The sequence below is a fragment of the Sediminibacterium roseum genome (assembly GCF_009939005.1).
GTDB lineage: Bacteria > Bacteroidota > Bacteroidia > Chitinophagales > Chitinophagaceae > Sediminibacterium > Sediminibacterium roseum.
This window is the reverse complement of the sequence record NZ_JAACJS010000015.1, coordinates 1,111,066-1,168,736: the sequence shown is the minus strand read 5'-3', so window position 1 is coordinate 1,168,736 and position 57,671 is coordinate 1,111,066. Positions and strand designations below refer to the sequence as shown.

Below are 57,671 nucleotides of genomic sequence, written 5' to 3'. Positions count from 1 at the left end.
GTTGAAGTTGATTTCAGGAAGAAACTGGATGTGGTAGCAGATGGACTGCGCAACTTCACTTTCCAGGGTAACTTCTCTTACATCTACAACCGCGTAACCAGCGAGGGAACCAATTTAGACAGGCCCATGCAGGGACAAAGTCCGTACCTCATCAATGCAACATTGCAATACGATGTAGAGAAACTGGGCCTGAACACGACGCTGTTGTTCAACCAGATCGGCCGCAGGATCCTGTACGTGGGCAGCAGTGATTATCCACCGGTATGGGAGAACCCAAGGCCGTTGGTCGATTTCCAGATCGCGAAAAAAGTATTGAAAAGAAAGGGAGAAGTGAAGCTGAATGTTTCCGACCTGCTGAACCAGGTGGCCTATTATTACCACGACCTGAACAACAACGGGAAGTTCGAGAAAACAACCGATGCTATTTCGATCGCGCGTAAGTATGGAACAAATGTGAGCATTTCATTCTCCTACAACATCAAGTAAGCAAACAACTAAAATTTATAAAACAAACGCGAATATGAAAAAGTTACTCATCCTTATTGCATCGGTAGGTATGATCGCAACCGGTTGCCGTAAGATAGAAGTAGACGGCGGCACAACCGTGGTGAACAACGGTTCCGGCGCTACAGAAAACACCATCCTCGAAGGAAGGATCATCACGAACCTTACTTTGAAAGCGCAGTATACCTATAAGCTCCGCGGATTGGTGTATGTAACCAGCGGCGCTATCCTGACCATTGAGCCAGGAACAAAGATCGTTGGCGAGAACGGGAAGAACGGTGCATTGATCATCACACGCGGTGCAAAGATCATTGCGGATGGTACGGCAGATAAACCGATCGTGTTCACTTCAGAAGCAGCTAACCCACAACGCGGCGACTGGGCAGGTCTTGTGATCCTGGGCCAGGCGCCAAACAACTCATCCTACAACGGGGTTGATGGCGTGGGCGAAATTGAAGGTGGTGTGAACAACAGCGATGGCCTCGGATTGTATGGCCTCGGCACTACATCAAACCTTGCAGACAACAGCGGGATCCTCCGTTATGTAAGGATCGAATATGCGGGCTACGCGTTCCTTCCGGATAAAGAGATCAATGGTTTGACGTTGGGTGGCGTGGGTAACCAGACAATAGTGGACTATGTCCAGGTTTCTTATGCAAACGATGATTCATTCGAGTGGTTTGGTGGTTCGGTAAATTGCAAACACCTCATCTCTTACCGCACACTGGATGATGATTTTGATACAGACAACGGATACAGCGGTAAAGTGCAGTTCGGCATCATTCTTCGCGATTCTTCCATTGCCGATATCTCGAAAAGCGAGGCATTTGAAAGCGATAACGATGCAAATGGCTCTGACCGCACAACTTTCCTCGTTCCCATTCCCGTGAGTGCGAACAATCCTGTTGCGATCAATCCTGTAAAAACAAGTGCGGTGTTCAGCAACATCACAGTGCTTGGACCGAAAGCAACTGCGGCCAATAATGGCAACAGCCTTTTCCTCGCAGCTGCGCAGATCCGCCGCAACAGTGAGATCAGCATCTTCAACTCGGTATTCATGGGTTGGAACGGTGGCTCGGTCTCTACCTTGCTGATCGATGCGAGCAAAGGAACGCCAACAGACAAGAACCTCGACCCAACAGGTGGATTGAATTTCAAAAACAACATCATCGCCGGTGGATCAGCTACAACAGCGATCACCTACGCAGCAAGCGCAACGGCGCCAACAGGTGCAACGGCAACAACGATACAGAACTGGGTTAACACTGCAGCTTATGGAAACTCATTTGTTGCAAACAATACCGATGTGGGTTTGGGCGCCCCATTCAACTACACAGCTCCTGATTTTAACCCGGCAGCGGGTTCGGCAGCAGCATCGGGCGCATCTTTCACAAGCGCGAAACTGATGACGAAAACTGGAACCGTAAACGATTTCACAACGGTAGCCTACAAAGGCGCCTGCGCCGTGGGCGACGCATGGTGGAAAACATGGACCGCTTTTAAATAATGTTGACTATTCTTACCAGAGCCGCCTGTGCAAACATGGCGGCTCTTTTTTCTAAGCAGATTTTTTGAACGATGAAGAGAATTGCATTTTGTTTTTTAGGAATGGTACTGCTGTATGCATGCGGCGAATCATCAACCCCTGCAGGCAAAGAAGTAAAAACAGCAGACAGTGCCAAAGTAGCGGAAAACATCAGGACGAACATGTCGTTCCTGAATGATTACAATGCAATGGAAGCCGTATTTGGAAACGAGAACTGGATGTTGATCGAAAAGAAAGATACCAGCTATTATTATTTCAGTCGCCTGGGCGATATGAATTTCAATACCTACGCATACCGGCTGGTAAAAGGCGATAGCGCAAACGTAGCGCATGGAAAGATAGAGCGGGAAAAGAACCGGTTGGTGTGGAACTTTGACGGGAAGAAACTCTACATCACATCGGCAACCGTTGCCCGCATCGCCGCAACGGTTGATGGTTCGGATACCGCGGCGAAGTACGAGTTCACAAGGCTGAACAGCAATACCATCGGTGTAACCTACCCGGATCAGCGAAAAGTGGAACTTAAAAAAACGATCCCTTTCGGATTGTTCCTGGTGAGGAGCCGTTACGATTACAGCAACGGCACCCATTACGCCTTTGACACTGCTGTTTACACAAAAAAACATTAGCCACATTTTGTAACACGCAATACAGACCCCATGCATGCACTCTATAACCATTCAGGTGAGCTGATCGCGTATCAATACCAGAATGCACTGGTACACCCGGAGAACATGCAGGTGCTGGGCCTGGTGCTGGGCAACTGCGTATTTGACCAGCGTGCCAGGGTGCTTGGCAAACTGTTCCAGCAGAAAGTGTACAATCTCTCGGGCGAGGTGCTGGCCAGCAAAGCCGATGAGTCGATGCCCATTCCCGATGACCTCGATACAGCCGGCATCATCCAGGAAGCCTGGAAGATACTGGTACTGATCAAGGACCACTCCTGTGCATGGGTTACCGCTAAAACATCCTGGGCGCCTTATTCGCTTGCAGAATTGATCTATGCTTTTTAATTAAGATCCAATATCCCAAAAAACAAACCCCCATATTGCTATGGGGGTTCTTATTGAATGGGTTAGTAAGAGACTATTTTTTCTTCGCCGCTTTTTTTGATGGTGTTTTCTTTACTGCTTTTTTCGGCGCTGTTTTTTTTACGGCTTTCTTAACCGGTGCATCGGTCGTATTTTTTTTAGCCGGTGCTTTCTTATTAACGGATTTTGAAGCCGGTTTATTGTGGTGCAAACCATCGGCCAGCAGTTTTGCCGCTTTTTTAACAAGTTTCTGTAATTTCTTCTCGTGAACCATTTCTTTGAACTCCGCCAAAGCATTGTGCAGTTGGTCAGACAATTTCGCCTTCAGGTCTTTTTTTGCAGCGCCCGAGGCTTTGTTTTTCTTGTCCATAACAAAAATTTTTTTGAAAGATTTGATTTTAAATATAGGCAAGAACTACTACGCCCAATGTTAAGTTTTACGCCTGTTGCCCCGCAAAACCTGCAAAGGCGCGGTTTTTGATGAGGCGCCGGTACGAACAATTGTTCGCAAACGCTTGCCTGGTAAGGGTTGCGGCATTGAATGAGAATGATGTTTATGGAAGATGATCGCTCAATGGCGATTCTTTATTCATGGACCCAGGAACGGCTTGCAATCGATAAAAACAAAGGTTACGGTCGTATGCGGGGGTATAGGGGATCAATGATCTGCGTTATCTGCCAGGAAAACAATAACGGCCACAAGGCATATCAACGAAAGGACATACTTGATTGCTTTCAACATAGTATACTGGATTGAGACACCGGCAGCAGGTACCGGGTCTATAGAGCAAGATGCGGCCCCCGGGAAAAGGGTTGGGCGAAGAAAAAATATATTTTACACCCAACCTTTCCCATCTTTGTTGCATTAATAACCCCGTGCCGGTGGATGTAATTACAGAGATCATACAGAACTGCATCCGGGGCCACAGAGATTCCCAGAGCAGGCTTTACCAGATGTATGCGCCGGGCATGTTTGTGGTTTGCCAACGCTATGCGCGGTCGCGCGAAGACGCTGAAGACATATTGCAGGAAGGTTTTATCAAAGTGTTCCGGCATATATCGCAATTCAGGTTCAACGGTTCTTTTGAGGGATGGATGCGGCGCATCATGGTCAACACCGCGCTGCAGAAATACCGTTCGCAAACACACCTGCATGTGATCAGTGATGGCGGCGACCACAGCAACGATCATTTTATTGATGAAGAAATTTCAATGCACATAGGCATGAAAGAACTCATTGCCCTGATACAGCAACTGCCAACTGCTTACAGGGTAGTGTTTAACCTGTATGTATTCGAAGGAATGAAACACAAAGAGATCGCGTTGCGGATGGGCATAACGGAAGGCACCTCGAAATCGAACCTGCACGATGCGCGGCAACAGTTGCAAAAAGCCATCCTGCGCAGCGGCGAAAAAGCAAAACTGAAAGTATTCTGAACATGAACCGGGATCTGAAAAACATAGATAAATTATTTCACGAAAACCTCTCCGCTGCAGGCGATCAACCGCCCATGCACGTATGGCAAGGTGTTGAGGAAGCACTGGACAGTGCAGCTGAACAAAAGAACACCCGGAACGAAAAAAGAAAAAGACGCCTGGCTTTTGCTGCATTTTTTATTGTAGCGGCAGGCGTGGCCACATGGTTGTGGACTGCAAATGATGAAGGGGACAATGGATCAACCACGGCAACCATCACAACAACCCTTCCCGGTACACCGGGCCAACAGGTAATCAAGGCGCAACAACCCGTTCTGCCATCTCTGGTATCGGCTGAACGGAACACGACGCAGCCAAAACCAAAAGAAAATATTGTTGGTCCGGCAGCGCCGCACCATCCGATCCAAACCAGTAAAACAAATAAAGGATCCGATGATCGGTTGGAAACGGGTGATGCGCAGCCTGTAACCGATGCGGTTGTTGTTTCTTCCGGCGCAGGTGATAAAGACGATTTACCTGTGCGTATCGTTTCGGCAAGCGCAGATAGCCTGGCCGGCGCAGCGCTGCACCACGGCGATATAAATACAGGGGCAACATTGCAAAGTATTGAACATGGGTTTGCAGATAGATCAATAACAGGGGCGGGCGATTCCCTGCAAACGGCACCAACAGCTGTTGTTACCGGCCAGTTAAAAGACGGAGCGGATAAGGCAGATGCTGCGACAAAAGCGGCGCCCGTTGTTCGTGTAAAAAAACCGGGTAAATTTTCCGTAACGCTTTTCTTTGCTCCCGACATCACCACGCGCAACCTTGAACAGAATTTCGGCACCTTCCGCGATGAACGCAAGGAAGAACTGATGCGCACGGAAAAAAACAGCGAGTTCGATTTTACCCTGGGTGCTCGCGTGGAATACAAGCTGGGTAAGCATTTCAGCCTACAGTCTGGCATCAGCTTTTCCACCAACACCATCGATATTGCAAAGAAAACCATTTTTGCAAGGGTAGACGACAGGGACGGATCTCTCAAATTCAGATTCAACTTTTCTTCGGGCTACGCCTTTTTCAAACCAAAAACAATTGCGCCGCCGCAATTTTTTGGGGATAGTGCACAGGCTTTGTCATCCACCAGCACATTGCATTACATCAATATCCCGCTGGCGCTCAAGTATTACATACCGTTGGGTAAACGTTTCTCCCTTTCCGCGCAGGCGGGCATTGCCGCGCGTTTCATCACACGTCAAAACATAGACGCGGTGTATGCATCGAATGGATTCAACGAGAAGGGGAAAACGAATGAGATACAGGGTTTAAAAACCACTTACTTCAACGGCGTTGTTGGTATTGGCGCCGATTATTCGTTCAACAACAGGATCGCGTTTACTGTTTTCCCGTCGTTCAATTTTGCAACCACTTCCATCAACCGCGATGCGCCGGTGAAAGCCTATCCCAATACATTGAGCCTTGCGGCTGGGATGAAGTTTCAATTGTGATGGATGTTGGTTGATGTTGAATTGATTTGGTGAGGCGGCCAACATCCATCAACCCACAAAAAAGCCTGGTAAGAATATTACCAGGCTTTTTTGTGGGTTTTAAAGGGTTGCGGCCTTTGCCGTTGTTGGTCGCCTGACCAACAACGAAGCTTAGCGTGTTTTGGTTTATTCCTTCACCATCTCCACAACCACATTCACAACATCTTCTGCATTGGGTTTACTGAAATAATCGCCATCGCTTCCGTAACCCGGCCTGTGGGCCTGTGCGGTCAATGTTCTTGGCGAAACATCGAGCCATTGGAACGCTTTCTGTTCTTCCATTACTTTGCTGAACATGTAAGCCGCCGCGCCACCCGGAACATCTTCGTCTACGAAAAGAATGCGGTTGGTTTTTTTGAGCGATTCAATTATTTTATGGTTGATGTCAAACGGAAGAAGTGTCTGCACATCTATCACCTCGCAACTGATGTCCATTTTTTGTAAGCGTTCAACGGCATCTTCCACGATACGCAATGTTGATCCGTAAGAAACGATGGTGATATCGGTTCCTTCGCGCAATATTTCAGGGATCCCCAGTGGCACGGTGAACTCCAGCAGATTGGCCGGAACCTTTTCTTTCAGGCGATAGCCGTTCAGGCATTCAACAACGATAGCAGGATCGTTGGCGCGCAGTAATGTATTGTACATCCCTGCGGCCTGTACCATGTTGCGTGGTACACATACATACATACCGCGCACGGCATTGATGATCATACCCATAGGCGAGCCGCTGTGCCAGATGCCCTCAAGCCTGTGGCCGCGCGTGCGGATGATGATGGGCACGCTTTGTTGTCCTTTGGTGCGGAAATGCGTGGTAGATACATCATCGCTCAACGGTTGCAGGCCGTATAATAAATAGTCGAGGTATTGTATTTCTGCGATCGGCCTCAAACCACGTAATGATAAACCGATGGCCTGCCCTACGATGGTGAGTTCGCGTATGCCTGTATCCGAGATCCTGTCTTTGCCGTGCTTATCCTGCAGCCCGGCAAAACCCTGGTTCACATCGCCGATATGCCCTACGTCTTCTCCAAATGCGTATACATATGGATTCTGCGCAAAGAGCTGGTCGAAATATTTATTCAATACTTCGTATCCATTTGCCATAGGGGCATCAAATGCGATCATCGGTTTTACTTCCTCTACACGCAGCGCGCTTTTTGGCCCTTCGTTGTAGAGATCGCTGTTGTATAGTTTTCTGCCGAGCGCGTGTTGTTCTTTGTAGAAATTCCTGATCTCCTCAATGGTTGGCGAGTTGGGTGCTGTTTCCATGGCGAGCGAAACGGCGCGGAAGATATCGCGTCGCAGGGGTTCCCTGTTCGATTGAAGATCGTTCGCCAGTTTCTGCAGGAAGTTGTATTTCTCCATATCATTCACCACCAGCCCACGGATCAGTTCAACCGCCTGCGCCGCAGTTTCCTTGATGGGCGCCTGGTATTTTTCCCATGCCTTGTTCTTGCCTTCGCGCACATGTTCCTTCGCACCCGCTTCTATTTCTGTCAGTTCTTCTGCGGTTGATAAGCCGGTCTCGATCAGCCATTCTTTCATTTTCTTGATGCAGTCCCATTCTTTCTCCCAATCCAGCCGCTCCTGGCTCTTGTATCTTTCATGGCTTCCGCTGGTCGAATGTCCCTGTGGCTGCGTTACTTCTTCTACGTGAAACAAAACGGGCACATGTGTTTCCCTTACTCTCTGCAATGCTTCTTCAAACACTTCGCACATGCCTGCGTAGTCCCATGCTTTTACTTTGTAAATGCGGATGCCGTTGGTGGTATCTTCTTTTTCCAATCCTTTTACCGCTTCGGAAATAGATCCTTTGGTTGTCTGGAAATTCTTGGGCACCGAAATACCGTACCCGTCATCCCAAACAAACACCGCAAGTGGTATCTGCAGCACGCCGGCTGCATTCAGGGTTTCCCAGAAATGCCCCTCTGATGTACTTGCATCGCCAATGGTACAGAAACAGATCTCGTTTCCGTTGTGACTGAGCGAATCAAAAACATCTGCATGCTTTGCGCTCCGGAAACACTTAGAGGCCCAGGCAAGTCCCAACGCGCGCGGCATCTGCGAAGCGGTAGGGGCCATGTCTGAAGAAATATTTTTGCGGTTGGCCAGGTCGAGCCAATTGCCGTTGTCGTCTACAAATTTTGTTGCAAAGTGCGCGTTCATCTGCCGGCCCGCGCTAAAGGGGTCGTTCTTTACATCGGGGTCGGCATAAAGCTGAGCAAAATATTGTTCTACGTTTGAAAGGCCCGATGCAAAAATGAAGGTCTGGTCGCGGTAATACCCGCTCCTGAAATCACCCGGCTGAAAATATTTGGCCATGGCCAGTTGCGCCACTTCCTTACCATCACCGAAGATGCCGAATTTGGCCTTGCCGGTAAGCACTTCGCGGCGGCCCAGCAAACTCACTTCACGGCTCACAACGGCTATCCTGTAATCTTCCAGGATGGTGTTGCGGAAGCCTTCGAAAGAAAGCATATCGTCTTTGTATCCAAGTGATGGTGTTTGTTCCATGGGGCAAAAATAGCATTACACGGCGAATAGACTAACGGAAATTAGTTTGTTTCAGAAATTCGGTGATTATACGGGGGATAAGTTCCGGTTTTCCTAATGCGATTCTAATCCCATCCCGCCATTCCTGCCACAAAAAATGGCACGAATTTGGCTTTCATGCATCCGTTAATCGCTTATTTTTGCGCTATAAAAATCAATATGAAAAAAATACTGTTTCTTATCACGATGGTTTTCAGCGTAGCTGTTTTTGCACAAGGGCCGAATGATATAGTATTCGCTACCAAAACCCACAAGTTTGGAAAGATCAAACAGAAAGTTCCGGTTACCTATACCTTCACCTTTACCAACAACGGCGCAAAACCTGCGGTGATCGAATTTGCAAATGCGGAATGTGGTTGCACAACGCCCGTTTACAGCAATGCGCCGATCCTCAAAGGAAAATCGAGTACCATCAAGGTAACGTACAATGCAGAAGCGCTGGGCACATTCAAGAAGAATGTGAACGTGAAATTCCTTGACCAGCAGCTGCCCGTGGTATTAACCATCGAAGGAGAAGTGCTGGCACCCGCACCCGCAAAAACAAAAACCAAATAACCGGTCAACACGAAATTCTTACAACAGAAACGCAATCTCAACCGGTTGCGTTTTTTGTTTGGCATACGTGACGGGTGGAGGTATCTTTGCGGGATGTTACAGATAAGCCAACGCGGACAGGCGATGCCTGCCTCACCCATTCGCAAACTGGTTCCTTATGCAGAAGCTGCAAAAAAAAGAGGAACCAAAGTATACCACCTCAACATTGGCCAGCCCGATATCGAAACACCGAAAATGGTGTTGGACGCAGTGCGGCACAGTGATTTTAAAGTACTGGAATACAGTCACAGCGCGGGTAACGAGAGTTACCGGAAAAAATTGGTGGGTTATTATGAAAGCGTTGGCGTTAAGGTAAACCACAACCAGATCATCATCACAACAGGTGGAAGTGAGGCGATACAGTTTGGCTTCATGGCATGTCTTGATCCGGGTGATGAAGTGATCATACCAGAACCTTTTTACGCAAACTACAATGGGTTCGCGGTAGCTGCAGGCGTAACCGTGGTGCCGGTTACTTCGTTTATCGAGAACGGGTTCGCCCTGCCGCCGATCGAAGAGATCGAGAAAAAGATCACGCCAAAAACAAAGGCCATCGTGATCTGTAACCCCAACAATCCTACAGGCTATTTATACAGTTACGAGGAGATGCAGCAATTGCGCGACATCATCCGCCGCCACAATCTTTATCTTTTTTCAGACGAGGCTTACCGGGAGTTTTGTTACGAGGGAAAGCAGATCAGCGCGATGCACCTGGAAGGGGTAGACGACAACGTGATCATTATGGATACCATCAGCAAACGCTACAGCGCCTGTGGCGGAAGGATAGGTGCATTGATCACAAAAAATCAAATGGTGCTGGATGCGGTGATGAAATTTGCGCAGGCAAGATTGAGCCCGCCAAGTTTTGCGCAGATCGCGGCGGAAGCGGCCATTGACCTGCCCGCAGATTATTTCGACGAAACGAAGGCCGAATACAAATCGCGCCGCGACCTGATCGTAAAACGTTTGAATGCGATGGAGGGTGTGTTCTGTCCAAACCCGGGCGGTGCGTTCTATGCCATTGCCAAACTGCCGATTGACGATGCGGATGTGTTTTGCCAATGGTTGCTCGAAAGTTTTTCTTACCAGAACCAGACCGTTATGCTCGCACCCGCTACCGGGTTTTATGGAACAGCGGGCCTGGGAAAGCAGGAAGTTCGTCTTGCCTATGTATTAAATTTAAATGATATAAATAACGCAATGAATTGCCTTGAACAGGCATTAAAAGAATACCCGAACAAAAAATAACCTGATTATCAGGTAATTGCAAATGCTCTAGTAAAAAATCGCAAGAAATGATACTAATATGACAATAAATTCAATATGAACAAATGTTCATTAAATTGTCATTTTTTGAAGAAAAAATCAGAAAAAAGATAAAATTTTTACGAAAAACTTGATTTTGTATCCAAGATATGCTTATCTTTGAATTCGAAAGCAAACATACAGCAACAAGTGCTGGTTTTTGCAGGTTTCGGGTTAACGAATTGATAATTATCTCTTTTCTTATATGGCAAGCAATCGAAGACGTCCCCTGTTTCTACAGGGGACTTTTTTTCGTTTGCCTCGTCCTAATAAAGGTTGACCATAAAGTCAGCAAACATGGATCAACTAACGGTCAAGTTAAAAAGTGGATCCCCTGTCCTCATTACAGTGAATCGTTCAAAAAGCAGGTAGTCCGTGATTATGAATCGGGGCACCTAAACAAGAAACAAGTACAAAAGAAGTACGACATTGGAGGTAAAAGTCGTCTACTTGACTGGTGCCGTAAATACGGTAAATTAGCATACCCGTCACAATCAGCTACGGGCCGACCGATGAAAGATCTCCAAAAACAGAGAATAAAAGAACTGGAAGCAAAGCTGAAGGCAGCGGAGTTAAAGATGCCTCGTCCTAATAAAGGTTGACCATAAAGTGTTGGCGGCGTTAAGGGTGGGTGTTGATATAATACTGAGTATGAAACCGGCGAAGACTGGTGAATGCTAAAAAAGAAAAGCGCCGGCCCCGGCGCTTTTCTTTTTACTATGATCAGGAACTTTAACCGAATCGGGGTCGTTGCTAATGTTCCGCCGGCCTCGGCGGCCGCAGGGTTTGTTCTATTTCGCTGTATTTTTTATACTGCGCCCCGGTAAGCGCGGCTTTGATCTTTGCATCGCGTGCTTTTACGAGTTTGTCAACGTCTTCTTTTTTCCCTGGCGGTAGCGGTGGTGGTGGAGGCATTTCGGGCCTGCCATTCCGGTTGTTTTTACGGAGCTTATCCATCTCAATAAAAAAATCCTTGTAGGCAGTTTCTACTTTTGCTTTCTGTGCAGCAGTTAATGCAATCTCTTTGTTGATCTTCTCAGAAACATGTTTCAATTTATCCTCGTTGCTCGGTGGCCTGGGTGGCTGCTGCGGTTGGGCGTAAGTGCCTGCGGTTGCAAGCATTGCACAACAGAACAGCATCTTGATTTTTTTATTCATGGGTGATTTTTTTTAATGGTGTAACTAGAATCATCTGCCTCCCGGCGAAATAAAGCCATCGGGCGCATTGTTGAATTCTTAAAAACAAACTACTGCGGATGTTGTGGTGGCGGCTCTCTTCCGTCCTCGCCCGGCGGCGGTCCATCGTGCGGTGGGTGCTCGCCATTCGGAGGCGGCCCTCCGCGCGGGCCCCCGCCCGGTGGTGGTGCGATCATGTGCAACACCTGCTGGAGAATATTGTCGAATTTTTTCTTCTGCGTTTCATTGCACAGGCTCCGCAACTGTTGAAAATGTTTAAAGGTGAGCACATCCATCTGCGAATCGTACCTGGCAGATTCCCTGGCCGCATTTTCTATTGCTGAATCGGGAATGGCATCCTGTTTGAGCAAGGCAAAAAACTTGTCTTTCGCGCCGCGGTTGTTCCTGCGTATTTCACGCATGTTTTGTTGTTGTTCTTCAAGAAGTTCCACGAGTTTTTGTTTCTGGATCGAGTCGAACGATAATTCTTTTGTCAGAAAATCAACTACACCCGATGGCGGACCGGGCGGCCGCCCGTGTTTTTCTTTAACGAGCCAGAAAGTGAGCAGCGTGGCCACATTCAATGCAACCAGCAGCATAAAAGCGATCGCCCACCATTTGTTCCTGTTGAAATAATTCATTGGTCTGTTGTTTTACCGGTGAAGACAGACGATCCACCCAGGTTATAAGTGTCGGCAAAGGCCTGTATACCGTTTGCCGGCTGTTGTTCTGTTGCCGGTTGTTTTGCTGAATGCAGGTACGATCGTATAGCCGCTATGTTCAGGACCACCAGCAGCGCGAGTGTGGCAAGCGAAAGAACGGATCTTTTACCAACCATCCAGAACGGAACGGCCTGCTCGTTTTTTTTATCGAGCCTCGCCTGCAGGCGCGTGTAAAAAAACGGCGGCGCATCGGCCCTGCCGATGGTATCGATACTGTTTAGTGTTTGTTCGATCTGTTCGTTCATGGGTAAACGTGTTTTCATTTACATCTGTTTAGTCCTGCGAATAGTACTGCCGCAAATATTTTTTCAGGTTATCTTTTGCCCGGTGCATCAATGCTTCTACGGCTTTGATGGTTATGTTCATGATGGCCGCCGTTTCTTCGTAACTCAACCCCTCGGCTTTTATGAGCGTGAAGGCGATCCGCTGGTTCTCCGGCAGTTTCTGCATGGCGCTGAAAAGAAGGGATGCACGCTCCTTGTTATCAAGCGCCACGCCCGGGTGGTGGAACTGCACGGGCTCGTCTTCTTTTTCTCCCATACCTACCCACCTGCGCAGGTTGGCCATCCTTTTTTTGGATTTCTTTTTCCGTTCGGCGTCGAGCGCCTTGGTAACGGCCACCCGGTAAATCCAGGTTGATAACTTCGCATCGCCCCGGAACCCCTTTATGGATTGAAACACCTGTATAAACACTTCCTGCGCCACGTCTTCGGCTTCCTGAACATCCTGGACAATACTTAACACGGTATTGTATACCATGTGCTGCCATGTTTCCACCAGCAGCCTAAATGCGTGCTGGTCACCGTTTTGTAAGCTTAGGATGAAGTCCCTGTCGTTCAAATATTCCCTGGTTAAAAGGTTAGACGCTACAACCTACAAAAACCTTCGGCCAAAATGAATAAAACCTTCCGTATTTTCCATTTTTGAAAATCACCAAAACGGGGTTACTTACTGTTATGAAGAAATTAGGGGTGCTGTTGATTGCCGTGCTGTTGTTTGCCGGTTCCCAAGCCCAGGGCTACCAGGCAACGCATGGGTCGGCTTATGCGGGAAGCACAGCGGTTTTCAACAATCCCGCGGCATCGGTCAATTCGGCCTACAAATGGGATTTTACCTTGTTTTCTGTGCAGGCGAAACTGAGCACCAACTCCGCGTACCTCGAAAACTTCACGATCCGCAACAGCGGTGGCGCATCGCTCACGCTATTGGATAAATACCACTCGCGGTTTTACCATGCGAATGTAGACATGAGCCTGTTCAACATTCTCTACAAGATCAACAACCAGCGCGCGGTAAACGCGGGTTTGCGGGTAAGGAGTTATTCGCACATCAAAACCCTGACTTTTCATTTTTCGGATACCACCAGCAGCCTGAACAGCTTCCTGGTACAAAATGCAAATACGCCTTACCTGCAGGGTTATGGCACCAATACCTCGTGGCTGGAGGGCGATCTTAATTATTCGCAGGTATTGTTTGAGAACAGCCATTCTAAACTGAGCGGGGGCATTACCCTCCAGATCATGAAAGGATTGGCGGGAGGATATGCGAAACTGAATAAATTCAGTTACCTGATGTCTAAGTTTTCGAACGATACCACATTCAGTTTTACAAATGGTACGCTGGTGGCGGGTTATTCAGAGAACCTTGGTGCATCGGATGGGAAGGATTACCTGCAGAAAACACTGGGCGCATTTGGGTTGAGCCTTGGTGTTGAATACATGTTGTACAACAGCGACCAGAACCCATACGGCAACCACAACCTCAATTACGATTGGAAGATCGGCCTCAGCCTGATGGATCTGGGCGCCAACAACTTCAAACCCGGCCCCGGTTCAGGCACTTACAACGATCCACGCGTATCGGTCAACGATGCCGATGTGGAAGCGAAATTCACCGGCGCCGGCAGTGCGCGGGCCCTGGGCGATTCTTTAAAGACCATATTTGTAAACAGTACCGACCTGCAAAGCAATTTCAGCATCAGCAATCCAACGCGCCTCATCCTCAACATCGACAAAAACTTCGGCAACAATTTTTATGTGAATGGGGAACTGAGCATGAATTTTTATTCTACAGGGGGCTTCAACAAACTCCGTACGCGCGAACTAAATCTTTTAACCATCACCCCGCGTTGGGAAACCATCGGCCTGGGTGCTTACCTGCCGGTGCAATACAATACGCAGGGGCAGCTTTGGGTGGGTGCGGCACTCAAGGCGGGGCCCTTGACCCTGGGTTTTCACGACCTCGGGATCCTGTTTAAAAAAGACCCGTTGCTCAATGGAGGTGCCTACCTGTTGCTGTCCATTCATCCTTTCAACAAAAGAAGGGTGTTGAGCAAGATGGATTGTTATGAGTAGAAATACTTGTAATGAATGCGGACGAGCCAGCCGATTTGTTCCTTTTCCATTGGTGCGGGCGCGTAGCCCGATCGCCACTACGCATAAAAAAATCTCTATACTCAATTGAAAAACTCCAAGAGAATATAGAGATCAAGCCCGGTGGTTAATCGGGCCAAACGACGATCAAATAAGATTATTCAGCAGACTGGATGTTAGCAGCCTGTTTACCTTTCTTACCATCTGTTATTTCAAATGATACTTTTTGACCTTCTTTGAGTGACTTGAATCCGCCCATGTTGATAGCAGAAAAATGCGCAAACAGATCTTCACCACCATCGTCTGGTGTGATAAATCCGAAACCTTTTGCGTCGTTGAACCATTTTACAACTCCTGTTGCCATAGTGTTAATTATTAATGTTTGTTATCTAAATGTAGGCATTTATAATGGTTTCTTGTACTTTTTAGGCCTTTCAAAGCCATAAAAAAGGTATTTAGACGTGGATTTTTGCCGCTGAAAGCGGGTAGGGCGGTGAAATGGACTCAAAAAACAAGGGGTTAACTGGAGGAAATGCTATCTGTTTCAGATCATATTTCCTGCTGCTAACCCCGTACTTATGGGTTCATTTTTTTACAATGCCGCCTTCATCACCCCTTTGAAGTACCCGATCGATTCTGCGATGCCCGGCATCGGGTCTGTCATGTCTTTTTCAAATTCGATGCTGCAAACGCCTTTGTAGCCGGTTTTCTTCAGTGCCTTTACCAGTGCAGGAAAATTGATGGCGCCACGTCCGATCTCGATCGCTTTTCCCTCTTTTGCCGCAACGCTCACATCTTTGATGTGAAGATCGAACAGGCGTTTTTTATATTCCTTCACCGCCTTGTCAACCGCCACACCCGCGCGCGTGGCATGGCCTATGTCGATGCAGAGCCCTATACGTGCATCGCGGTCTTTGATCCTGTCGTACACATCTTTCGGCCCCGGGTACAAAGCATCTTCTGGCCCGTGGTTGTGTATCGCAAGCCTGATATCGTACTCCTTTACTTTTTCTTCCGCATGGTCGAGCACATCATATGAGGGCGCGCCAATGATCATGTTTACACCGCATTTTTTTGCATAGGCGAACGCCTGGTCAACGGCCTCTTTTGTTTTCATGTAGATCACACCCACGGTATATACATTGATGCCGCCTTCCCTGAGTTTGGCCATTGCCGTGTTTACCGCTTCCTGGCTTGCATTGAGCGGCAGATGGATCTCTTTCAGGGAGAGATTGGATACGCCAAGCCGTTTCATCATCGCGATGGATTTGTCGAGATCGAATTTCGCAAACGTATACCCCGCAACGCCCACCGGCAATGGCTCGGCATCCTGCGCGCTGTTGAGGTTGTCGTCTATGGAAGGCAAACCTGCTGCTTTTCCCAGTAAAGGGAGGGTTACAGAACCTGCAATTCCAAGCGCTGTATTTTGAAGAAAACTTCTGCGTGATGACATGCTGTCTATTTTTTTTGATGAAGATATATTGCTGACGTTTTACACTTTTGGTTCCCACCCATTCTCATATTCACGGCCCCACAGTTTCATTGCGGCCTTATCGTCTTTGATATGCCCGTTTGCCTGATCGATGGCCAGGTTCCTGCCCACGCGTTGCGATATATTGCCGAGCTGCACCCATAATGTGCTTTTGTAACCTGTTTCCACATCTGCGTTCGGCCTTTTGTCAAGGCGGATGGATGCTAAAAAATCCGCAACGTGAACGGCATCGAGTCCTTCATTCGGGCTCATCGTGTTCCTTCCGTCGATTACTGCATTTGATTTTATTTCTTTCAGGATCGTTCCTTTCTCGTCGTATATCGTGTAACCATTGTGGCCCGTAAGCAAAATGCCTTTGTCGCCATGAAACAAAACACCACGGTCGAGGTTTTGTATTTTGAATGAGCTGCAGCTTTTCCCTTCCCATAAAATGGTTGCCTTGGGGCAGGTGAAAGTGATCATTTGTGTGTCGGGTGTTTCCCAGTCGTCGTTGTAATAATAACGCCCGCCCGCGGAAGTTACAGTGAGCGGGTAATCTGCATTCAGGCCCCAGCGCGCCACATCCACTTCGTGTGTGCCATTGTTCAGCGCCTCGCCGGTGCCCCAGTGCCAGAACCAGTGCCAGTTGTAATGAATGAGGTTGTCTTTGTAGGGCCTGCGCGGCGCGGGGCCCTGCCACAGGTCGTAATCGAGCCCTGCTGGAACTGGTGCCGTTTTACCAACTCCTATCGGTTTGCGCTGGTTGGTATACCAGCATTTTACCAGGTGAATGTTACCGATCGCACCCTCGTGCAGGGCTTTGATGCCTTCGGTTAACAGGGGCCACGACCTGCGCTGTGAGCCCATCTGTACCACACGGTTGTATTTTCTTGCGGCGGCGATGGCCAGTTCTCCTTCGCGCGGGTTGTGCGACAATGGCTTTTCAACATATACGTGTTTGCCTGCGGCGCAGCAGATAATGGTGGCGGGTGCGTGCCAGTGGTCGGGCGTGGCAATGTAAACCGCATCAAGGTCTTTGTTGCCCAATATCTTTCGGAAGTCATTTTCGCCGCGCGGCATTTCTTTACCGGCTTTTGTAACTGCGTTGATGCCTTTGGTTCTTGCCTTTTCATCCACGTCGCAGATAAAGTTCACTTCGGTATTGGATTGTTTGGCGAAGATGGGGGCCATGGCCTCACCACGTCCGTTGCAGCCGATCACCGCCATGTGAATGCGGTCGTTGGCGCCGATGATGCGTTTGTAGCTCTTCGCACCAAACACCTGTGAGGCGCCGCCCACGGCAATTACAGCAGAACCCTGTGCAAGGTTCTTAAGAAAATTCCTTCTCGTTTTTTTCATGGCAAAATGATTTGGCAACCGTATGTGAATTTTGGTTTTTTTCTTCAGGAAAGAAGATTGCCGGTTGCCTAAATTTACGAAAACGATGTAGTTGTTGTTTATTGATTTAATTTGAAGAGTGGTTGCTCCAGCGTGCAAAGGATCAAGTTGGTGTAAGTTTGGTGATGAGCAACTTTTCTGTCGCAACAAAAAAAATCAACAATCAAATGCACATTAACTGGGGAATCATAGGCTGCGGCGATGTTACCGAGAAGAAAAGCGGGCCGGCATTTAACAAGGTTCAAAACTCATCACTGGTGGCCGTGATGCGCAGGAATGCAGCCAAAGCGGAAGATTACGCAAAACGCCACCATGTTCCGAAATGGTACAGCGATGCTGCTTCACTCATCAATGACCCCGATGTAAACGCGATCTATGTGGCCACGCCGCCGGGCTCGCACGAAGAATACGCGGTTGCCGCCATGCGCGCAGGTAAACCGGTGTACGTAGAGAAACCCATGTCGGTTGATACCGCTTCCTGCGAGCGCATGCAACTTGTTTCAGACGAAACCGGCAGTAAACTGTGTATCGCACATTACCGGCGGGCGTTACCGATGTTTTTGAAAGTAAAGGAACTGATCGATACAAAAGCGATCGGCGATACCAGGACCGTACGGTTGAGTATGCTGCAACAGGATAAACCGGCCATCATCACGCAGACAAAAGACAACTGGCGCGTTGATCCCTCTATTGCAGGCGCAGGGTTGTTCTATGATCTTGCCCCGCACCAGCTTGATCTCATCCTCTATTTTTTTGGCGCACCAACCGATGCATATGGTATCAGCGCCAGCCAGGCGAAACTGTACAAGGCAGAAGATGCGGTAACGGGTGTAATGCGGTTGCCAGGTAATGTCCTGTTCAACGGGCAATGGTGTTTTGTTGTAAACGAATGCGCAACACAGGATGTTTGCGAGATCACAGGATCGCTGGGAAAAATCTCATTCCCGGTTTTTGGTCATGAAGTAAAAGTAACTACGGGCGGCGAAACAAACACATTGCAGTTTGAACCACCGGAGCACATACAGCAACCCATGATCGAAAAAGTGGTGAAACATTTTTTAGAACTAGGAGAGAATCCTTGTTCAGCAGGCGATGCGATTCAATCTATGAAAGTGATGGAGCGTTTCGCATACGGAAAATGAAGCGTACCCTAAACGTTAAGCGATGACACAAGTGAAAAGAAGAAGATTCCTTCAATCCATGCTCACGGCATCTGCCGCAGTAGGCGCCGGTACATTGTCTTTTGCGGGAGCGGGAGCAGTTGCTGATCAGAACAAGAACCGTTTTAAGATCAGCCTCAATGCTTATTCATTCAACAAACTGCTTGCGGACAAAAAAACAGATCTCGATGCGCTCATCGAATTCTGCGCGCGCGAAAATTTTGATGCGATCGATATGACCGGCTATTATTTTCCCGGCTATCCGCAGGTTCCATCTGACGAATACATCTATCACCTGAAAAACAAAGCGCATCGCCTGGGAGTTGAAATAAGCGGAACGGGAATAAGGAACGAGTTTGGTGATCCCGACAGTAAGAAAAGGGAAGCCGATATCGCGCTGGTAAAAAACTGGATCGAAGCAGCCGCCAAACTTGGCGCGCCGGTGATCCGCATCTTCACTGCTAAAACGCAAACGCCGGGTTATACCTGGAACCAGCAGGCGGCCTGGATCATCGAAGACATCAAGGCCTGCGTTGAGCACGGGAAAAAGTTCGGTGTGATCGTTGCAGTGCAGAACCACAACGATTTTATAAAGACCGCCGATCAAACCATCCACTTCATGCAGCAGGTGAACAGCGAGTGGTTCGGGCTGGTGCTCGATACAGGAAGTTTTGTTACCAACGAACCCTATAGCGAGATCGCCAAAACAACGCCTTACGCAGTGAACTGGCAGGTAAAAGAAAAATTAAACTACAATGGCAGGTCAGACGACATGGATCTTGATAAACTGTGCAGGATCATTGTTGATTCTTCTTATCGTGGCTACCTGCCGATTGAAACACTGAGCCCTGGGGATGCGTTCCAGATCGTTCCGCCTTTTTTGAAAAAGGTGCGCACGGCTTTGGAGAAGGCGATGGCCCGTTGATTTTTTTTCGATCGGCACAGCGATCTATTTCAGCAACGATACAAGATCACTCACACTTTTATCAAGCAGCGCTTTCACGTTTTCGATCTTCTTCGCCACTTTATCGGTAACGCCTTGTGTGTTTATATCGCTCATGCGCTCAAATGCTTTCTGGTACCAGTCGTTCCAGGTGTTTAGTATCTTTTGTTCATCCCCGGCTTTGGCGCCTTTGGCGATGGCGGCTTTGCTGAGCGCAAACTCATCCTGTATACGATCGTTCGCGTTTTTTGAAAGTTCGTCGATCAGGAAAAGATTCGTATCCTCATCTGCCGCGCACAACGTGAATGCGGCAGCAAGTGCGCTTACGCCCACATTCTTCATTTCTTTTGCGGAAACCATGTTGAGCCTGTCGCCATCCGTATGGTAGAACACGTCTGTAAAGTGCCACATCAACACACCGGGGATCTTTGCATTTAAAAAGGGCTGGTGATCGCTTCCGCCTTCGTATGGATTTGAGTTTACGATCCAATCGTTGCCCTTTGCCTGCTGCCGGCAGCGGTTCAATAAAAAATCGTTGAAATAATGCGGGAACATGTCCGACTCTTTCAAAACACTACCGCCCCATTCGGTGTGTTTGTCGTTGCCCCTTGTCCAGATAGCGGAAGGGTCCGGCATTTTCTCGATCAGGAAGGTTCCGCCGGTTTTGGAAACATCTTCGCCCACCATATCGAGGCTGAGTCCCCACTTGATCCCTTTTGCGCGTATGGAATCGTCTTTGATGTAGCGGCCCGTAGATACGATCTCATCGCCCCATAAAAAAGTGATGGTACGTTTGGGTGAATATTTTTTTTCGCGGATCAACGCTGCGGTTACACGCGCCATTTCGGCCAGGGTGCCAACACCTGTGGCATTGTCGTTGGCGCCGGGCTCCTGCACGTGTGCGCTGAAAACAAAACGTTCACCAGGTTTTTCGGTTCCGCGTGCGTTGGCAACGATCGTCAATTCATCCGACCAATAAATTTTTGAAACCACTTTTACATTCACTTTTACCACGCCCTTTGCGAGCGCGGTTTTCAGTTTTTCTTTTGCGTTGAAAGACAGTGCGATCCCGAAAACAGGTTTTGTGGAATCGTAAGAAATGCCCTGGAACTGTATGGAGTGAATGTTCTTTTCAGGCTGCGTGTATCTGGGCATTGAATACCCGATCACACCCACCGCGCCCCTGGCAATTGCATTCCGGTACAGGCCGCCCACAGATGTTTCGCCAAAAACAATTTTTCCGGCAATGTCTTTTCCTTCAAATTCTTTGGCCGCGCCGGTGCCTACGTAAACAATTTCAGCGGTTGTTCCCCCGGCCGGGGTGCTTGCGGAGTTGATGGCGATCATGTTCCTGTTGGTAACAGATTCAAGCAATGGTTTGTCTTCACCAACAATGGTGAGTGAAGACGAAACCGGTTCCCAGGTGGGCCTGCGCATTTTTCTTGTTTCTATCCGGTAGGTGAGCGGCCCATCCGCCTCCCCGCTGGTTTCTTTTTGAAAACCGGCCTGCTGTAATATTTTTTCCACATGAAAGATGCTTTCATTGAACCCTGTGTTTCCCGCAATGCGCCAGTATTTTTCAACAAAGCCAACGGTATTGTATGCGTTGTCGCCATTGTACACGGCGCGCAGCAGCGGGTAATAACCATCAACGGCCGTACTTTTTTGTGCAAACGAAAACGAAGCGATGAAAGTGAGCAGGAATAACAACTTGAATTTCTTCATATGTAAGAGGAATTTGGTATGTGTTGGATGGCCGGCTCGTAATATCAGAAGAATCCCGCAACCGGCAAAAAAAGCCGGTACATACACAGAGTTGATACAGTAACAAACCAGTCTTTCGATCCGCCGATTGCTACCGAAGCCACCCAGGCAGGTTCCCGGGGCGATTTGTGGAGAAAAATCGCCCGCCGAAACGCAAAAACCGTAAAAACACGCCCAATTTTGCGTAGTTCTACGCAGGATCGAACGGGGAAAAGGAAGTTAATTTGTTATTCAAACCACAACTTATGACAAAGAAAAAATTAAAGACCTTCATTCTGAACATAGGTGGTAAAAAGAAAAAACTCAAACTGCCCGAGCCAGTTGCGGAAGTGTATGTTGGATTGCTGACGCAGAACTTTCTTTCCTAAAGACCGGGCACGCATAGGAGGGCATGGGTAATGGTATAGACCGAATACCATGCTTCCAGCTGCTCCGTTCGAATTCCTGTTTCCGGGCCTTATCATCAACGATGATCCTTATCTTAGCTCATGCCTGAGCATTTTGAGCTGCCCGTAACCTACAACGGAAAAGAATTGCTTTTCCCCGCCGAGCTCATACCCATGGGTTATACCCACAAAATAAAAGTGACGGTAAACGAAACTGAACTTCTCTTTGAGCCGGATGAAGAAAAGAACTACCGCGCAACACTTCCCCATTCTGATCGCGATGCGATCAATAAACTGGATAACCAACTCCTCCGCACCATCTGTCAAACACTCGACGAAGTATTCGGCAATCAGGCATAGTAAAGGTGTCCATTTGAAGTGTCCGGCCCACCGCTAGCCTGGATAGGATGGTTATGGAGAAAATTGTGCACAGGGCGTAAGGGGCATGATTTTATTGTTTTTATGAATGATATCGTTCATCTTAAAAGCAATTTTATGAAAAAGATAAGTTTCCTGTTTCTTGTGGTTGCGATGGTATTCCAGGCATGTACGGGATCTGATAAAACAAGTACGCCTGCCAGCGGCGCCGGTAAGGATCAGGCACCCACAGTTACTTCAGCAGATTCAAGCAATGGCTACAGCGCCAAGACAGCCGATTCTCTAAAACATTAAAATCTTTTTATGAGTGCAAAAAAAACACCGGCCCCACAGCCTAAAACAAAGACTACCGTAAACAAAACGGCAGCTTTGCGCGCAGCAGATGCGAACAAAACAACAGATACAAAACGAAGCTCATCATCTACAATAAAGAGCAAACCACCTGTTGTGAAGGATATCGATGAAGCAAGTCCCGACAGACGGTAGAAACCTGGCGTGGAGTCAGGGCCTGGCGTAATTTGAAAAATTGTTCCGGGTCATTTTTTGGAAGCAGATAGTCAATCCGTTATTTATTTAAGCTAGGAGGAGTAACGACGACCTGTTTGATCGCTTTTACTCCTCTTTATTAATGCTATTCCCCGGCTTATTTTACCGGTGTAATCACGATGTTCCTGAATTCAACGGGACCGTGATCGCCTTGTATCAATATGGGCCCCGGTTCGGTTTCTTTACTGTCTATTGCACCACCTGTGATGCCCGGAATTTCCTGGCTGCAGATCACTGTTTTTCCATTGGCAACCACGGTTACTGTTCTTCCAACGATGGTAATGTCGTACGACTGCCACTCGCCCGGCGCCTTTGCTGTCATTTCGTTGGGTGATATAAAGCCGTAGATGGCGCTGAACCTGTCTACCAGCGGCTCCATGTCTTTGTTGTCTTCTATCTGCACTTCATAACGCCCGCGCAGGTAAACGCCGCTGTTGCTTCCTTTCGGGTAACGGAACTCGATGTGCAGTTTGAAATCGGTGAAGGTTTGGTCCGTAACAAGATTTGAGCCTGATCGCGGGCTTTTCAAAACACCATTCTCCGCCACCCACTGGTTTTTCCCAACTGCATGCCAGCCGTTGAGGTCTTTGCCGTTGAACAATGCAACGGGCTTGCCCCAAACCGGTTCGGCCTTCCTGCGTAAGGAGGGCGCGCGCACGCCAGACCATTGGTATGTTTTTCCATCTGTATACACCATGGTTCCTCTCAGGCTATCGCCTTCGTAGCCAAATTCAAAATCCATATTCCGCTCGCCCGGCTCCCATTGTGGTGGTATGCTGAAACGGTATTTGCCGTCTGCAGGTTTTACCTCGGCCACGGGTCTTGCGCTGCCAAACGCGTAAACAAATCGGCCGATCAATGTTTTTCTCCCCGAATGCATCACCTCGAGCCAGGAGGGAACGTCTTTGTCGCTCATATGAATGGTTATGTCCCAGCGCCCCTCTACAGAAGGCGGGTCCGGCATTTTTGCGTTTGTGGCAACAGTAAAAAGAAGGGCAATGGAAATGGAAATGTATTTCATGATGTGGATGTTGTGATAGCAATATAAGTTTTTATTGTTTGGATTGGAGCGACTGAAATGTGTAACTGTGCAATCCAATCCCCAATTCAACAAAAAACAACTGGTTACGGATCCAAAACCAAACCGGGAAAAACTGGCACATTATTTTCTCTACCTATTTGAAAATAAAAAGTCATGATCAAGAGAATAGCAAAAGTAGACAGGAACAACACTCAGGTAAATTTCAATGCATCGCAGGAGATCGGTTATTGGGCCAAGAAGTACAACACGAGCCAGGAAGAGATCCAGGAAATTTTTAAAGAAACCGGGTACTCGATTTACAAAACTATCCAGCGTTTACAGGAAAAAACACAGGCGGCTTAATCCGGCCTCTGAAAATATTTAACGAACCGGCAATGTGTGGGCAACCATGCATCGCCGGTTTTTTATTTGAGGGAAATCATTTTTAGTTTTATTATAGATCCTGGGAAAAACAACCTACTACACTTGCCTTCCTGTGGCGGGTTACCTATCTTTCGATCATGGCAAAATCAAAAAAACTTTCCGGCCCTGGAGAAGTGGCGGTTTTTATGGAAAAGTTGGATCATCCATTGAAACGGGGTGTGGAAGCAATCCGCTTGCTGGTGTTGGCTGCAGACAGATCCATCACCGAGCACATCAAATGGAACGCGCCCAGTTTTTGTTTTGCGGGCGACGACCGGATCACTTTCAGCTTACACAAAAGCGATTGCATACTTCTTGTTTTTCACCGCGGCGCCAGGGCAAAGGCCGGGGTTGGCAAAGAGCCGCTGTTCAAAGACGATACGGGGCTGCTCGAGTGGTTATCGGGCGACCGGGCCGTTGTAAAATTTTTTAGTGAAACGGAAGTTGAAGAAAAGAAAAAAGGGTTGGTAAAGGTGGTGAAGAAATGGATCAAAGAAACACCCTGATCATTCCAGGAAAAGCTCGTTCAATTCTTTTGTTGGTACCCAGCACGCATCTTTTTTACCGAACCAGCGATAACGGTTTCGCGCGATCCGGTTGTATACTGCATTCCTGATGAATGGCGGAATGATGATGAAGATGTATAACAGCGGCCATAATCCATTCAATTTCTTTATAACCCGCAGCGCCGCGGTTGAACGCGTATAGATCTTACCGTTCTCAAGTAAAATGAAACTGTCTTTTACCGTAGCGGGCAAATGGTGGTAAGCGTCCAGCAATTGCTGCGCTGTCTTTCCCTGTAAGGATGCGTAACGGAAATATTTTGCAGGGTCGTGCCTGATCACGAATTGCACCGAGCCTGTGCAGAGGTTACATACGCCATCGAAAAGGATGATGCCAGGCATAGGAGGTCAGGAATTAAAGGTTTTGAGCCAGGAGCAGGGAACGATGCGGTTGATATGCATTGCTCGTCCCGGCTCCTGACCGATTTATCCCATGTTGTGAAACACCTTGTTCACGTCTTCATCCTGTTCAAGCCTTTCGATGAGTTTACTTACATCTTCGGCCTGCTCGTCTGTAACAGGAACGGTAGTGGTTGGGATCCATTCCAGTTCTGCGCTGATAGGTGTGATGCCTTTTTCTTCGAGCCCTTTTTGCAGGTTGCCGAAATCTACAAAGGCGCATCGGAGCACGATGATGGGGTTGCCGTTGTCGTCTGCGCTTTCGCCCAATTCTTCCAGGCCATGGTCGATCAGTTCAAGCTCCAGGTCGTCCATGTTCAAGCCCTCCGGTTTCAATTTGAACACCCCCATTTTCTTGAACTGGAAACTTACCGAGCCGGTGTTTCCCATTGCGCCATTGCCTTTGTTGAAATGGCTCTTTACGTTGGCCACCGTACGTACGTGGTTATCGGTGGCTGTTTCTACAAGCAGCGCCACGCCATGCGGTGCGTAGCCTTCGTATAATATTTCCTCGTAATTGCTGGTATCCTTGCCCTGCGCGCGTTTGATGGCCGCTTCTACACGGTCCTTAGGCATACCCACGCTTCGTGCGTTCTGGAAACACCTGCGCAGTGCAGGGTTCGTAGCAGGATCGGGGCCGCCGGCCTTTACCGCGATAATGATCTCTTTTCCAATGCGGGTAAATTGTTTGGCCATCCTGTCCCAACGGGCAAACATCGTGGCTTTACGTACTTCGAAGATCCTTCCCATAGTGTTCTTTGTTTGTAAGGGCGCAAAAATAAAGCTTTTCGCTTTACGTGGTGGTTTTTTGGGTGCGGGCCGGGCGCTCTGGGCCGCGAAACTATTTATCAACGGGGCCCGATCCTCCCTGGAAAACAAAAATGCGACCGGCTGTAAGCGCGGTCGCATTTTGTCTGCAATTTTATATGATAAGCGCCTGGCCGAAGCCTGCGCCTCGGGAATTACTGTTTCTCAAAATCCGATGCATTCGGAAGGATCTCCGAAGGGTTGTTGAGTTTGCTTCTTTTCTTGCTGTAAGCAAAATAAACGATCAACCCGATGGCCATCCATGCGAAAGCAACTTTGAGGGTTTGTGCGTCGAGGGCAACGATCATACCGAGGCAAACAATCGCACCCAGGATCGGAACGATCGGCACCAATGGCGTTTTGAACGGACGCTCGATGTTTGGTGATTTGATACGGAGGATCCAAACACCCAGGCTCACCAGTACAAAGGCGAACAATGTACCAAAGCTGGTCAGATCGCCCGCTACACTACCCGGCACAAATGCCGCGAATGCGCCCACGAATACGAACAGGATCCAGTTGGCCTTGTAAGGTGTTTTGTATTTAGGATGGAGTTCCCCGAAAGCTTTAGGGATCAATCCATCGTTACTCATGGTATAGAAGATACGGCTTTGGCCCATCAACATCACCAGGATCACCGAAGAGAAACCGGCGAGAATGGCAACCGTAACGCTGGTGCCGAGCCACTCGTATCCTTTCATATAGGTCTGGATCGTATAGGCTACAGAAGCTTCTTTACCGGCAGTAGCAAATTCGGTATAGTTGGCCACGCCGGTCAATACGTGTCCGAATAAAATGTAAAGGATCGTACAAACAACCAGTGAGCCGAGGATACCGATCGGCATGTCGCGTTTTGGATTCTTGGCTTCCTGTGCCGCCGTAGAAACCGCGTCGAAACCGATGAATGCGAAGAATACAATGGCCGCGCCACCAAGAACACCACCCCATCCCCATTTGAAGAAGCCTTCGTGTCCGACGGTTCCTTCCGGAATCAGGTAAGGTGTATGGTTTTCCGGTTTGATGAACTGCCATCCGAAGCCGATGAACAAAAGCACGATCGCCACTTTTACGAACACGATGATCATGTTTACAAATGCAGATTCCTGTGATCCTTTGATCAGCAATAAGGTAAGCGCCAAAAGAATGATCAGTGCCGGTGCATTCATGATACCGCTGGTAACCGATACAAGACCGGTAAGGGTGGCAGGCAAAGCTTTGAACTGGTCGTCGCTGAGGATCAATACCCCATTCTTTACGGATTTGGCAGCTTCCGGGAGGGCAGCCACCACCTGGTTTACTGCGTCGCCCGTTACTTTATGAAGACTTTCAAAGGGGGAATGGCACCATTCATAGGGAATGGATCCCCCCAGCAGGTTGTTTAGATATTCGCTCCATGCAATGGAAACCGTAGCGGCGCCCAACGCATATTCCATGATAAGTGCCCAGCCGATGATCCAGGCGATGAGCTCACCCATTGTAACATAACTGTACGCATAAGCGCTACCCGCGATGGGGATCATAGAGGCAAACTCTGCATAGCACAAACCGGCGAATGCGCAACCGATGGCGGCCACTACAAACGACAAAGTAACTGCAGGGCCCGCAGCCTCTGCTGAAGCGGCGGCCGTTCTTACAAAAAGACCCGCACCAATGATGGCACCAATACCAAGTGCAACCAGGTTACCCGCGCCAAGCGTTCGCTTCAAACCTTTCTCAGAATCCTGCGCAACAGCAAGCATGGCGCTGAGAGATTTTTTTCTGAATAAACTCATAATACAGTGGTTAAGTTTTCTTTATTAAAAAAGTTCCGGAAAAATAGGGATTTATTGGGTTTAACAGGTAAAAGTTTTGGGAAAGCCATCGGCTATTAGCCGTCAACGATTGGCTTTTGACCGTTTTTCCGTGAAATACTGTCCATTTATTACCAAAGCCCGGTGCAAAACAGCCAATGCCCCGCCGCTGTGCCGGGCACTACCAAAGCGCAAAACACCTTATATTGCGAGACTAATTTGCCTGCGACAATGAAGAAATCTAACCGGCTTACCTTATATATAGTTATTGCAATGATTTTGGGGATCATACTGGGATACGTGATCCATACGCAATCCTCGCCGGATTTTATAAAATCGTTCTCTACCAACATAAAGCTGCTCACCACTATTTTCCTGCGGCTTGTACAGATGATCATTGCCCCGCTGGTATTTTCCACGCTCGTGGTGGGCATTGCCAAACTGGGTGATCTCAAAACCGTGGGGCGCGTGGGCGGCAAGGCCATGTTGTGGTTCATCACGGCCTCGCTGGCGAGTCTTTTGCTGGGTATGGTGCTGGTGAATATTTTCAAACCGGGCGCGGGCATCGATCTGAACAATGCAGATGTTGCAGGGGCAAAGGACCTGGTTGGAAAAACACAGGAATTCAACATCCAGAAATTCGTGGAACACGTGTTCCCCAAAAGTGTGATAGAGGCGATGGCCAACAACGAGATCCTGCAACTGGTTATCTTCAGTATCTTCTTCGGCATCGCAACCGCGGCCCTGGGTGATAAGGCCAGGATCGTTGTAAAAGGCCTCGATGCCGTTGCACACGTGATCCTCCGTATGGTCAATTATGTAATGAACTTTGCACCGCTTGGTGTTTTTGGGGCCATCGCCGCGGTGATCGCTACCAAGGGACTGGAAGTGTTTGTGTTCTACGGAAAATACCTGTTGTATTTCCTGGTCGGCATCGCATCGTTGTGGGCGGTATTGCTGCTGGTGGGGTTCATCGTGCTGAGAAAACGGTTGCCCGAATTGCTGCGGCACATCTTCCCTCCGCTGATCATCGCCTTCAGTACAACGAGCAGCGAAGCGGTGTTCCCGAAACTTACAGATGAGCTGGAGAAGTTTGGCTGTAAGGATAAAATTGTTTCTTTCATCCTTCCGCTCGGTTATTCTTTCAACCTTGATGGAAGTATGATGTACATGACGTTTGCCAGTATCGCCATCGCGCAGGCGTATGGCATACAGCTCGACATAGGCACGCAGTTGACCATGCTGCTGGTGCTGATGTTAACAAGCAAGGGCATCGCCGGCGTTCCGCGTGCATCGTTGGTGGTGGTAACGGCAACCTGCGCCATGTTCCATATTCCGCCGGAAGGCATCGCATTGATCCTGCCCATCGACCACTTCTGCGATATGTTCAGGACCGCAACCAATGTGCTCGGAAACGCACTCGCAACAAGTGTTGTAAGCAAGTGGGAAAATTCGCTTGGCCCAACGCAGGAGGCAGTGGCCGTGCCCGCAGAAATCTGATTTTCTTAAGATCGTAAACCGACGATACAAAACAAACGATTGACTATGCTGTTAGACATACCAACCTTATTAGCCACCGACTTTCATTGGGGCGAGTTGCTGCAGCCGCAGTTTTACATACAGCATGGCGGGTTGTGGTTGCTGTTGTTCGTGGTGTTCGCCGAAACAGGACTGTTCGTCGGCTTCTTTTTGCCGGGCGACAGCCTTTTGTTTGTTGCCGGCATTTACAGTTCTATGATCGCAGAACAGATCGTAGTTACTGGCAATGAATATTTTGATCTTTTTATTTTACTTGTGCTCATCTCCATCGCCGGTATCGCGGGTAATGCGGTGGGCTATTGGTTTGGCAGAAAGGTTGGCCCAACGATGTATACCTGGAAAGAGAACTTCCTCTTCAAGCGCCGCTACCTTCGCGAAGCGCATGATTTTTATGAGAAACACGGCGGTGGCGCCATCGTGATCGCGCGTTTTATTCCCATCGTAAGAACATTTGCACCCATCGTTGCAGGCATCGTGCAGATGAACAAAAGCAAATTCTTTTTCTTCAATGTTGTAGGTTGTATTGCCTGGGTATTCAGTATGCTGTTTGCCGGGCATTTTTTACAGAAATGGATCCTCGCAGAATTTGGTTTCGACCTGAAAGACCACCTGGAAGTGATCGTGCTGGGAATTGTGCTCGTAACAAGCGGGCCCGTTATGATCAAACTTTTCACATCACGGAAAAAGAAAAATAAATCACATACCGACAACGCATGACGACAATGCAGAAACAATACGGTGTTTTTTCGTTGCCCGTTATTGTAGGCGCACTTGGTTTTTTTGTGGATGTGTTTGACCTGCTCCTTTTTTCCATCATCCGGAAGCCGAGCCTTGAATCGCTGCACCTTTCTCCCGAAGATGTTTTGTCGAAAGGCGAACTCATCATCAGCGTACAGATGATCGGCCTCACACTGGGCGGCATCATCTGGGGCATTATGGGGGATAAGAAGGGGCGGTTGAGCGTATTGTTCGGTTCCATCATTTTGTATTCACTCGCCAACATCGCCAATGGAATGGTACAAACCGTTCCGCAGTATGTACTGATGCGTTTCCTCGCGGGCGTTGGCCTGGCGGGCGAACTTGGTGCGAGCATTACGCTGGTGAGCGAGATGCTGCCGAAAGAAAAACGCGGGCTCGGCGCCACGGTGATCACGGTAGTTGGCGTATGCGGTGCGATCGTTGCGTATTTCGTATATCAATACTTTGCAGACTGGCGCCTTTGTTTTTACATCGGCGGTGGAATGGGATTGGTATTGCTCGTGCTGCGCGCGAATGTGATGGAAAGCGGTATGTACGCCGAAGTTAAGAACGCGGGCATTACGCGCGGGAGCCTTGTAATGCTGTTCAATAAAAAAGAAAGGGCGCTGCGCTACCTCAAAGGTGTGCTGATCGGTTTGCCGGTGTGGTATGCCATTGGCATACTCGTTACTTTTTCAGATAAGTTCGGGCGGGAGTTTGGCATAGAAGGCGTAAACCCCGGGCAGGCCATCATGTATCAATACATTGGCATCGGGCTTGGCGACCTGAGCGCGGGATTGCTCAGTAATTTTTTAAAGAGCAGGAAGAAAGCATTGTATACATTTTTCTGTATCCTTTCCCTCTTTATCATTCTCTATTTTATGCAGGGCGTAAACGGAGGAACGCAGGAGGGAATGTACCTGGTGTGCACCGGCCTCGGCTTTGGCGCGGGCTTTTCTGTGTTGTATATCACCATGTCTGCAGAACAATTCGGCACCAACCTGCGCGCATCCACCGCCATTTCCATACCCAATGTGGTGCGGGGCATTTTGCCATTGATCATACTGCTGCACCGCGGATTGAGAACGGTTACCGGAAACTACATCACAGGCGGCTGGCTCACCGGGATCGTGATCATGGCGCTTGCCGTATGGGCCGCGTATCATACAAAGGAAAGTTTTGGGAAAGACATGAATTTTATTGAAGAATAAAGGGAAGAAACAAGCATACAGGATACAAGTTTAACAACTCACAAACCAGAAACCCATGAGCAAAAAAGAATTCGGCATCTTCTCCATTCCCGTGATCGTTGCTGCGCTTGGTTATTTTGTTGATATATACGACCTGCTGCTGTTCACCATCGTTCGTGAGCCGAGCCTGAAAGACCTCGGTGTTGTGTTAACCGATAAGGTGCAGGTGCTTGCGGCAAGCGCGAAGATCATCAACTGGCAGATGGTTGGTTTGCTGATCGGCGGAGTGATATGGGGAACCATTGGCGACAAGAAAGGAAGGCTAAGTGTTCTCTTCGGATCGATCGCCTTGTATTCCGTTGCCAATTTTGTAACGGGTTATGTGCAAACCGTTGATCAATACAAATGGGCAAGATTTGTTGCAGGCATAGGCCTGGCGGGCGAACTTGGTGCGGGCATCACACTTGTGAGCGAGTTGCTGCCCAAAGACAAAAGAGGCGTTGGCACATCACTGGTGGCAGGGGTTGGTTTGTTTGGCGCCGTGTTTGCCTATTTTATTTTCAAGGCAACGGGCGATTGGAGATTGTGCTACAAGATCGGCGGCGGGTTGGGCATTGTTCTATTGATCCTCCGTATCTCCGTTGCCGAGAGCGGTATGTTCAATGCCGTTAAACAACAGGCCAATGTGCAACGCGGAAACATCCTTGCGTTCTTTACCAATGCCACACGCTTCAGGAAATACATTCTTGCCATCTTGATCGGTTTGCCAACCTGGTATGTGATCGGCGTTCTGGTGAATTACAGCAACCGTTTTGCAAAAGAAATGTATGGCGACAACCACATTGAAAGCGGCAGGGCGATCATGTATGCTTACGTAGGCATCGCGATCGGGGATATTTTGATCGGTCTCGTGAGCCAGTATTTCAGGAGCCGTAAAAAAGCATTGCTGTGTTTTTACCTTTTGTGCATTGCCACATTGTTTGTGTTCTTCAGCAGTTACAACAACAGCGACGACAGAATGTACCTTATCTGCGGGCTCCTCGGTTTCAGCACGGGTTTCTGGGCCATCTTTATTACCATGGGTGCAGAACAGTTTGGCACCAACCTCCGCGCCACCGCGGCCACAACCGTGCCCAATATGGTGCGCGGGTCGTTGCCGTTGATCAATATGATGTTTCTAGACCTGTTCCAGAAATCATGGGGCTGGCCGTTGATCAAGAGCGGTGTGATCACGGGAGCGATCGTGATGGTGATCACACTGGTCGCATTTTATTTTACGGAAGAAACTTTTCACAAAGACCTTAACTACGTGGAAGGCGAATTAACCGAACAAACAATTTAGCTTCGCAAAAGCAAAAAAAACAAAATGGAGGAACAGGCACTACAGGATAGCACCGGGCTTTCAGAAGCGAATGCTTTTGAAGACAAACCAGTCAGGTTCCTCGTCATCCGTTTTTCGTCCATAGGCGATATTGTGCTTACCACACCCGTGGTGCGTTGTTTAAAACAGCAGGTTGCAAACGCGGAGGTCCATTTTCTTACCAAGGAGCGTTTCAGCGGGCTTGTTGCACACAATCCTTACATCGATAAGATACATGTGCTTGGAGACAGTTGGGATATGATGATCCATCAACTGAAAGAAGAGCAGTACGATTACGTGATCGATCTTCACCACAACATCCGAACACTCCGCATCAGGAAGGCGCTGAAAAAGGCAAAGCATTTTTCTTTCAACAAGCTCAACATGCGCAAGTGGTTGCTAACGGCCTTAAAAATCAACACGCTGCCGGATGTTCACATTGTTGACCGTTATCTCGATACGCTCAGATCGTTTGGTGTGGTGAACGATGGGAAAGGGCTTGATTATTTTTATCCGGAAAAAGACAAAATAAAAGATACCGATCTTCCCATCTCGCACATACATGGTTATGTTGGTGTGGTGATAGGCGCGGCATTGAACACAAAAAAATTACCCGTTCACAAACTGAAAGAATTGTGCGCGGCCGTCCCGTTCCCGGTTGTGCTATTGGGAGGGCCGGAAGACAAAGAGAATGGAAAAGAAATAGCATCGGTTGATCCTGTAAAGATTTACAACTCCTGCGGAAAATTCAGCCTGAACGAAAGTGCGGATCTTGTGCGCCGCGCAAATGTGATCGTAACGCACGATACGGGTTTGATGCACATCGCCGCCGCCTTACAAAAACCGGTGATCAGTGTATGGGGCAATACCGTTCCTGCTTTTGGGATGGGGCCTTATTATGGCAACGCAAATATTCCAAGTGAAATGGTGGAGGTCAAAAACCTGTGGTGCAGGCCCTGCAGTAAGATAGGATATGATAAATGCCCGCTCGGGCATTTCAAATGCATGGAAAAACACAACATGCAGGCGATCTACGAACTGGTTCGCGCTCATTTGTAGTATTTCAATAATTGTATCGGGATTGGCTACGGGTAACATCACCAAAAAAAATCCCCCTGAAAGATCTTTCAGAGGGATTACCCAAAAACCAACTGTTATTTTTTAGGCGCGAAATATTCGTGCTTTACTTGATTCTTTTCGTTTCGCTTTCCAAACCTGTCTGTCTTTGCCTTGCAGATTTCACCTGGTTGCTTCCAAAGCGATAGGTGAAGCTCACGCGGAGTGTTTGGCTCTCCCAGCGTCCGCCGCCGCTTACGTACAAGCCGCCAAAATCGCTTACAGCTGTCCATGGGCTTGTGTGGAAGATGTCTGTTACCGAAACTTTCAAAGTTGCTTTTTTATCGAACAACTGTTTCTGTATACCTGCATCAACACCGCCCTGTGGTTTTGTTTTCCAGGTGGCGCCCCAGATGGAAGGGCCGTTGAACCAGCCGCTTATCTCTGCTGCGTAATCGTGGCCCAGTGTGAATGTGTGTTGCATGTATGCACCATACTGGGCGATATTCGTGTTGATCGAGTTTGCGCCGATCTGCCCTTTGAACATTTGGTAATTGGCCCAGAAATTTGCGTACCCGTTCCACCATTTTGCGATCGGCAAAGGCGACCCGATGCTGAAGCTGATGATGTCTTGTGTGGCCAGGTTCTTCTGCTGTATAAACGTTGCATTGTTTGCGGTATCCGTTGTTTGTGTAGCATAATCTTTCACATGCGCAAAACCGAACGTTGTATTGATCATCGATTTCCAGGTATGGGTGAGCTCGATGTTGTCTGTGTATTGCGGGCGCAGAAAAGCATTTCCTTTTTCGTAGGTCAACTCGTCGAGTTTGTTTTCAAAAGGGTTCAGGTCCTGGTAACTTGGCCTGTCTATCCTGCGGCTGTAGGTGAGGTTCAACGCGTTCTTGTCGTTCACGTTCCATGTCAACGCGGCGCTGGGGAAGAAATCGAGGTAATTTCTTTTCACCGTATTATCGGCCTGGATAATGCCATCTGCCCTTGTAAGGATGCCTTCGTTGTTGGTTTGTTCGAGACGCAAACCTGTTTGCAGGCTCCATTTCGGGTTGAACTGGCGCTGGTAGTTCACGTACGCAGCGTTTACATTTTCCTTGTAGGTAAAGCTGTTGCTCCTGTTGAGTTGTTTTACCGGAACGCCGCTCACATCGTTAAAGAAATCGAATGTGTTGGTGGTCTTCACATAAGAGATCTTTGCGCCGTAGCCGAATTTGCCTTTCCATTTTGGCAGTTCAACATCCACTTTTGCTGTATAGATGTCGATATCAGTAGGCGTGTAGTTTCGGTTGATCACCGAGTACAAAGTAGAACCCGCATTGTCTAAATAATAGTTCGGCTGAAAACTGCGGCCCACGCCACGGAACAGTCCGTAGTCTGCGTCGAAGTTGATCTCTTTCCCCGCCGTATCTGCATAACGTTAGTTGATGTTCGAATTGAAATTGTTCCTGCTGCCCGGTATGGTGTTGAATGCCTGTAATGTTTTTACGTAAGCATTGGTTGGTTTGTAGAACACACGCGTGTTGCTGATGCTGCTCCAGTCGTTATCGCCCAGGTTTGTTGTTACAAGAAACCCGAGGGTGTTTTTGGAATCAACAAAAAAATCGGCACCGGCTTTCACGTTCATGTTCTTGTTATAACTCGCGTTGATGCTGTGCTGATCGTAGATAGAATCTTTTTGTACCCTGTACAGATCCAGCCCGTTCTCATACTTCCCTACATGTCCGCCTACATTGCCGAAGAGGTTTACTTTTTTATCGCGGTAATTGAGGTTTACAGAACCGTTGCCTTTTGGTGTAACGCCCTGTACAAAACCTGTTGTTACGCTTCCGTTGGTGCCGAATTTTTTATTCTTTTTCAGGCGGATGTTGATGATGCCCGCATTGCCGCTTGCATCGTATTTGGCGCTGGGGTTGCTGATCATTTCTATTGCCTCAACATCGTTGCTGTTGATGCCTTTGAGGTAGGCGGCAAGATCCTTTGCGTTGAGCTGGGTGGGTTTGCCATCGATGTAGACCTTTACACCCGATTTTCCTTTCATCGAAATGTTTTCGTTGTTGTCTACCTGTATGCCCGGGCTTTTCTGCAGCAATTCGAGGGCATTGCTCCCGGTTGCATTGATGCTGGCCTCAACATTGAAAATGGTTTTGTCTGCCTTGATCTCTATCATTGGTTTGCGTGATGTAACCGTAACATCCTGCAATTTTTTGGAAGTGAGCGTGAGTGATGCAGCAGCTGCCGCGAAATTTTGCCCGCTGATCTCAAAAGCATCCGAGAATTTCTTATCGTATCCCACGATAGAATAACTCAGCAGGAACTTTCCGTTTTTGGTTGACACGATCTGGAATTTTCCGTCTGCGTCGGTCACATCTGCTTTCACAAGACTGCTGTCTTTCGCTTCCAGGAGCGATACGGTAACAGATTGTAATGCCTTCCCGTTGTGGTCCTTAACCTCGCCTGAAACAGTTGCCCTGCCTTGTGCAGATCCCTGTATGATAAATGCCAGTACTGATAATACTGCTAACGATAAACGTCTCATATTGTTAATTTTTGTGCTAATGTGACGCAAAGGACATCCAAATGTTACAGTACGGATATGTGATTGAGGATGGAAAGCCGCAAAGATGGGATGAGCGGCAGAAAAAAAAGGATGGGTATTACCTGAAGCAGGAGCCTTACCAGCGCCAACCACATGTTTATGTGATCACAATTTTCGCCACAGATTTCACAGAAGAACACAGATGGTTTCGGTGTGATCGATCTTCGCGACAACATCTGTGTTCTTCTGTGAAATCTGTGGCAAAAAAAATCCCCCTGCATGCAGGAGGATTCTCAAAAATGTACACCCGAATTATAAGGTCTTCAACACATCGTTCATGCTTCTAACAGCTTCTGCGCTTTTATTGAAGAGGGCCTGTTCTTCTTCGTTGAGTCCGAAGTCGAGGATTTTTTCCCATCCGTTGCGGCCGATCACTACAGGAACGCCGAGGCAGATATCCTTCTGGCCATATTCGCCTTCGAGGCTCACACAGCAGGTAAATAATTTTTTCTCGTCGCGAACGATGGCTTCTACCAACGCAGCGCCTGCTGCGCCCGGTGCATACCATGCGGAGGTTCCGAGCAGTTTGGTAAGTGTTGCGCCGCCTACCATTGTATCAGCAACGATCTGTTTTTGCTGTTCTTCGCTCAGGAAACGGGATACCGGAACGCTGTTCCATGTTGCGAGGCGGATCAAGGGGATCATGGTTGTGTCGCCATGGCCACCTACCACAACTGCGTTGAGGTCTGCCGGACTGCATCCCAGGTGTGTGCTGAGCTGGTATTTGAAACGTGCGCTGTCTAAGGTACCACCCATACCAATGATGCGGTTTTTTGGCAAACCGGTCGATTGCAGGGCAAGGTAGGTCATGGTATCCATTGGGTTGCTGATCACGATGATGATCGCATCCGGGGAATGTTTGAGGATGTTTTCGGTAACGCCTTTTACGATGCCTGCATTGGTACCGATGAGTTCTTCGCGTGTCATACCGGGTTTGCGCGGCAAACCTGAAGTGATCACCACTACATCAGACTTTGCTGTTTTGGCATAGTCGTTCGTGCTTCCCGAGATACGGGTATCGAAACCGAGTAGGGCTGCTGTCTGCATCATATCCTGTGCCTTGCCTTCTGCAAAACCTTCTTTGATATCGAGTAAAACCAATTCATCGGCCAGTTGCGCACGGGCGATATTATCGGCACAGGTAGCACCTACGGCACCGGCACCTACAACAGTTACTTTCATAAAAAGCTATTTTAATTAGGGAAGAATTTTTTGACGCTGCAAAGGTAGGGGTTGGATGGATCGGAAACTTTCGGGATGAGGGAAATTTAGCCGCGGGCCTTTGACGGCGGGGCATCCTTCAAATTCCAAATGCCACTATAAACCGCTGGCTCACAGGTAAGGCCTATTTACCACCGTAAACCAGCCTGATCAGATCCCTTGCCTCCGGAACTTCCGTTACCTCGGGGTCAAATACTTTTTCCAGCAAACCCTGCTTATTGTACAAAACCACGAACGGCGTCCGGGTTACGCGGAAAAATGAGGGAATAAAGTATTGCGGATCGCGGCCCACGCGTACATTGGCAAACTGGTCGAGTTTGTAGTAAGATGCGAAGCCTTTGATGTCTTCCAGCGGTTTATAGGCCACAAAAACAAAGAATGCGTTTTTGAGGCTGTCCATGTTTTTCACGATCTCGGTTGCTTCGTGCTGGCAATGCCCACAGTCGGGCGAGAAGTAAATGATGAACGTGTGATCGTATTTCGACACGGGCACCTGGTCCCTGGTGAACCATGTACTGTCTGTAAGCAAAATATTGAAGGCCGGCATTTTCGGGTCTTTCTTATACGCAGGCTGTTCTACCTGCGGGTTTGCGGCCGTGGCATCTTTTTTTGCCTGGTTGTTCTGGGCAGATACCGTTCCCATCATCAAAACCAAAATGAAAAAGGAGAGTAGTTGTTTCATATGATTCAAATTGCTTGTTTCTTTGCCTTTTTGTTGTCCAAATGATCAAACCCATGTTCCCGAATTTCTGACCAGGGCATGTTACTTGCCATGGCCCATCATCCGCATCTGCTTGGCATCCTGTAAGAAGTCTGATGCAAAGATGAAGTTATTCAACAGTTCATCTTTGCTGAAGATGATGTCCTTGTTGGTTCCTTCCCATTGTTTGCGGCCCTTGTGGAGGTATACGATGTGATCGCCGATCTCCATCACACTATTCATGTCGTGCGTGATCACGATGGTGGTGGTATTGAACTCCCGGGTGATCTCCTGGATCAGTTTATCGATCACCAGGGATGTTTGCGGGTCGAGGCCCGAATTGGGTTCATCGCAAAACAAATACTTGGGGTTGAGTACGATTGCCCTTGCGATGCCCACTCTTTTTTTCATACCGCCGCTGATCTCCGAAGGGAAACGGGCATTCGCATCTACCAGTTTAACGCGTTCGAGCACCTCGTTCACCCTTTTCTTTTTTTCTGAAGAAGAAAGCTTGGTAAACATGTCGAGCGGGAAAGTTACGTTCTGCTCAACCGTCATCGAGTCAAACAGCGCCGTTCCCTGGAAAAGCATGCCGATCTGCTGGCGGAGGAGTTTGCGTTGTTCGTCTTCCATCTTCATCATGTCAACGCCGTCGTAAAGTATTTCGCCGCTGTCGGGTTCAAACAAACCTACCATGCACTTGGTGAGAACGGTTTTGCCGCTTCCGCTGGTGCCGATGATAAGGTTGCATTTACCGGCTTCCATGGTAGCAGTGATGTCGTCGAGAATAACCCGTTCGCCAAACTGTTTGTGTATGTTCTTTATTTCGATCATGGTACGTTAAAAAGTTATTTCCACCTGGTTGCGCAGCAGATCTTCGAAGGTATCCCTTTTACCGATGAGGTGCGGCTGTCCTTTGATAACCAAAACCTGTGCCGGTTTAAACCTGGAATTGTAATTGCTTCCCATTTCAAAACCATAGGCGCCTGCGTTGTAGAACACCAGCAGGTCGCCCTCGCGTACTTCCGGCAGTTGCCTGTCGGCCGCAAACGTATCCGTTTCGCAGATGTTCCCGGTGATGGTATAAGTATGGATTGGCGCATCCGGGTTTGAAATATTGGCAATACGGTGGTAGGATTCATAGAACATCGGCCTGATGAGGTGGTTGAACCCGCTGTTTACACCCGCAAACGTGGTGTTTCCTGATTGTTTCATCACATTTACCTGCGTAATAAAGTAACCACATTCACTAACAAGGAATTTTCCCGGCTCAAACCATGCTTCAAAATCGCGGTTGTAGGCATCTTTAAGCCGCTGCATCGCTTCGGCCACTTTCTCCCCGAGCAGGGGAACGTCGGTGCCTTCCTCGTCTTCGCGGTACGGAACCTTGAAGCCGCCGCCAAGGTCGAGGTAAACCAGCTCCCTGAAATGGGGAACGAGGTCGAAAAAGATATCGGCCACTTTCATGAACACCGATACGTCTTTGATCTCGCTGCCGGTATGTACATGCAGGCCGGCAATAAAAATATCATGCGCTTCTACAAGTGCGAGAATATTGTCGAGCTGCTCTATCGGGATACCGAATTTGCTTTTCTCATGCCCCGTAGAAATCTTCAGGTGCCCCCCTGCCATGATGTTGGGCCTGAGGCGAATGCCTACCGGGTACGAATGCCCGTATTTTCTTCCGAATTTTTCCAGATTCGATAAGCTGTCGATATTGATGTTCACCCCCAGTTCCACCGCCTCTTCGATCTCGCTGAAAGCGATGCCATTGCTGGTGTACAGGATATTCTCTTTTTCAAAACCCGCAAGAACCGCCAGTTTTACCTCGTTGATGGAGCTGCAGTCTACATGGCAACCCAGTGCATGGATGTGTTTGAGGATATTGATATTGGTAAGGGCCTTGCTGGCATAAAAAAAGCGCGACTTGCTCTGCCTGAAAGCGGATTGAAGTTTATGGAACTGTTCTGTTATTTTTTCTGCATGGTACACATACACCGGCGTGCCGTATTCGTTGGCAATGCTGGTGAGCTGTTCGTTGGATAGGGTAGCGGACATGTTGTGATCTGGAAGTTTTACAATTTGAAATCTTGAAATTGATGGAAGGTACTTTAATTTTTCCTGAAACGCATACGGCAAGGGTTGAAAACAAAAAGCACATAGGGGTTCCATATGTGCTTTTTAATTTTATGTAAGTAGCAAACGTTGAATCAGCAACCTGGTTACTCTGGTTTGTCGTCTCCGTTCTTTTCGTCCTGTTCGTTGTCTTCGCTTCCTGTTGCGTTGTCCTGTGGCTCCTCACCGGTTTCTTCTTCCCCGTTCCCGGTTTCTGTTTCGGTTTCGTCTGCTGCCGATCCTTCATTTCCTTCCTGTTCTTCCGGGTTCTCGTTTTGTTCCTTGATGATCAGTTCTCCTTCTTCGTTTACGGTAAGTTCAGAAACCTCTGCATCTACGCCGTCTTCAGAAACGGTATTGGCAACATTCTGGTCGGTAAAGTCTTCGGGGTTGATGATGGTGCCTTCCACGATCTGTTCTGCAAGCACTTCCTGTATCTTGGGGAGGTCTGCTGCCGAGTTGATGCCGAAGTAATCCATAAAGTTTTTGGAAGTGGAATATACCAGCGGTTTGCCCGGCATGTTTTCATTGCGGCCGCTGATGAGAACGAGTTCTTTCTCGAGTAATTTCTGGATGCTGTAGTCGCTGTTCACCCCGCGTATCGCTTCAATCTCACCTTTGGTGATGGGTTGTTTGTAAGCGATGATGGCGAGTGTTTCGAGTGCGGCGTTCGACAATCGTTTCAGGAATTTATCGCCATTGAGTTGCGCGATGGTGCTGTGAAAAGCCACCTTCGTAAGAAACTGCCACCCGCCGCCGCTTTCTTTTACTTCGAACGGGTAAAATTCTGAAGAATATTTTTCACGGATGCCTTCCAGCGCGCTCTCTACCTGGTCGGGCATCACTCGCTCTTCAAGAAAACCAAAGGTGTTGTTGATCAGCTCAACAATATCCAATGAAGTCAATGGCTTCTCGCTTGCAAAAATGAGTACCTCGATGTGAGGGATGATCTGGCTTATCTCCATTTCGATTCGTAGTTAATAATTAATAACCAGCAATGGAATCAGGATAATCAAATTCTTAATTATCCATTACCAATTACTAATTACCCCGCTATCCCTGCAATGCCGCCGCACCACTAACGATCTCTGTGAGCTCGGTGGTGATCGCTGCCTGTCTTGCGCGGTTGTAGCTGATCTTGAGTGTTTTTAATAATTCGTTTGCATTGTCACTGGCTTTGTCCATCGCAGTCATACGTGCACCATGTTCACTGGCATTGCCATCAAGCACGGCTTTGTACAATTGTGTATTGAGGATCTTAGGCATCAGTTCTGCGATCAATTCTTCTTTAGCGGGCTCGAAAATAAAGTCAGACTTTTTGCCACCCGTTGCGGTTGCCACTTTGGGGATCGGCAAAAACTGTTCTGCAACAAAACGCTGGGTCGCCGCATTTTTGAATTCGCTGTAAACCACTTCCACCGCATCGAACTGTTTGTTCTCAAAAGCTTCCATTGCCGCTTTCGATGCTTCCTGTACGCTTTCGAAGCTCAGGTGCTGGTAGATATCTTTGAAGGTGTCGTTTGTTTTATAACCGGCTTTGGTCAGGCTCTCATAACCCTTTTTACCAATGTTCCAAATGGTAACATTGCCTTTTTTAAGTTGGGAAGGATATTTCTCGGCAACCGTAAGCTTGGCCAGTTTCACAATATTGGCATTGTAACCGCCGCACAAACCCCTGTCGCTCGTGATCACGATCAGCAATACGTTCTCCACGGGTCTTTCTTCCGCCAGTTTGAGGGTCATACCGCCTTCAATGCTGCTCACAATATTGCTTAGCATTTCCTGGAGTTTCTGCGCATAAGGCCTCATCTGTGTGATCGCCTCCTGTGCACGGCGCAGTTTGGCCGCACTCACCATCTTCATCGCCTTTGTGATCTGCTGCGTGCTCTGTACACTCTTGATCCGGTTACGTACCTCTTTTAACTGTCCTGCCATCGTATGTAAGTTTCAAGTTTTCAGGTTTACAGGTACAGCATAAGCCCTGCTGCCTTACGGGCTGTACCTTGTATCTTTATTTTAAGGCTGCAAAAGTAGCAGAATCGGGGCTAAATTCCATCGTTTTGGTGAAAAATCGGTGCAAATGGGGATTTTAAAACGTTGCCCCATCAACCGGGCCCGAACAATCCCGCGTAACACGCCATCCCGCGCCCGGAACGCCCGGCCCAGGGTAAGTTGGTCCGCTGGCGCAGGCGCGCTTACACCATACTCCGGAAACTGGTAAACCTTCTTTAATATCTATGTACCTGGTATTTGCTGCCCCCAAATTCTTTACCTTCGCCAGCCTGTGTAATATGCCAAATTGGCTCGAAAAAATCTTTCGCATCCTTTTTGACTGATTAAAAACCATTATACACCCAGACCAGACCCCTATGTTGAAGTTTATCTCAAAATTATTCGGCGGCAGCAAAAGTGAAAAGGATGTTCAGCAACTGATGCCGATCGTTCAGAAAACAAACCAGTTTTTCCAGGAATACCAGTCCTTGTCCAACGACGCCCTCCGCAACAAAACCCAGGAATTCCGTGAGCGCATCAAACAACACCTTTCAGGCGTGGATGCGGAAATTGCAGAGCGCAAGGAAGCGGCGGAAAAGTTATCAGAGGTAGACATACACGGCCGCGACGCCATCTACCAGGAAGTAGACAAACTCAAAAAAGACCGCGATAAAAAGATCGAGGAAATACTGGCCGAGATACAACCCGAAGCGTTCGCCGTTGTAAAAGAAACAGCGCGCCGCTTTAAAGAAAATACGGAGCTGGTTTCTACGGCAACGCAGCTCGACCGCGACCTGAGCGTTAAAAAAGATTACATCAGCATCAATGGCGACCAGTCTGTTTATAAAAATACATGGACAGCCGCCGGCGGCGCCGTAACCTGGAACATGGTGCATTACGATGTACAGCTGATCGGTGGTAGCGTTCTGCACCAGGGTAAAATTGCCGAGATGGCAACCGGTGAGGGTAAAACATTGGTATCTACTTTACCTGCCTATCTCAATGCGTTGGCGGGCGAAGGTGTTCACGTGGTAACGGTGAACGATTACCTCGCCCGACGAGACAGTGAATGGAACGGAACCATTTTCGAATGGCTGGGATTGCGGGTAGACTGTATCGACAAGCATGAACCCAACAGTGAGGCGCGCCGCAATGCCTATCTCGCAGACATTACCTATGGAACAAACAACGAATTTGGTTTCGATTACCTGAGAGACAACATGGTTCATACACCGGAAGAAATGGTACAACGCAAACACCATTTTGCAATGGTGGATGAGGTGGATTCCGTTTTGATCGATGATGCGAGAACGCCATTGATCATCTCCGGCCCCATCGGGCATGTAACCGGCGAACAGCAATTCTTCGAACTCAAGCCAAGGATTGAAAAACTGGTAGAGGCACAGAAACGCGCCACCAACCAGTTCCTCAACGAAGCCAGGAAAAAGATAGCGGAAGGAAACGATGACCCGAAAGACGGCGGCCTCGCGCTTTTCCGCGCGCACCGTGGTTTGCCGAAGAACAGCGCCCTCATCAAATACCTGAGTGAGCCGGGCATGCGTGTAAAACTCCAGAAAGCAGAAAACTATTACCTCGCCGATCAGCAGCGCGAGATGCCAAAAGCCGATGAGGAACTGTATTTCTACATCGATGAAAAAAACAATTCGGTAGATCTTACCGAAAAAGGATTGCAACTCATTACACGCTCGGGAGAGGACCAGAACTTTTTTGTTTTGCCTGATATCAGTTTAACACTGGCGGGCATCGACAACGATGCTTCATTATCACCCGAAGAAAAATTGCAGCACAAAGAATCCATCATCAATGAATATTCTGTTAAGGCAGACCGTATCCATACCGTTCAGCAATTGCTGAAAGCGTATACGATGTTTGACAAAGACGTGGAGTACGTGGTGATGGACGGTGCAGTCAAGATCGTAGACGAACAGACCGGCCGTATCCTCGATGGGCGTCGTTATTCAGACGGTCTGCACCAGGCGATCGAGGCAAAAGAAAATGTAAAGATCGAAGCGGCCACGCAAACCTATGCAACCGTAACGCTGCAGAACTATTTCCGTATGTACCACAAACTGGCGGGTATGACGGGAACTGCCGAAACAGAAGCAGGTGAGTTGTGGGATATTTATAAGCTCGATGTGGTAACCATTCCTACAAACGTTCCGGCCATACGCCAGGACCAGCAGGATCTTGTGTTCAAGACCAAACGCGAAAAATTTGGTTCGGTAATAGAAGAGATCGAGAAGATGATCAAGGCGGGACGCCCTGTTCTCGTAGGTACAACATCCGTTGAAGTGAGCGAATTGCTCAGCCGTATGCTGCGCCAGAAGCAGATACCGCATAATGTATTGAACGCAAAACAGCACGCACGCGAGGCACAGATCGTTGCCGAAGCAGGTCTTGCGGGCGCGGTTACCATTGCCACCAACATGGCCGGCCGTGGTACCGATATCAAACTCGGGCCGGGTGTGAAAGAAGCAGGCGGACTGGCCATCCTGGGTACGGAGCGGCACGAGTCGCGCCGCGTAGACAGGCAGCTGAGGGGCCGTGCGGGAAGGCAGGGAGATCCGGGTTCTTCTTTGTTCTTTGTTTCCCTTGAAGACGACCTGATGCGTATGTTCGGCAGCGAACGTATTGCAAAAGTGATGGACTTTGCCGGCTACAAAGAAGGGGAAGTGATCCAGCACAGCATGATCACCAAATCGATCGAACGGGCGCAGAAGAAAGTAGAGGAGAATAACTTTGGCATACGTAAACGTTTGCTGGAGTACGATGATGTGATGAACAAACAGAGAACGGTTATCTATGCAAAACGAAACCACGCCTTGTTTGGCGAACGTCTTGCATTGGACCTCGATAATGCTTTGTATTCTGTTGCAGAAGGGCTCGTTAGTTCTTTCAAGGAACAGGGCGACCACGAAGGCTTCCGCCTGGCAGCGATCGTGAATTTCGGTATCGATTCGGCCATCACCGCAGAAGAATTAAGCAAACTGCCGGAGCATGAGCTCGCGGAAAAATTATACACAGAGGCTGCCGCCAATTATGAAAGAAGGAAACAGGAGCTGATGGCCCAGGCCGTTCCCGTTTTCAAGAACATCAGGCAACAGCAGGGTTCGCATATCGAGAATGTGATCGTACCATTTACGGATGGAAGAAGGGGAATGCAGGCCTTGTCTAACCTCAACAAAACACTCGAAACAAACGGCGCAGAACTGGTGAACGCACTCGAAAGAAGCATTACGCTCGGGTTTATCGACGACGCATGGAAAGAACACCTGCGTGCGATGGATGACCTGAAACAAAGCGTGCAAACAGCCACTTACGAACAGAAAGATCCATTGGTGATCTATAAAATGGAAGCCTTTGAACTGTTCCGTAAAATGGACAGCGAGGTGAACAAAGACATCGTCCAGTTCCTTTGCCATGCCAGCATCCCATTGAGCGATGGCGACGAGCTCAAGGAGGGCCGCCAGAAAAAAACAGACATGAGCCGCATGAGCGCCAACAAAGAAGATGTTGATGCGCCGCCAACGGAAAACGATTACTACGATCCAACACCGGTAAAACAACAACCGGTACAGGTTGGGCCGAAGATCGGCAGAAACGATCCTTGTCCTTGCGGCAGCGGTAAAAAATACAAAGCGTGTCACGGAAAAGACGCGGTTTAAAATCAGGAAGCCTTCACAATTTGTGAAGGCTTTTTTACAGGCTGAGGCGGGAACAACTGCAACGCATTATCTTTATCCAATGAACCTCTCAAGCTATATCGACCATACCATACTCAAACCAACCACCCTGGTTGCAGACATAGAAAAACTCTGCGCCGAAGCCCGGCAGTACGGCTTTGCCGCAGTATGCGTGCCACCCAATTTCGTAAAAAAAGCGAAAGGGTTAACAGCGGGCAGTGATGTGAAAGTGGCGACGGTGATTGGTTTTCCATTTGGATATTCTGCCATCGAAGCAAAGATCGCGGAGATCTTACTGGCCATGGTAGATGGCGCGGATGAGCTCGATGTGGTCGTCAATATTTCGGCCATTAAAAACAACGACTGGATGTATCTCGCCAGCGAGATCAACCACATCATGCCCATCATCCGCAGCAAAGGCAAAGTGGTGAAGATCATCATCGAGAGCGGTGTGCTTACAGACGAAGAGATTGTAAAATGCTGCGAGATATACGGGGTTGCGGGGATCGATTTCCTCAAAACGTCAACCGGCTACGCAGAAAAAGGCGCAACGGTGGAAGCGGTAAAATTGTTCAGGTTCCATCTGCCCGCAAACGTACAGATCAAGGCATCGGGCGGGATCCGCGATTATGCCTTTGCCAAACAACTGGTAGACGCAGGCGCCACAAGACTCGGCTGCAGTGCAAGCGTAGCGATCGTTCAGGGCGCACCGGCAGGGGAAGGAAGTTATTAACCGCTGTTGGGCCGCATGCCTTTTATCTGCCCCAATCGTTAATTTTAAAGACTTATGGCTTCCGGCTAAAGCCTTATAGCTATTTTTGTCGTATGAAATTGTTTGCAGCGTTCTTACTGGTACTGTTTGTTTCTTTCGCAAAAGCGGGAGATACGATCGTGGTGCGGAAGGATGCGAGGCTGGATGTACTGAGTGTAAAACAAAACCAGCACAACCAACGCATGTCGATGATGCTGCCCAATGGTTTGTACAGGGGCTTCCGGATACAGATCATCAGCACTCCTAAAAGAGACGATGCATTCAACGCAAAAGCGAACCTGGAGGCGCAGTTTCCGGGGGAGAAAACCTACATCGTTTACCAATCGCCCAACTTCAAAGTGCGCATCGGGAATTTTACCAGGAGAGAAGACGCGAACAAATTCAAGGCCGAGCTCAACAAGGTATTTCCAAACGGGGTTTACATTGTTGACGATGCGGTTGAATACATACCGAAGGAAGAGGACGATCCCATCAACCAATAGAAGATCATGCTACAGCAGAAAATAAAAGAACTGGCCAGACAGTATTCCGACGAATTCATTGCCGTGCGCAGGCACCTGCATGCAAATCCAGAACTGAGTTACCAGGAGTTTGAAACGAGCAAGTTCATTCAATCGAAACTCAGTGCTTTCGGAATTCCCTTCGAAGTAAAGGCAACCACCGGTGTACTGGGCATCATCAAGGGAAAAAATCCCGCGAGCCGCACCATCGCCCTGCGCGCCGATATGGATGCATTGCCGATACAGGAAGAAAACGAACTCGACTACAAATCAAAGAACGCCGGCGTAATGCATGCCTGCGGCCATGATGTGCATACCACCATCTTGCTTGGCGCCGCAAAAATCCTGAACGAACTGAAAAACGATTGGGAAGGAACGATCAAACTTTTGTTTCAGCCGGGTGAAGAAAGAAATCCCGGTGGCGCGAGTTATATGATCAAGGATGGCGTGCTCGAAAACCCGAAACCCGAGGGCATTTACGGCCTGCACGTACACCCGGGGCTCGACCTCGGCAAATTGAGTTTTCGTAAGGGAAGGGTGATGGCCAGCGCCGATGAGATCTACATCACCATCAGGAGCAAAGGAGGCCATGCGGCAGCGCCCCACTTAACTGCAGACACAGTACTGATCGCCTCGCACCTGATCGTGGGCCTGCAGCAACTGATCTCGCGAAACAACAATCCGACCTCACCGTCGGTACTCTCCATCTGTTCCATACAGGGTGGACATACCACCAATGTAATACCCAGCGAGGTAAAGCTCATGGGCACTTTCCGCGCAATGGATGAAACATGGCGCTACAGGGCACACGAACTTATACGCAAACTTGCAACCGGGCTCGTTGAATCGATGGGCGCAGAGATCGACCTGCACATTGATGTGGGCTACCCGACGGTTGACAATGACCCCGTGCTCACAGGAAAGGGCTGGGAGCTGGCGAACGAATACATGGGTAAAGAAAATGTGCTGGAAACAGAAATGCGCATGGGTGCCGAGGATTTTGGATATTACACACAGCTGATACCCGGATGCTTTTACAGGCTTGGCGTACGCAATACCGATCAGGGCATCGTTCACAACGTACACACCCCGAAATTCAACATCGATGAACGTGCCATTGAAACGGGAATGGGGATGATGGCATGGTTGGGCGCCGCAACGAAATGATCGGCATCAACCTTGTCCCTGAAAATTGCCATTATCCTGTCATTTTAATAAATTGTATTTTGCACCCCTTACCAACGCCAGGACAAGGCGATGGATTGTTAAGGTTTGCCCCGCGCAGACCGGTAACCTAAAAAAGAATTATGTCGAAACATACAGATCTGCGAAAGGAACAGGCGCTGGAGTATCATTCCAGCGGACGGCCCGGTAAGATTGAGGTAGTGCCCACCAAAGAAGCCAAAACCCAACGCGATCTCTCACTTGCGTACAGCCCGGGTGTGGCCGTTCCCTGTATGGAGATCTTCAACAACGTTGAAGATGTTTATAAATACACCGCAAAGGGAAACCTTGTAGCAGTGATCAGCAATGGTACCGCTGTATTGGGCCTCGGCGATATCGGGCCCGAAGCAAGCAAACCCGTAATGGAAGGGAAAGGCGTACTGTTCAAAATATTTGCAGACATAGACGTGTTCGATATCGAGATCAATGAAAAGGACCCGGAGAAATTTGTACAGATCGTAAAAGCGCTCGAGCCAACGTTTGGCGGCATCAATCTCGAAGACATCAAAGCCCCGGAGTGTTTTTACATAGAGCAGGAGCTGAAAAAACAGATGAACATTCCTGTGATGCACGACGACCAGCACGGAACCGCCATCATCAGCAGTGCGGCCCTGCTCAATGCGCTCGACCTGCAGAAAAAGAAGATAGAGAAGGTTTGTTTTGTAGTGAACGGCGCCGGCGCAGCGGCTATGGCATGCATACAATTGTATGTGGCGCTGGGTGCGAAATACGAGAATTTCACTTTGTTTGATAAGGACGGGGTGTTACACAAGGGCCGCACCGATCTTGGCGACCGCGAGAAGTTTGCTGTGAAGAAATCGGATATCACCCTTGAAAAAGCGATGAAAGATGCCGATGTTTTCCTGGGATTGAGTGTAGGAAATGTGGTAACGCAGGATATGATCCGCAGCATGGCCAAAAACCCGATCGTGTTCGCAATGGCAAACCCCGACCCGGAGATCAGTTACGAAGATGCGACCGCCGCGCGCAAAGACATCATCATGGCAACAGGGAGAACAGATTATCCCAACCAGGTGAACAACGTACTCGGCTTTCCTTATATTTTCCGTGGCGCGCTCGATGTGCGTGCGCGGCAGATCAACGAAGCAATGAAACTCGCCGCGGTGAGAGCGCTCGCAGACCTTGCCAAATCACCAGTTCCGGATATCGTGAACCTGGCGTACAACCAGCAGAGCATGTCGTTCGGCCCGGAATACATCATTCCCAAACCGCTCGATCCGCGTTTGCTCGCTACGGTGGCGCCGGCTGTTGCAAAAGCGGCGGTTGAAAGCGGGGTGGCACAGAAAGCGATCAGCAACTGGGACGCCTATACACTTGAGCTGAACAAACGCCTGGGCCTCGATAACCAGCTCATCCGCGTGATCGGCAACAAAGCCCGCCGCGATCCGAAACGCCTTGTGTTTGCAGAGGCCGACAACCAGAAAATATTAAAAGCCGCAAGCATCATTTACGACGACGGCATCGCTTACCCGATACTATTGGGCGACCCGGAAAAGATCAAACGCATTGCGGAAGAGAACAACATCGATATCAGCGATATCCCGATCATCGATCCGCGCAGCGATGAAAACGAAAAGAAAAGGGAATTTTACAGCGAAATATTTTTCAAGAAGCGCCACCGCAAAGGCATCAACAAATATGAGAGCCTGAAGATCATGAAAGACCGCAACCATTTCGGTTGTATGATGGTGGAAACAGGCGATGCAGATGCAATGCTCTCCGGCCTCACTAAAAATTATGCAGAAGCGATCCGTCCGGCACTGGCTATCATAGGAACAGAAGAGGGCGTAAAGAAGATAGCGGGTATGTACCTGCTGCTTACTAAAAAAGGGCCGTTGTTTCTTGCAGACACCACGGTTAACTTCAATCCTACCGCAGAAGAACTGGCCGACATTACCATGATGGTGGCAAAGGAGGTACGCAACTTTAACCTTGTACCCCGTATTGCAATGCTCAGCTACAGTAATTTCGGCAGCAGCGATTCTGCAGAGGCGAGACTGGTGGCAGATGCCACGCGTATATTGAAACAACGCAACCCATCCCTGGTTGTAGACGGTGAAATGCAGGGCAGTATGGCGTTCAACAAAGAGATCCTTCGCGATAACTACCCGTTCAGCGAACTGGTGAACGAAGATGTGAACGTGCTGATGTTCCCCAACCTGACCTCGGGCAACGTTGCCTACAATTTATTGAAAGAAGTAGGCGGCGCCGATGCCATTGGCCCGATTTTGTTGGGATTGAAAAAGCCGGTCCACGTTTTGCAACTGGGCAGTACTGTGAGGAGTATTATCAACATGGCACTTGTTGCCGTGGTGGATGCACAGCTCAAATGCCGGATGAACACAGACGAGGCCGTGCAGAAGAGCACCTGGTGGAAACGGTTGAAGAAAAAGAAAAAATAGATCGCTGCCCCGGCAGGAGATCGTGATCTGATCATTATTCATTACTAATCAAGCAGCATGTCCTTTTTCACTCATTTCGGCACATACTTACTTATGCTCAAGGGCATGTTTACCAAGCCGGAGAACTGGCGCATGTACTGGAAAGAGTTTATGCACCAATGCGTGGAGATCGGGATCGGGGCGCTGCCCATTGTGGTGATCATCTCCTTGTTCCTGGGTGCGGTAACCACGGTGCAAACGGCCTACCAGCTCGTGAGCCCGCTCGTGCCGCCATCTACCATCGCGCAGATCGTAAGGGACAGTATGATCCTGGAACTTTCACCAACGGTAGTAAGTATTGTATTGGCCGGCGTGGTAGGAAGCAAGATCGCCAGTGAGCTCGGCAACATGCGCATCAGCGAGCAGATCGATGCCTTGGAGATCATGGGCATCAATACAAAAAGTTACCTGGTGGCGCCAAAGATCATGGCGGCGCTGGTGGTGATACCCGCATTGATCGTGATCTCCGCTGTATTGGGAATCTGGGGCGGAAGAACCGCCGGCTCTATGTCGGGCATTCTCGCTACCGATATTTTTGACATCGGCCTGCGCCAGAACCTCAACATCTACAACATCAACTTTGCGATGTACAAAGCGTACACCTTTGCATTTATCCTGAGCAGCATACCCGCCTACTATGGCTACAATGTGAAAGGCGGCTCACTTGAGATCGGCCGCGCAAGCACAAGCGCCGTGGTAGTAAGCTGTATCCTCATCCTTTGTGCAGATTATGCATTGGCAGCGCTGCTTTTGTGATCGCACGGCATGAAACCGGCGACAAACATTTAAGCGCCGCCACCACCGGAAAATTCGTAGCTTGGTTGACCGATACAAACGAATAAAATGAAAAAATATTCCTTTCTGCTCGTTTTCGTTGCACTGGCATCGATCCATGCAGGCGCATCCGACAGTCTCTACCACCCACTCGCAAACGCAAAAAAAGACATCGCCGAAGCCATCAAAAAAGCAAAGGCCGAAAACAAACACGTATTGATACAGGCCGGCGGAAACTGGTGCAGCTGGTGCCTTGAGTTTAACAGGTTTACAACCACCGACAAACAAATGGACTCTGCGATCAACGCAGATTACATAGTGTATCATCTCAATTATAGTCCGCAGGCAAAAAACTTCGAGGTCTTTAAACAGTACGGATTTCCGAACCGTTTTGGCTTCCCTGTTTTTCTGATCCTCGATGGAAACGGGAAACTCATTCACACCCAGAACTCTTCTTACCTCGAAGAGGGAAAAAGTTACAACAAGAAAAAAGTGCTTGGTTTTCTTGCCGACTGGAAACCCAAAGTTTTGGACGAAAAAAACTACGGGTACCTGAAAAATTGATTGATATAATATATTGTTCTCGTAGGCGCCCTGCCTGAGCCAAACAGAAGCCTGCCCAAAGCCGAAACAATGAACCCCGAATTCCAGAAGCAGATCCTCAACCCAATCAAGTTCCGGCTGTTCATGCTCAGCCGGTTGCCCGCCGCATTTTTTGCGGGGTTAAGGGTGAAGGAGTTGTCGGGCCACAAAGCGGTGGTTTCAGTGCGTTACAAATGGTTCACGCAAAATCCTTTTCGCTCGATGTATTTTGCAGTTCAGTCGATGGCCGCAGAAATGAGCACAGGGTTGCTCGCTTCCGGTCATATTTACAAACGCAACCCTGCCATCAGTATGCTCGTGGTTGGGATCGAAGCAAAATTTTTCAAGAAAGCTACCGATGTTGTTTCTTTTACCTGCAACGATGGTGAGGCCATCCTTCAGCAAATAGAAGAGGCAGTAGTCACCGGCGAACCCCGGACCATCAAATGCAGGTCGGAAGGAACCGATATTGCAGGTGATGTGGTGTCGGAGTTTTTTATAACCTGGAGTTTTAAAGCAAGGACCAAATAGAAGGAAACGGAAACAGGATCGATAAAATCAGAACTATGCAACTTTCATTTCACGGCGCAGCCAGAACGGTAACGGGTTCAAAACACCTGCTCACATTAAACAACGGCAAACAGGTACTGCTCGATTGCGGGTTGTTTCAAGGTATGGGCAAAGACACAGATGCACTGAATGCATCTTTCGGATTTGATCCGCGTTCTGTTAGTTGCCTCGTATTGTCGCACGCACATATCGATCATTCCGGTTTGATACCCAAACTTGTGAAAGAGGGTTTCAACGGCCCCATCTATGCAACGCCCGCCACCAAAGAACTTGCCGCCATCCTGCTGGAAGATTCTGCGCACATTCAGCGCGACGATACCAGGTTCATCAATAAACGAAGGGCGCGCCAGGGACTGCCCCCTTACGAACCCTTATACGATATAGACGATGCCGTACGTGCGCTTGATCTGTTTAAGTCGATGAACTACGACGAGTGGACAAAAATTGAAGAAGGTGTGGAGGTATTGTTTACCGATGCCGGGCACATCATCGGCAGCGCAGCGGTGCACCTGAAAATAGAAGAAGCGGGAAAGACAACAAGCCTCAGCTTCAGCGGCGATGTTGGCCGCTACAACGATGCCATACTCCGTGCGCCCGCAACTTTTCCCCAGGCAGATTATATTATCCTGGAAAGTACCTACGGCAACCGTTTGCACGATGACGTTACCGGAACAACCGACCATTTTCACGAATGGATCGTAAAAACATGCATTCAGAAGAAAGGAAAACTCATCATTCCCGCTTTTAGCGTAGGGCGTACGCAGGAGTTGCTGTTTACACTCAACCAACTCGAACTCGAAAAACGGCTGCCGCAAATTCCTGTTTATGTTGACAGCCCCTTGAGCAGGGAGGCCACCGAACTTGTAAAGGCCTACCCGCAATATTTTAACCAAACGATCCAGGAAATCATGCGGACGGACAGCGATCCATTCGATTTCAAAGGATTGACATTTATAAAAACGGTCGACGAAAGCAAACGCCTCAATGAACTGCCGCAGCCATGCATCATTATTTCTGCAAGTGGAATGGCAGATGCGGGCCGGGTGAAACACCATATCATGAACAACATCAGCGATGAGCGCAACACCATCCTGATGGTTGGCTACTGTGAGCCAAGATCGCTGGGCGGAAGGCTGATGAACGGCGCAAAAGAAGTAAAGATCTTTGGCGAGCAATACAAAGTGATTGCCGAAGTAGGGCAGATGCGCAGCATGAGTGCACACGGCGATTACGACGATCTCTGCCAGTTTATAAAAGGGCAATCGCCCAGGAAGATATTCCTCGTTCATGGTGAATACGACGTGCAGCAGGAATTTGCAAAACGACTCCGCAGCAAAGGATACCGTGCTGTTGAAATTCCCGAGCAACATGCAGTCACAAACTTATAAATAGCAATCAAATCAATACGCGGCATGCAACACAACACAATGATCAGTGAAGAGATCGGGAGAATATACAACGAACATTTTGGGGCGCAGGACCTGATCGTACGTTCACCCGGAAGAATAAACCTTATTGGCGAGCATACAGATTACAACATGGGCTTTGTATTGCCCGCAGCTATCGACAAAGCCATTTACATGGCCATCGGCAAAAGAAACGACCAGCAGATCCATTTGTACGCAGGCGATCTTGGCGAATCTTATGAAACGTCCCTGCAAGGCCTTAAAAAAAGCGGCAGGCATTGGCCCGATTACATTTTGGGTGTTGTTGACGAGTTTACAAAAGCGGGCTACACATTAAACGGGTTCAACGCGGTGGTAATGGGAGACGTGCCATTGGGCGCGGGTCTTTCTTCTTCCGCAGCCGTTGAGTGCGTTACCGCGTTTGCCTTGAATGAATTGTTTGGATTGGGCATCGATAAAAAAGCAATGGTGCAGTTTTCGCAAAGGGCTGAGAATGAATTTGTGGGAATGAAATGCGGTATCATGGACCAGTTTGCCAGTATGTTCGGAAAGAAAGAACATGTGATCCGCCTCGATTGCCGCTCCCTCGAATACGCCTACATGCCATTTGAAACTACCGATATCTCCATCCTATTGTTTGATACAGGAGTGAAACATTCACTCGCCTCCAGCGAATACAATACACGCAGGCTGGAATGCGAAGAAGGCGTAAGCATCATCCACCAAAAATATCCCTCGGTGCAAAGCCTGCGCGATGCCGATGCGGCAATGGTGGAAGAATGTTTGTCGCAGGGAAACCAAACCATCTACCGCCGCTGCCGGTTCATGGTCGACGAGATCCAACGCGTGCAGGACGCCTGTAACGACCTGGTTAACCACGATCTTGCTTCGTTCGGGAAAAAAATGTACGCAACCCACGATGGCCTCAGCAAAATGTACGAAGTGAGCTGTCCCGAAGCAGATGGACTCGTTGACATGGTAAGAAACAACAGCAACGTTCTCGGTGCGCGCATGATGGGTGGCGGGTTTGGCGGATGCACCATCAATATCGTAAAGAAAGGTGCAGAAAAAGAATTGGCGGAGAACACAGCGGAACAATACCGGAAACGCTTCAACCTCGAATTAAAAACATACGTTGTTGCCATCGACAACGGAACCTCTGTAGTTGCTTAAACCCGATACATGAACAACGAAGCCATTCACACTTACCGGCAACGTGCCAACAACTTCCGCGCCGGGGAAAAAAAGCGGTCCGTTCAGTTGTCGCGGACAAGCGTTTTGCGCCTGCTTTTGTTTGCCGGTTTCGCATGGTTTGTTTACCGGGCGTTCAGCAACAGGTTTGCCGGACTGGATATACTGGTTGCATTGGTATTGCTTGCTCTTTTTCTTTCGATGGTGTTTGTTGCAGACAGCATCCGTAAAAAAATGAAGTTCCTGCAGCAGCTGGTAAAAATAAACGAGAACGAAATTGCGGTTGCCAATGGCGATCCTTCTTTCTTGAGCAATGGAGCAGAACTCGCACCGCCAAAAGGCTTCCCGGCCGATCTGAATGTGTTTGGTAAAAATTCGCTTTTTCATATACTCAACCGAACCGGCAGCCAAAGCGGTAAGGAGCAATTGGGCAGGCGGCTGGCTTTCCCCTTTAGCGATGCAAAGGACATCCGCAATTACCAGGCCTGTGTAAAAGAGATGGCAGGCTATATCGACTTCCGCCAGGCGCTGCTCGCGCATACCTTACTCTTCAAAGAAGAGAACACGCTGGCGCAACTGCAAACAGGAATAGATGCAAACCGGTTCTCCGAATTAAACAACAGATTCTGGTCGGTGATGGCGGTTGTATGGCCATTGCTGAGTGTAACAGCGATCGTTTATTCGGCTTCTGTCAACAATTACAAATCGGTTCTGGCTGCAACCATTCTCGGGTTGGGTGTGATAGGGCTGATATTGAAAAAAATAAACCTGCTGTATTACCATATTTCAAAACGCAGTTATCTCTACAGCCAGTATGCAAAATGTTTCAGGCTCATCAATGCGCAAAAATTTGAACATCCCTATCTACAGGAGAAACAGGAAGCGATCAGGCATGCATCTGGGGCGTTTTCAAAATTGTCGGGTTTAACCGGTGTGTTCGACTTGCGATTGAGCCTGTTCTCCATTTTCATCAACGGTCTTTTTCTCTGGGATCTTTCGTGTGCACGTGCTTATTTGAAATGGAACGAGCAATACCAGCCGCATATCAAGAACTGGTTTGAAACATTGGGCGAAATTGAATTGCTCAATTCCATTGCTGCGTTTTATTACAACCATCCTTTGTTCGTGTTTCCGCAGGTTGTGGAGGATCGTATTGTTATCGAAGCCACTGCACTCGGGCATCCGCTGATGAAAGAAGAATCAGCAGTTGCAAACGACGTCAGCATCGGCGGGCAGGCAAAATTGCATTTGATCACCGGGTCGAACATGTCTGGCAAAAGCACGTTTTTAAGAACCATCGGCTTGAACCTCGTTCTTGCACAGCTGGGGGCGCCTGTGTTTGCAAAACATTTCACGTTCCATCCTTTGCGCCTGCTCACATCCTTTCACCACATCGATTCGCTGGAAGAAAGCACCTCCTATTTTTATGCCGAACTGAAATCGTTGAAAGAGATCATCGACGCATTGGAAAACCCGAAACCTGCATTGGTTTTGCTGGATGAAGTGATGCGCGGCACCAACTCAAAAGACAAACACGATGGCTCCGCATTGCTGATCAGGAAACTGCTCGGTTTTTCATGCCTCTCCCTCATTGCCACGCACGATACGGAGTTGGGCGTTCTGGCAGATCACCATCCCGGCATGATCGAGAATTTCTGTTTTGAAAGCGAACTGGCAAACAACGAACTCAGCTTCGATTTTAAAATGAGAAAAGGCGTTGCGCAAAGCAAGAATGCAACCTTTCTCATGCAGAAAATGGGAATCGTCTGAACAACAAATATTCGGTGCCCGCCTGCGGTCTTATTCAATTGTCTTTACCACTCTCGTCATCTTTCCCGCTTCATTAATGCCTTCCAGCACCACCTGGAATTTTTTGGTGATGTCGTTGTTGTAAAATTCAACCTGGACCTTTGTGCTCTTGCCCACTGTAACCACATAAGGGTTCCAATAAAGCGTTACGCGTTTGTCTTGCGGCGTTGCATTCGCATCGGGCGTTTCGTAAGAAGGGCTGTAAAATTCCCTGAACTGTGTATAACCGGTGATCATTGCGTTTTCAAGCCCTGCTGCTTCGTCTTTCACCCATTTGTCGTCGCCGCCTTTTTTGGTCCAAACAGCTACCGCGCCACCGCGGCCTCCGCCTGTGGCG

55 protein-coding genes and 1 pseudogene (2 of these 56 only partly in view) are annotated in these 57,671 nt (G+C 48.6%); 33 read left to right on the top strand and 23 right to left on the bottom strand.

All coding sequences use genetic code 11. The annotated features are described in order from the left end of the window. The 4 genes from GWC95_RS16315 to GWC95_RS16300 all read left to right on the top strand — a co-directional run. Window positions 1-486: the 3' end of an outer membrane beta-barrel protein gene (locus tag GWC95_RS16315; RefSeq protein ID WP_161819781.1), read on the top strand. The gene continues 2,340 nt to the left of window position 1, outside the view; only the last 486 of its 2,826 coding nucleotides appear in the window; its start codon lies beyond the left edge, outside the window; its stop codon occupies window positions 484-486. A gap of 34 nt (window positions 487-520) precedes the next feature. After that, window positions 521-2,011, top strand: coding sequence for a hypothetical protein (locus tag GWC95_RS16310; RefSeq protein WP_161819780.1), 1,491 nt, complete (start codon window positions 521-523; stop codon window positions 2,009-2,011). A 71-nt stretch (window positions 2,012-2,082) separates the two neighbouring features. Then, the gene (locus tag GWC95_RS16305) at window positions 2,083-2,679 is read left to right on the top strand and encodes a hypothetical protein (protein ID WP_161819779.1); all 597 of its coding nucleotides are present in this window, start codon (window positions 2,083-2,085) and stop codon (window positions 2,677-2,679) included. A gap of 30 nt (window positions 2,680-2,709) precedes the next feature. Then, window positions 2,710-3,063: a 4-fold beta flower protein gene (locus tag GWC95_RS16300; RefSeq protein ID WP_161819778.1), complete on the top strand. Its 354-nt coding sequence runs from the start codon at window positions 2,710-2,712 to the stop codon at window positions 3,061-3,063. A gap of 73 nt (window positions 3,064-3,136) precedes the next feature. Here the strand turns inward: GWC95_RS16300 and GWC95_RS16295 are convergent, their stop codons facing one another. Continuing rightward, on the bottom strand, window positions 3,137-3,451 hold the full coding sequence (locus GWC95_RS16295) for a hypothetical protein (protein WP_161819777.1): 315 nt from the start codon (window positions 3,449-3,451) through the stop codon (window positions 3,137-3,139). Between the two features lie 512 nt (window positions 3,452-3,963). Between GWC95_RS16295 and GWC95_RS16290 the strand changes: the two genes are divergently transcribed. Both GWC95_RS16290 and GWC95_RS16285 read left to right on the top strand, forming a co-directional pair. Then, the gene (locus GWC95_RS16290; protein ID WP_202630303.1) at window positions 3,964-4,518 is read left to right on the top strand and encodes an RNA polymerase sigma factor; all 555 of its coding nucleotides are present in this window, start codon (window positions 3,964-3,966) and stop codon (window positions 4,516-4,518) included. A 2-nt stretch (window positions 4,519-4,520) separates the two neighbouring features. Then, entirely contained in the window at window positions 4,521-6,008 is a 1,488-nt protein-coding gene (locus GWC95_RS16285) for an outer membrane beta-barrel protein (RefSeq protein ID WP_161819775.1), read from the top strand. Between the two features lie 165 nt (window positions 6,009-6,173). Here GWC95_RS16285 and GWC95_RS16280 read toward each other — a convergent pair whose 3' ends face one another. After that, window positions 6,174-8,564: an alpha-ketoacid dehydrogenase subunit alpha/beta gene (locus GWC95_RS16280; protein ID WP_161819774.1), complete on the bottom strand. Its 2,391-nt coding sequence runs from the start codon at window positions 8,562-8,564 to the stop codon at window positions 6,174-6,176. Window positions 8,565-8,762: 198 nt separating this feature from the next. Here GWC95_RS16280 and GWC95_RS16275 point away from each other — a divergent pair, with 198 nt between their 5' ends. Beyond that, the gene (locus GWC95_RS16275; protein ID WP_161819773.1) at window positions 8,763-9,158 is read left to right on the top strand and encodes a DUF1573 domain-containing protein; all 396 of its coding nucleotides are present in this window, start codon (window positions 8,763-8,765) and stop codon (window positions 9,156-9,158) included. A 93-nt stretch (window positions 9,159-9,251) separates the two neighbouring features. Continuing rightward, window positions 9,252-10,445: a pyridoxal phosphate-dependent aminotransferase gene (locus tag GWC95_RS16270; protein WP_161819772.1), complete on the top strand. Its 1,194-nt coding sequence runs from the start codon at window positions 9,252-9,254 to the stop codon at window positions 10,443-10,445. A gap of 810 nt (window positions 10,446-11,255) precedes the next feature. Here GWC95_RS16270 and GWC95_RS16265 read toward each other — a convergent pair. The 4 genes from GWC95_RS16265 to GWC95_RS16250 all read right to left on the bottom strand — a co-directional run bounded on the left by GWC95_RS16265 (window position 11,256) and on the right by GWC95_RS16250 (window position 13,240). Beyond that, the gene (locus GWC95_RS16265) at window positions 11,256-11,660 is read right to left on the bottom strand and encodes a hypothetical protein (RefSeq protein ID WP_161819771.1); all 405 of its coding nucleotides are present in this window, start codon (window positions 11,658-11,660) and stop codon (window positions 11,256-11,258) included. Window positions 11,661-11,749: 89 nt separating this feature from the next. Then, on the bottom strand, window positions 11,750-12,319 hold the full coding sequence (locus tag GWC95_RS16260; RefSeq protein WP_161819770.1) for a Spy/CpxP family protein refolding chaperone: 570 nt from the start codon (window positions 12,317-12,319) through the stop codon (window positions 11,750-11,752). Next, entirely contained in the window at window positions 12,316-12,663 is a 348-nt protein-coding gene (locus tag GWC95_RS16255; protein ID WP_161819769.1) for a hypothetical protein, read from the bottom strand. The genes GWC95_RS16260 and GWC95_RS16255 overlap by 4 nt, the downstream gene beginning before the upstream one ends. A 10-nt stretch (window positions 12,664-12,673) precedes the next feature. Then, on the bottom strand, window positions 12,674-13,240 hold the full coding sequence (locus GWC95_RS16250) for an RNA polymerase sigma factor (protein ID WP_161819768.1): 567 nt from the start codon (window positions 13,238-13,240) through the stop codon (window positions 12,674-12,676). A 116-nt stretch (window positions 13,241-13,356) separates the two neighbouring features. Between GWC95_RS16250 and GWC95_RS16245 the strand changes: the two genes are divergently transcribed. Then, the gene (locus tag GWC95_RS16245; RefSeq protein ID WP_161819767.1) at window positions 13,357-14,754 is read left to right on the top strand and encodes a hypothetical protein; all 1,398 of its coding nucleotides are present in this window, start codon (window positions 13,357-13,359) and stop codon (window positions 14,752-14,754) included. Window positions 14,755-14,929: 175 nt separating this feature from the next. On the opposite strand, the gene GWC95_RS16240 is transcribed toward GWC95_RS16245, so the two are convergent. From GWC95_RS16240 to GWC95_RS16230, 3 genes are all read right to left on the bottom strand, one after another. Continuing rightward, the gene (locus GWC95_RS16240) at window positions 14,930-15,136 is read right to left on the bottom strand and encodes a cold-shock protein (RefSeq protein WP_161819766.1); all 207 of its coding nucleotides are present in this window, start codon (window positions 15,134-15,136) and stop codon (window positions 14,930-14,932) included. Between the two features lie 228 nt (window positions 15,137-15,364). Further along, on the bottom strand, window positions 15,365-16,225 hold the full coding sequence (locus GWC95_RS16235) for a sugar phosphate isomerase/epimerase family protein (protein ID WP_161819765.1): 861 nt from the start codon (window positions 16,223-16,225) through the stop codon (window positions 15,365-15,367). Between the two features lie 39 nt (window positions 16,226-16,264). Then, window positions 16,265-17,602, bottom strand: a complete 1,338-nt coding sequence (locus tag GWC95_RS16230; protein WP_161819764.1) for a Gfo/Idh/MocA family protein — start codon at window positions 17,600-17,602, stop codon at window positions 16,265-16,267. 206 nt (window positions 17,603-17,808) lie between these two features. Between GWC95_RS16230 and GWC95_RS16225 the strand changes: the two genes are divergently transcribed. Next, window positions 17,809-18,783, top strand: a complete 975-nt coding sequence (locus GWC95_RS16225; RefSeq protein ID WP_161819763.1) for a Gfo/Idh/MocA family protein — start codon at window positions 17,809-17,811, stop codon at window positions 18,781-18,783. A 22-nt stretch (window positions 18,784-18,805) separates the two neighbouring features. Beyond that, complete coding sequence (locus GWC95_RS16220) at window positions 18,806-19,726, top strand: sugar phosphate isomerase/epimerase family protein (protein ID WP_161819762.1); 921 nt, start codon at window positions 18,806-18,808, stop codon at window positions 19,724-19,726. 24 nt (window positions 19,727-19,750) lie between these two features. Here GWC95_RS16220 and GWC95_RS16215 read toward each other — a convergent pair whose 3' ends face one another. Next, window positions 19,751-21,469: a M28 family peptidase gene (locus tag GWC95_RS16215; RefSeq protein WP_161819761.1), complete on the bottom strand. Its 1,719-nt coding sequence runs from the start codon at window positions 21,467-21,469 to the stop codon at window positions 19,751-19,753. A 284-nt stretch (window positions 21,470-21,753) separates the two neighbouring features. On the opposite strand from GWC95_RS16215, the gene GWC95_RS19935 reads away from it, so the two are divergent. The 4 genes from GWC95_RS19935 to GWC95_RS16200 all read left to right on the top strand — a co-directional run bounded on the left by GWC95_RS19935 (window position 21,754) and on the right by GWC95_RS16200 (window position 22,758). Then, entirely contained in the window at window positions 21,754-21,876 is a 123-nt protein-coding gene (locus GWC95_RS19935; protein ID WP_262886307.1) for a hypothetical protein, read from the top strand. 120 nt (window positions 21,877-21,996) lie between these two features. Further along, complete coding sequence (locus GWC95_RS16210; protein ID WP_161819760.1) at window positions 21,997-22,254, top strand: hypothetical protein; 258 nt, start codon at window positions 21,997-21,999, stop codon at window positions 22,252-22,254. Between the two features lie 135 nt (window positions 22,255-22,389). After that, on the top strand, window positions 22,390-22,566 hold the full coding sequence (locus tag GWC95_RS16205; RefSeq protein ID WP_161819759.1) for a hypothetical protein: 177 nt from the start codon (window positions 22,390-22,392) through the stop codon (window positions 22,564-22,566). A 9-nt stretch (window positions 22,567-22,575) separates the two neighbouring features. Then, window positions 22,576-22,758, top strand: coding sequence for a hypothetical protein (locus GWC95_RS16200; RefSeq protein ID WP_161819758.1), 183 nt, complete (start codon window positions 22,576-22,578; stop codon window positions 22,756-22,758). Window positions 22,759-22,915: 157 nt separating this feature from the next. Here the strand turns inward: GWC95_RS16200 and GWC95_RS16195 are convergent, their stop codons facing one another. Further along, window positions 22,916-23,839 (bottom strand): 3-keto-disaccharide hydrolase, encoded by a 924-nt coding sequence (locus GWC95_RS16195; RefSeq protein WP_161819757.1) that lies wholly within the window; start codon window positions 23,837-23,839, stop codon window positions 22,916-22,918. Window positions 23,840-24,013: 174 nt separating this feature from the next. Between GWC95_RS16195 and GWC95_RS16190 the strand changes: the two genes are divergently transcribed. After that, window positions 24,014-24,202 carry a DUF3606 domain-containing protein gene (locus tag GWC95_RS16190; protein ID WP_161819756.1) on the top strand — a complete coding sequence of 63 codons (189 nt, stop codon included), beginning with the start codon at window positions 24,014-24,016 and terminating at the stop codon, window positions 24,200-24,202. 158 nt (window positions 24,203-24,360) lie between these two features. After that, window positions 24,361-24,768, top strand: a complete 408-nt coding sequence (locus GWC95_RS16185) for a DUF1801 domain-containing protein (protein WP_161819755.1) — start codon at window positions 24,361-24,363, stop codon at window positions 24,766-24,768. Here GWC95_RS16185 and GWC95_RS16180 read toward each other — a convergent pair whose 3' ends face one another. The 3 genes from GWC95_RS16180 to GWC95_RS16170 all read right to left on the bottom strand — a co-directional run bounded on the left by GWC95_RS16180 (window position 24,769) and on the right by GWC95_RS16170 (window position 27,803). After that, complete coding sequence (locus GWC95_RS16180) at window positions 24,769-25,167, bottom strand: thiol-disulfide oxidoreductase DCC family protein (RefSeq protein ID WP_161819754.1); 399 nt, start codon at window positions 25,165-25,167, stop codon at window positions 24,769-24,771. Between the two features lie 84 nt (window positions 25,168-25,251). Continuing rightward, a complete protein-coding gene (locus tag GWC95_RS16175; RefSeq protein WP_161819753.1) occupies window positions 25,252-25,974 on the bottom strand; it encodes a YebC/PmpR family DNA-binding transcriptional regulator in 723 nt (240 codons plus the stop codon). A gap of 212 nt (window positions 25,975-26,186) precedes the next feature. Further along, on the bottom strand, window positions 26,187-27,803 hold the full coding sequence (locus tag GWC95_RS16170) for an amino acid permease (RefSeq protein ID WP_161819752.1): 1,617 nt from the start codon (window positions 27,801-27,803) through the stop codon (window positions 26,187-26,189). 249 nt (window positions 27,804-28,052) lie between these two features. Between GWC95_RS16170 and GWC95_RS16165 the strand changes: the two genes are divergently transcribed. Genes GWC95_RS16165 through GWC95_RS16145 form a run of 5 tightly spaced genes read left to right on the top strand, consistent with a single transcriptional unit; the run spans window position 28,053 to window position 33,707 of the window. Next, complete coding sequence (locus GWC95_RS16165; RefSeq protein WP_161819751.1) at window positions 28,053-29,321, top strand: dicarboxylate/amino acid:cation symporter; 1,269 nt, start codon at window positions 28,053-28,055, stop codon at window positions 29,319-29,321. 45 nt (window positions 29,322-29,366) lie between these two features. Beyond that, window positions 29,367-30,077 (top strand): DedA family protein, encoded by a 711-nt coding sequence (locus GWC95_RS16160; protein ID WP_161819750.1) that lies wholly within the window; start codon window positions 29,367-29,369, stop codon window positions 30,075-30,077. Next, window positions 30,074-31,309, top strand: a complete 1,236-nt coding sequence (locus tag GWC95_RS16155) for an MFS transporter (RefSeq protein WP_237722182.1) — start codon at window positions 30,074-30,076, stop codon at window positions 31,307-31,309. The genes GWC95_RS16160 and GWC95_RS16155 overlap by 4 nt, the downstream gene beginning before the upstream one ends. Before the next feature lie 55 nt (window positions 31,310-31,364). Continuing rightward, on the top strand, window positions 31,365-32,630 hold the full coding sequence (locus GWC95_RS16150) for an MFS transporter (RefSeq protein ID WP_161819749.1): 1,266 nt from the start codon (window positions 31,365-31,367) through the stop codon (window positions 32,628-32,630). A 24-nt stretch (window positions 32,631-32,654) separates the two neighbouring features. Further along, complete coding sequence (locus tag GWC95_RS16145) at window positions 32,655-33,707, top strand: glycosyltransferase family 9 protein (RefSeq protein WP_161819748.1); 1,053 nt, start codon at window positions 32,655-32,657, stop codon at window positions 33,705-33,707. Between the two features lie 124 nt (window positions 33,708-33,831). On the opposite strand, the pseudogene GWC95_RS16140 reads toward GWC95_RS16145, so the two are convergent. The 8 genes and pseudogenes from GWC95_RS16140 to atpG form a co-directional block, all read right to left on the bottom strand. Then, a pseudogene (locus GWC95_RS16140) lies at window positions 33,832-35,112 on the bottom strand (outer membrane beta-barrel family protein); the annotation flags it as partial. A 21-nt stretch (window positions 35,113-35,133) separates the two neighbouring features. Then, window positions 35,134-36,252, bottom strand: a complete 1,119-nt coding sequence (locus tag GWC95_RS16135) for a TonB-dependent receptor (protein WP_161819747.1) — start codon at window positions 36,250-36,252, stop codon at window positions 35,134-35,136. Between the two features lie 312 nt (window positions 36,253-36,564). Next, the gene (gene mdh, locus GWC95_RS16130; protein WP_161819746.1) at window positions 36,565-37,494 is read right to left on the bottom strand and encodes a malate dehydrogenase; all 930 of its coding nucleotides are present in this window, start codon (window positions 37,492-37,494) and stop codon (window positions 36,565-36,567) included. A 163-nt stretch (window positions 37,495-37,657) separates the two neighbouring features. Continuing rightward, on the bottom strand, window positions 37,658-38,215 hold the full coding sequence (locus GWC95_RS16125) for a peroxiredoxin family protein (RefSeq protein ID WP_161819745.1): 558 nt from the start codon (window positions 38,213-38,215) through the stop codon (window positions 37,658-37,660). Window positions 38,216-38,296: 81 nt separating this feature from the next. After that, a complete protein-coding gene (locus tag GWC95_RS16120) occupies window positions 38,297-39,067 on the bottom strand; it encodes an ABC transporter ATP-binding protein (protein WP_161819744.1) in 771 nt (256 codons plus the stop codon). A 6-nt stretch (window positions 39,068-39,073) separates the two neighbouring features. Beyond that, entirely contained in the window at window positions 39,074-40,291 is a 1,218-nt protein-coding gene (lysA, locus tag GWC95_RS16115; RefSeq protein ID WP_161819743.1) for a diaminopimelate decarboxylase, read from the bottom strand. Window positions 40,292-40,455: 164 nt separating this feature from the next. Then, complete coding sequence (gene scpB, locus GWC95_RS16110) at window positions 40,456-41,313, bottom strand: SMC-Scp complex subunit ScpB (protein WP_161819742.1); 858 nt, start codon at window positions 41,311-41,313, stop codon at window positions 40,456-40,458. Between the two features lie 88 nt (window positions 41,314-41,401). Next, window positions 41,402-42,283, bottom strand: a complete 882-nt coding sequence (gene atpG, locus GWC95_RS16105) for an ATP synthase F1 subunit gamma (protein ID WP_161819741.1) — start codon at window positions 42,281-42,283, stop codon at window positions 41,402-41,404. A 434-nt stretch (window positions 42,284-42,717) separates the two neighbouring features. Here atpG and secA point away from each other — a divergent pair, with 434 nt between their 5' ends. The 11 genes from secA (at window position 42,718) to GWC95_RS16050 (ending at window position 57,295) form a co-directional block, all read left to right on the top strand. Next, entirely contained in the window at window positions 42,718-46,026 is a 3,309-nt protein-coding gene (gene secA / locus GWC95_RS16100) for a preprotein translocase subunit SecA (protein WP_161819740.1), read from the top strand. Window positions 46,027-46,105: 79 nt separating this feature from the next. Then, window positions 46,106-46,777 carry a deoxyribose-phosphate aldolase gene (deoC, locus tag GWC95_RS16095; protein ID WP_161819739.1) on the top strand — a complete coding sequence of 224 codons (672 nt, stop codon included), beginning with the start codon at window positions 46,106-46,108 and terminating at the stop codon, window positions 46,775-46,777. A 92-nt stretch (window positions 46,778-46,869) separates the two neighbouring features. After that, window positions 46,870-47,298, top strand: coding sequence for an SPOR domain-containing protein (locus GWC95_RS16090; protein WP_161819738.1), 429 nt, complete (start codon window positions 46,870-46,872; stop codon window positions 47,296-47,298). A gap of 6 nt (window positions 47,299-47,304) precedes the next feature. Beyond that, complete coding sequence (locus GWC95_RS16085) at window positions 47,305-48,483, top strand: M20 metallopeptidase family protein (RefSeq protein WP_161819737.1); 1,179 nt, start codon at window positions 47,305-47,307, stop codon at window positions 48,481-48,483. Window positions 48,484-48,623: 140 nt separating this feature from the next. After that, on the top strand, window positions 48,624-50,963 hold the full coding sequence (locus GWC95_RS16080) for an NADP-dependent malic enzyme (RefSeq protein ID WP_161819736.1): 2,340 nt from the start codon (window positions 48,624-48,626) through the stop codon (window positions 50,961-50,963). Between the two features lie 57 nt (window positions 50,964-51,020). Continuing rightward, a complete protein-coding gene (locus tag GWC95_RS16075) occupies window positions 51,021-51,758 on the top strand; it encodes an MlaE family ABC transporter permease (protein WP_161819735.1) in 738 nt (245 codons plus the stop codon). Window positions 51,759-51,845: 87 nt separating this feature from the next. Further along, window positions 51,846-52,340: a thioredoxin family protein gene (locus tag GWC95_RS16070; RefSeq protein ID WP_161819734.1), complete on the top strand. Its 495-nt coding sequence runs from the start codon at window positions 51,846-51,848 to the stop codon at window positions 52,338-52,340. A gap of 69 nt (window positions 52,341-52,409) precedes the next feature. Then, window positions 52,410-52,889, top strand: coding sequence for a DUF4442 domain-containing protein (locus GWC95_RS16065; RefSeq protein WP_161819733.1), 480 nt, complete (start codon window positions 52,410-52,412; stop codon window positions 52,887-52,889). Window positions 52,890-52,924: 35 nt separating this feature from the next. Then, window positions 52,925-54,316, top strand: coding sequence for an MBL fold metallo-hydrolase RNA specificity domain-containing protein (locus tag GWC95_RS16060; RefSeq protein ID WP_161819732.1), 1,392 nt, complete (start codon window positions 52,925-52,927; stop codon window positions 54,314-54,316). 24 nt (window positions 54,317-54,340) lie between these two features. After that, window positions 54,341-55,507 carry a galactokinase gene (gene galK, locus GWC95_RS16055; RefSeq protein WP_237722181.1) on the top strand — a complete coding sequence of 389 codons (1,167 nt, stop codon included), beginning with the start codon at window positions 54,341-54,343 and terminating at the stop codon, window positions 55,505-55,507. A 9-nt stretch (window positions 55,508-55,516) separates the two neighbouring features. Then, complete coding sequence (locus tag GWC95_RS16050) at window positions 55,517-57,295, top strand: MutS-related protein (RefSeq protein WP_161819731.1); 1,779 nt, start codon at window positions 55,517-55,519, stop codon at window positions 57,293-57,295. A gap of 30 nt (window positions 57,296-57,325) precedes the next feature. Here GWC95_RS16050 and GWC95_RS16045 read toward each other — a convergent pair whose 3' ends face one another. Next, window positions 57,326-57,671: the 3' end of a hypothetical protein gene (locus GWC95_RS16045; RefSeq protein WP_161819730.1), read on the bottom strand. It continues 2,045 nt past the right edge of the window; the window shows 346 of its 2,391 coding nt (coding positions 2,046-2,391); its start codon lies beyond the right edge, outside the window; its stop codon occupies window positions 57,326-57,328.

Bases quoted from the DNA above. Each gene is read 5' to 3' on its own strand.
- lysA (WP_161819743.1), bottom strand. From the start codon at position 40,291: ATGTCCGCTACCCTATCCAACGAACAGCTCACCAGCATTGCCAACGAA.
- GWC95_RS16050 (WP_161819731.1), top strand. From the start codon at position 55,517: ATGAACAACGAAGCCATTCACACTTACCGGCAACGTGCCAACAACTTC.
- GWC95_RS16180 (WP_161819754.1), bottom strand. From the start codon at position 25,167: ATGCCTGGCATCATCCTTTTCGATGGCGTATGTAACCTCTGCACAGGC.
- GWC95_RS16215 (WP_161819761.1), bottom strand. From the start codon at position 21,469: ATGAAGAAATTCAAGTTGTTATTCCTGCTCACTTTCATCGCTTCGTTT.
- secA (WP_161819740.1), top strand. From the start codon at position 42,718: ATGTTGAAGTTTATCTCAAAATTATTCGGCGGCAGCAAAAGTGAAAAG.
- atpG (WP_161819741.1), bottom strand. From the start codon at position 42,283: ATGGCAGGACAGTTAAAAGAGGTACGTAACCGGATCAAGAGTGTACAG.
- GWC95_RS16310 (WP_161819780.1), top strand. From the start codon at position 521: ATGAAAAAGTTACTCATCCTTATTGCATCGGTAGGTATGATCGCAACC.
- GWC95_RS16160 (WP_161819750.1), top strand. From the start codon at position 29,367: ATGCTGTTAGACATACCAACCTTATTAGCCACCGACTTTCATTGGGGC.
- GWC95_RS16135 (WP_161819747.1), bottom strand. From the start codon at position 36,252: ATGAGACGTTTATCGTTAGCAGTATTATCAGTACTGGCATTTATCATA.
- GWC95_RS16120 (WP_161819744.1), bottom strand. From the start codon at position 39,067: ATGATCGAAATAAAGAACATACACAAACAGTTTGGCGAACGGGTTATT.
- GWC95_RS16285 (WP_161819775.1), top strand. From the start codon at position 4,521: ATGAACCGGGATCTGAAAAACATAGATAAATTATTTCACGAAAACCTC.
- GWC95_RS16205 (WP_161819759.1), top strand. From the start codon at position 22,390: ATGAAAAAGATAAGTTTCCTGTTTCTTGTGGTTGCGATGGTATTCCAG.
- GWC95_RS16295 (WP_161819777.1), bottom strand. From the start codon at position 3,451: ATGGACAAGAAAAACAAAGCCTCGGGCGCTGCAAAAAAAGACCTGAAG.
- deoC (WP_161819739.1), top strand. From the start codon at position 46,106: ATGAACCTCTCAAGCTATATCGACCATACCATACTCAAACCAACCACC.
- GWC95_RS16070 (WP_161819734.1), top strand. From the start codon at position 51,846: ATGAAAAAATATTCCTTTCTGCTCGTTTTCGTTGCACTGGCATCGATC.
- GWC95_RS16155 (WP_237722182.1), top strand. From the start codon at position 30,074: ATGACGACAATGCAGAAACAATACGGTGTTTTTTCGTTGCCCGTTATT.
- GWC95_RS16165 (WP_161819751.1), top strand. From the start codon at position 28,053: ATGAAGAAATCTAACCGGCTTACCTTATATATAGTTATTGCAATGATT.
- GWC95_RS16265 (WP_161819771.1), bottom strand. From the start codon at position 11,660: ATGAATAAAAAAATCAAGATGCTGTTCTGTTGTGCAATGCTTGCAACC.
- scpB (WP_161819742.1), bottom strand. From the start codon at position 41,313: ATGGAGATAAGCCAGATCATCCCTCACATCGAGGTACTCATTTTTGCA.
- GWC95_RS16235 (WP_161819765.1), bottom strand. From the start codon at position 16,225: ATGTCATCACGCAGAAGTTTTCTTCAAAATACAGCGCTTGGAATTGCA.
- GWC95_RS16175 (WP_161819753.1), bottom strand. From the start codon at position 25,974: ATGGGAAGGATCTTCGAAGTACGTAAAGCCACGATGTTTGCCCGTTGG.
- GWC95_RS16060 (WP_161819732.1), top strand. From the start codon at position 52,925: ATGCAACTTTCATTTCACGGCGCAGCCAGAACGGTAACGGGTTCAAAA.
- GWC95_RS16245 (WP_161819767.1), top strand. From the start codon at position 13,357: ATGAAGAAATTAGGGGTGCTGTTGATTGCCGTGCTGTTGTTTGCCGGT.
- GWC95_RS16275 (WP_161819773.1), top strand. From the start codon at position 8,763: ATGAAAAAAATACTGTTTCTTATCACGATGGTTTTCAGCGTAGCTGTT.
- GWC95_RS16210 (WP_161819760.1), top strand. From the start codon at position 21,997: ATGCCTGAGCATTTTGAGCTGCCCGTAACCTACAACGGAAAAGAATTG.
- GWC95_RS16255 (WP_161819769.1), bottom strand. From the start codon at position 12,663: ATGAAAACACGTTTACCCATGAACGAACAGATCGAACAAACACTAAAC.
- GWC95_RS16230 (WP_161819764.1), bottom strand. From the start codon at position 17,602: ATGAAAAAAACGAGAAGGAATTTTCTTAAGAACCTTGCACAGGGTTCT.
- GWC95_RS16075 (WP_161819735.1), top strand. From the start codon at position 51,021: ATGTCCTTTTTCACTCATTTCGGCACATACTTACTTATGCTCAAGGGC.
- GWC95_RS16225 (WP_161819763.1), top strand. From the start codon at position 17,809: ATGCACATTAACTGGGGAATCATAGGCTGCGGCGATGTTACCGAGAAG.
- GWC95_RS16125 (WP_161819745.1), bottom strand. From the start codon at position 38,215: ATGAAACAACTACTCTCCTTTTTCATTTTGGTTTTGATGATGGGAACG.
- mdh (WP_161819746.1), bottom strand. From the start codon at position 37,494: ATGAAAGTAACTGTTGTAGGTGCCGGTGCCGTAGGTGCTACCTGTGCC.
- GWC95_RS16280 (WP_161819774.1), bottom strand. From the start codon at position 8,564: ATGGAACAAACACCATCACTTGGATACAAAGACGATATGCTTTCTTTC.
- GWC95_RS16240 (WP_161819766.1), bottom strand. From the start codon at position 15,136: ATGGCAACAGGAGTTGTAAAATGGTTCAACGACGCAAAAGGTTTCGGA.
- GWC95_RS16145 (WP_161819748.1), top strand. From the start codon at position 32,655: ATGGAGGAACAGGCACTACAGGATAGCACCGGGCTTTCAGAAGCGAAT.
- GWC95_RS19935 (WP_262886307.1), top strand. From the start codon at position 21,754: ATGACAAAGAAAAAATTAAAGACCTTCATTCTGAACATAGGTGGTAAA.
- GWC95_RS16220 (WP_161819762.1), top strand. From the start codon at position 18,806: ATGACACAAGTGAAAAGAAGAAGATTCCTTCAATCCATGCTCACGGCA.
- GWC95_RS16305 (WP_161819779.1), top strand. From the start codon at position 2,083: ATGAAGAGAATTGCATTTTGTTTTTTAGGAATGGTACTGCTGTATGCA.
- GWC95_RS16080 (WP_161819736.1), top strand. From the start codon at position 48,624: ATGTCGAAACATACAGATCTGCGAAAGGAACAGGCGCTGGAGTATCAT.
- GWC95_RS16170 (WP_161819752.1), bottom strand. From the start codon at position 27,803: ATGAGTTTATTCAGAAAAAAATCTCTCAGCGCCATGCTTGCTGTTGCG.
- GWC95_RS16260 (WP_161819770.1), bottom strand. From the start codon at position 12,319: ATGAATTATTTCAACAGGAACAAATGGTGGGCGATCGCTTTTATGCTG.
- GWC95_RS16185 (WP_161819755.1), top strand. From the start codon at position 24,361: ATGGCAAAATCAAAAAAACTTTCCGGCCCTGGAGAAGTGGCGGTTTTT.
- GWC95_RS16150 (WP_161819749.1), top strand. From the start codon at position 31,365: ATGAGCAAAAAAGAATTCGGCATCTTCTCCATTCCCGTGATCGTTGCT.
- GWC95_RS16190 (WP_161819756.1), top strand. From the start codon at position 24,014: ATGATCAAGAGAATAGCAAAAGTAGACAGGAACAACACTCAGGTAAAT.
- GWC95_RS16195 (WP_161819757.1), bottom strand. From the start codon at position 23,839: ATGAAATACATTTCCATTTCCATTGCCCTTCTTTTTACTGTTGCCACA.
- GWC95_RS16200 (WP_161819758.1), top strand. From the start codon at position 22,576: ATGAGTGCAAAAAAAACACCGGCCCCACAGCCTAAAACAAAGACTACC.
- GWC95_RS16085 (WP_161819737.1), top strand. From the start codon at position 47,305: ATGCTACAGCAGAAAATAAAAGAACTGGCCAGACAGTATTCCGACGAA.
- GWC95_RS16090 (WP_161819738.1), top strand. From the start codon at position 46,870: ATGAAATTGTTTGCAGCGTTCTTACTGGTACTGTTTGTTTCTTTCGCA.
- GWC95_RS16300 (WP_161819778.1), top strand. From the start codon at position 2,710: ATGCATGCACTCTATAACCATTCAGGTGAGCTGATCGCGTATCAATAC.
- galK (WP_237722181.1), top strand. From the start codon at position 54,341: ATGCAACACAACACAATGATCAGTGAAGAGATCGGGAGAATATACAAC.
- GWC95_RS16065 (WP_161819733.1), top strand. From the start codon at position 52,410: ATGAACCCCGAATTCCAGAAGCAGATCCTCAACCCAATCAAGTTCCGG.
- GWC95_RS16270 (WP_161819772.1), top strand. From the start codon at position 9,252: ATGTTACAGATAAGCCAACGCGGACAGGCGATGCCTGCCTCACCCATT.